The sequence below is a fragment of the Endozoicomonas numazuensis genome, assembly GCF_000722635.1.
Lineage (GTDB): Bacteria > Pseudomonadota > Gammaproteobacteria > Pseudomonadales > Endozoicomonadaceae > Endozoicomonas_A > Endozoicomonas_A numazuensis.
On sequence record NZ_JOKH01000005.1, the window covers coordinates 171,818 to 229,488 of the forward strand.

General features: G+C 47.1%; 52 protein-coding genes and 1 pseudogene (2 of these 53 running past the window's edge). 31 read left to right on the top strand and 22 right to left on the bottom strand.

What is annotated here, in order from left to right; all coding sequences use genetic code 11:
• Together GZ78_RS19735 and GZ78_RS19740 are read right to left on the bottom strand one after the other, a co-directional pair.
• Positions 1-1,754, bottom strand: the 5' portion of a protein-coding gene (locus GZ78_RS19735) for a TonB-dependent hemoglobin/transferrin/lactoferrin family receptor (protein WP_051786372.1). 262 nt of this gene lie to the left of the window's left edge; only the first 1,754 of its 2,016 coding nucleotides appear in the window; it begins with the start codon at positions 1,752-1,754; its stop codon lies beyond the left edge, outside the window.
• 314 nt (positions 1,755-2,068) lie between these two features.
• The gene (locus GZ78_RS19740) at positions 2,069-3,160 is read right to left on the bottom strand and encodes an OmpA family protein (protein ID WP_034839991.1); all 1,092 of its coding nucleotides are present in this window, start codon (positions 3,158-3,160) and stop codon (positions 2,069-2,071) included.
• 168 nt (positions 3,161-3,328) lie between these two features.
• Here GZ78_RS19740 and GZ78_RS19745 point away from each other — a divergent pair, with 168 nt between their 5' ends.
• Entirely contained in the window at positions 3,329-3,583 is a 255-nt protein-coding gene (locus GZ78_RS19745) for a hypothetical protein (protein ID WP_034839993.1), read from the top strand.
• Positions 3,584-3,589: 6 nt separating this feature from the next.
• On the opposite strand, the gene GZ78_RS19750 is transcribed toward GZ78_RS19745, so the two are convergent.
• The gene (locus GZ78_RS19750) at positions 3,590-4,435 is read right to left on the bottom strand and encodes a hypothetical protein (RefSeq protein WP_034839996.1); all 846 of its coding nucleotides are present in this window, start codon (positions 4,433-4,435) and stop codon (positions 3,590-3,592) included.
• Between the two features lie 142 nt (positions 4,436-4,577).
• Here GZ78_RS19750 and GZ78_RS30705 point away from each other — a divergent pair, with 142 nt between their 5' ends.
• The 3 genes from GZ78_RS30705 (at position 4,578) to GZ78_RS19765 (ending at position 8,382) form a co-directional block, all read left to right on the top strand.
• Positions 4,578-4,706, top strand: coding sequence for a hypothetical protein (locus GZ78_RS30705; RefSeq protein ID WP_269078781.1), 129 nt, complete (start codon positions 4,578-4,580; stop codon positions 4,704-4,706).
• A gap of 82 nt (positions 4,707-4,788) precedes the next feature.
• Positions 4,789-5,826 carry an endonuclease/exonuclease/phosphatase family protein gene (locus GZ78_RS19760; protein WP_034840000.1) on the top strand — a complete coding sequence of 346 codons (1,038 nt, stop codon included), beginning with the start codon at positions 4,789-4,791 and terminating at the stop codon, positions 5,824-5,826.
• Between the two features lie 267 nt (positions 5,827-6,093).
• Complete coding sequence (locus GZ78_RS19765; RefSeq protein ID WP_034840003.1) at positions 6,094-8,382, top strand: TonB-dependent hemoglobin/transferrin/lactoferrin family receptor; 2,289 nt, start codon at positions 6,094-6,096, stop codon at positions 8,380-8,382.
• 253 nt (positions 8,383-8,635) lie between these two features.
• Here GZ78_RS19765 and GZ78_RS19770 read toward each other — a convergent pair whose 3' ends face one another.
• Entirely contained in the window at positions 8,636-9,793 is a 1,158-nt protein-coding gene (locus tag GZ78_RS19770) for an IS4 family transposase (RefSeq protein ID WP_034837026.1), read from the bottom strand.
• Positions 9,794-10,167: 374 nt separating this feature from the next.
• Here GZ78_RS19770 and hutW point away from each other — a divergent pair, with 374 nt between their 5' ends.
• Genes hutW through GZ78_RS19795 form a run of 5 tightly spaced genes read left to right on the top strand, consistent with a single transcriptional unit; the run spans position 10,168 to position 13,771 of the window.
• A complete protein-coding gene (hutW, locus tag GZ78_RS19775) occupies positions 10,168-11,613 on the top strand; it encodes a heme anaerobic degradation radical SAM methyltransferase ChuW/HutW (protein WP_051786373.1) in 1,446 nt (481 codons plus the stop codon).
• 46 nt (positions 11,614-11,659) lie between these two features.
• Positions 11,660-12,166 (top strand): heme utilization cystosolic carrier protein HutX, encoded by a 507-nt coding sequence (gene hutX / locus GZ78_RS19780; RefSeq protein WP_034840005.1) that lies wholly within the window; start codon positions 11,660-11,662, stop codon positions 12,164-12,166.
• Positions 12,167-12,191: 25 nt separating this feature from the next.
• On the top strand, positions 12,192-12,575 hold the full coding sequence (locus tag GZ78_RS19785; RefSeq protein ID WP_034840495.1) for a nitrous oxide-stimulated promoter family protein: 384 nt from the start codon (positions 12,192-12,194) through the stop codon (positions 12,573-12,575).
• Positions 12,572-13,381: an NAD(P)-binding domain-containing protein gene (locus GZ78_RS19790; RefSeq protein ID WP_034840008.1), complete on the top strand. Its 810-nt coding sequence runs from the start codon at positions 12,572-12,574 to the stop codon at positions 13,379-13,381. Before GZ78_RS19785 ends, GZ78_RS19790 begins: the two co-directional genes overlap by 4 nt.
• Entirely contained in the window at positions 13,382-13,771 is a 390-nt protein-coding gene (locus GZ78_RS19795; protein ID WP_034840009.1) for a DUF454 family protein, read from the top strand.
• On the opposite strand, the gene GZ78_RS19800 is transcribed toward GZ78_RS19795, so the two are convergent.
• Both GZ78_RS19800 and GZ78_RS19805 read right to left on the bottom strand, forming a co-directional pair.
• Positions 13,764-21,602 carry an RING-HC finger protein gene (locus GZ78_RS19800; protein ID WP_034840012.1) on the bottom strand — a complete coding sequence of 2,613 codons (7,839 nt, stop codon included), beginning with the start codon at positions 21,600-21,602 and terminating at the stop codon, positions 13,764-13,766. The genes GZ78_RS19795 and GZ78_RS19800 overlap by 8 nt on opposite strands.
• Before the next feature lie 54 nt (positions 21,603-21,656).
• Positions 21,657-22,427 (bottom strand): hypothetical protein, encoded by a 771-nt coding sequence (locus tag GZ78_RS19805; protein WP_034840014.1) that lies wholly within the window; start codon positions 22,425-22,427, stop codon positions 21,657-21,659.
• 226 nt (positions 22,428-22,653) lie between these two features.
• Between GZ78_RS19805 and GZ78_RS19810 the strand changes: the two genes are divergently transcribed.
• Positions 22,654-23,280, top strand: a complete 627-nt coding sequence (locus tag GZ78_RS19810; protein ID WP_034840017.1) for a YceI family protein — start codon at positions 22,654-22,656, stop codon at positions 23,278-23,280.
• Positions 23,281-23,325: 45 nt separating this feature from the next.
• Here the strand turns inward: GZ78_RS19810 and GZ78_RS30710 are convergent, their stop codons facing one another.
• From GZ78_RS30710 to add, 3 genes are all read right to left on the bottom strand, one after another.
• Positions 23,326-23,454 (bottom strand): hypothetical protein, encoded by a 129-nt coding sequence (locus GZ78_RS30710; protein ID WP_269078782.1) that lies wholly within the window; start codon positions 23,452-23,454, stop codon positions 23,326-23,328.
• Positions 23,444-23,620 (bottom strand): nucleotidyltransferase domain-containing protein, encoded by a 177-nt coding sequence (locus GZ78_RS29590; RefSeq protein WP_161787439.1) that lies wholly within the window; start codon positions 23,618-23,620, stop codon positions 23,444-23,446. The genes GZ78_RS30710 and GZ78_RS29590 overlap by 11 nt, the downstream gene beginning before the upstream one ends.
• A 128-nt stretch (positions 23,621-23,748) precedes the next feature.
• Complete coding sequence (add, locus tag GZ78_RS19815) at positions 23,749-24,750, bottom strand: adenosine deaminase (RefSeq protein ID WP_034840018.1); 1,002 nt, start codon at positions 24,748-24,750, stop codon at positions 23,749-23,751.
• A 258-nt stretch (positions 24,751-25,008) separates the two neighbouring features.
• Between add and GZ78_RS19820 the strand changes: the two genes are divergently transcribed.
• On the top strand, positions 25,009-28,635 hold the full coding sequence (locus GZ78_RS19820; RefSeq protein ID WP_034840021.1) for a coiled-coil domain-containing protein: 3,627 nt from the start codon (positions 25,009-25,011) through the stop codon (positions 28,633-28,635).
• A gap of 324 nt (positions 28,636-28,959) precedes the next feature.
• Here the strand turns inward: GZ78_RS19820 and pgi are convergent, their stop codons facing one another.
• The 6 genes from pgi to pcnB form a co-directional block, all read right to left on the bottom strand.
• Positions 28,960-30,603, bottom strand: coding sequence for a glucose-6-phosphate isomerase (gene pgi / locus GZ78_RS19825; protein WP_034840023.1), 1,644 nt, complete (start codon positions 30,601-30,603; stop codon positions 28,960-28,962).
• A gap of 146 nt (positions 30,604-30,749) precedes the next feature.
• Complete coding sequence (gene panC / locus GZ78_RS19830; protein WP_034840025.1) at positions 30,750-31,601, bottom strand: pantoate--beta-alanine ligase; 852 nt, start codon at positions 31,599-31,601, stop codon at positions 30,750-30,752.
• Between the two features lie 166 nt (positions 31,602-31,767).
• Positions 31,768-32,562, bottom strand: coding sequence for a 3-methyl-2-oxobutanoate hydroxymethyltransferase (panB, locus tag GZ78_RS19835; RefSeq protein WP_034840027.1), 795 nt, complete (start codon positions 32,560-32,562; stop codon positions 31,768-31,770).
• 142 nt (positions 32,563-32,704) lie between these two features.
• Positions 32,705-33,202: a 2-amino-4-hydroxy-6-hydroxymethyldihydropteridine diphosphokinase gene (gene folK, locus GZ78_RS19840; RefSeq protein ID WP_034840030.1), complete on the bottom strand. Its 498-nt coding sequence runs from the start codon at positions 33,200-33,202 to the stop codon at positions 32,705-32,707.
• 112 nt (positions 33,203-33,314) lie between these two features.
• Positions 33,315-33,722, bottom strand: a complete 408-nt coding sequence (locus GZ78_RS19845; RefSeq protein WP_161787440.1) for a hypothetical protein — start codon at positions 33,720-33,722, stop codon at positions 33,315-33,317.
• Positions 33,723-33,989: 267 nt separating this feature from the next.
• On the bottom strand, positions 33,990-35,477 hold the full coding sequence (pcnB, locus tag GZ78_RS19850) for a polynucleotide adenylyltransferase PcnB (RefSeq protein ID WP_081869952.1): 1,488 nt from the start codon (positions 35,475-35,477) through the stop codon (positions 33,990-33,992).
• A 154-nt stretch (positions 35,478-35,631) separates the two neighbouring features.
• On the opposite strand from pcnB, the gene GZ78_RS29080 reads away from it, so the two are divergent.
• Positions 35,632-35,988, top strand: a complete 357-nt coding sequence (locus GZ78_RS29080; protein ID WP_152558845.1) for a hypothetical protein — start codon at positions 35,632-35,634, stop codon at positions 35,986-35,988.
• Positions 35,989-36,018: 30 nt separating this feature from the next.
• Here GZ78_RS29080 and GZ78_RS19855 read toward each other — a convergent pair whose 3' ends face one another.
• Positions 36,019-37,200, bottom strand: coding sequence for a retropepsin-like aspartic protease (locus tag GZ78_RS19855; RefSeq protein WP_034840034.1), 1,182 nt, complete (start codon positions 37,198-37,200; stop codon positions 36,019-36,021).
• Between the two features lie 295 nt (positions 37,201-37,495).
• On the opposite strand from GZ78_RS19855, the gene elbB reads away from it, so the two are divergent.
• The 6 genes from elbB to GZ78_RS29595 all read left to right on the top strand — a co-directional run bounded on the left by elbB (position 37,496) and on the right by GZ78_RS29595 (position 41,292).
• Positions 37,496-38,149 (top strand): isoprenoid biosynthesis glyoxalase ElbB, encoded by a 654-nt coding sequence (gene elbB / locus GZ78_RS19860; RefSeq protein WP_034840037.1) that lies wholly within the window; start codon positions 37,496-37,498, stop codon positions 38,147-38,149.
• Positions 38,150-38,536: 387 nt separating this feature from the next.
• Positions 38,537-39,223, top strand: a complete 687-nt coding sequence (locus tag GZ78_RS19865; protein WP_034840039.1) for a hypothetical protein — start codon at positions 38,537-38,539, stop codon at positions 39,221-39,223.
• A gap of 3 nt (positions 39,224-39,226) precedes the next feature.
• Positions 39,227-40,210, top strand: coding sequence for a hypothetical protein (locus tag GZ78_RS27730; protein ID WP_051786374.1), 984 nt, complete (start codon positions 39,227-39,229; stop codon positions 40,208-40,210).
• An 8-nt stretch (positions 40,211-40,218) separates the two neighbouring features.
• Positions 40,219-40,743: a hypothetical protein gene (locus GZ78_RS19875; RefSeq protein ID WP_152558846.1), complete on the top strand. Its 525-nt coding sequence runs from the start codon at positions 40,219-40,221 to the stop codon at positions 40,741-40,743.
• A 68-nt stretch (positions 40,744-40,811) separates the two neighbouring features.
• A complete protein-coding gene (locus GZ78_RS19880; RefSeq protein ID WP_034840045.1) occupies positions 40,812-41,090 on the top strand; it encodes a hypothetical protein in 279 nt (92 codons plus the stop codon).
• 61 nt (positions 41,091-41,151) lie between these two features.
• Positions 41,152-41,292: a hypothetical protein gene (locus tag GZ78_RS29595; RefSeq protein ID WP_161787441.1), complete on the top strand. Its 141-nt coding sequence runs from the start codon at positions 41,152-41,154 to the stop codon at positions 41,290-41,292.
• A 21-nt stretch (positions 41,293-41,313) separates the two neighbouring features.
• On the opposite strand, the gene GZ78_RS30715 is transcribed toward GZ78_RS29595, so the two are convergent.
• Positions 41,314-41,442: a hypothetical protein gene (locus GZ78_RS30715; protein WP_269078783.1), complete on the bottom strand. Its 129-nt coding sequence runs from the start codon at positions 41,440-41,442 to the stop codon at positions 41,314-41,316.
• Between the two features lie 127 nt (positions 41,443-41,569).
• On the opposite strand from GZ78_RS30715, the pseudogene GZ78_RS30395 reads away from it, so the two are divergent.
• From GZ78_RS30395 to GZ78_RS19900, 3 genes and pseudogenes are all read left to right on the top strand, one after another.
• Positions 41,570-42,004: pseudogene (locus GZ78_RS30395) on the top strand (sensor histidine kinase).
• Between the two features lie 52 nt (positions 42,005-42,056).
• On the top strand, positions 42,057-44,327 hold the full coding sequence (locus GZ78_RS19895) for a hypothetical protein (protein ID WP_034840050.1): 2,271 nt from the start codon (positions 42,057-42,059) through the stop codon (positions 44,325-44,327).
• Positions 44,328-44,732, top strand: a complete 405-nt coding sequence (locus GZ78_RS19900; RefSeq protein ID WP_034840053.1) for a hypothetical protein — start codon at positions 44,328-44,330, stop codon at positions 44,730-44,732. It begins immediately after the preceding gene.
• A gap of 7 nt (positions 44,733-44,739) precedes the next feature.
• On the opposite strand, the gene ftnA is transcribed toward GZ78_RS19900, so the two are convergent.
• Positions 44,740-45,255, bottom strand: coding sequence for a non-heme ferritin (ftnA, locus tag GZ78_RS19905; RefSeq protein ID WP_034840055.1), 516 nt, complete (start codon positions 45,253-45,255; stop codon positions 44,740-44,742).
• Between the two features lie 107 nt (positions 45,256-45,362).
• Here ftnA and tenA point away from each other — a divergent pair, with 107 nt between their 5' ends.
• Both tenA and GZ78_RS19915 read left to right on the top strand, forming a co-directional pair.
• Positions 45,363-46,049 (top strand): thiaminase II, encoded by a 687-nt coding sequence (gene tenA, locus GZ78_RS19910; protein ID WP_034840058.1) that lies wholly within the window; start codon positions 45,363-45,365, stop codon positions 46,047-46,049.
• A gap of 679 nt (positions 46,050-46,728) precedes the next feature.
• A complete protein-coding gene (locus tag GZ78_RS19915; RefSeq protein WP_034840060.1) occupies positions 46,729-47,817 on the top strand; it encodes a porin in 1,089 nt (362 codons plus the stop codon).
• 196 nt (positions 47,818-48,013) lie between these two features.
• Here GZ78_RS19915 and GZ78_RS19920 read toward each other — a convergent pair whose 3' ends face one another.
• Positions 48,014-48,694, bottom strand: coding sequence for a hypothetical protein (locus GZ78_RS19920; protein WP_034840063.1), 681 nt, complete (start codon positions 48,692-48,694; stop codon positions 48,014-48,016).
• Positions 48,695-48,814: 120 nt separating this feature from the next.
• Here GZ78_RS19920 and GZ78_RS29600 point away from each other — a divergent pair, with 120 nt between their 5' ends.
• A complete protein-coding gene (locus tag GZ78_RS29600; RefSeq protein ID WP_161787443.1) occupies positions 48,815-48,955 on the top strand; it encodes a hypothetical protein in 141 nt (46 codons plus the stop codon).
• Between the two features lie 28 nt (positions 48,956-48,983).
• Here GZ78_RS29600 and cyaY read toward each other — a convergent pair whose 3' ends face one another.
• On the bottom strand, positions 48,984-49,307 hold the full coding sequence (gene cyaY / locus GZ78_RS19925) for an iron donor protein CyaY (protein WP_034840065.1): 324 nt from the start codon (positions 49,305-49,307) through the stop codon (positions 48,984-48,986).
• Between the two features lie 233 nt (positions 49,308-49,540).
• Between cyaY and lptM the strand changes: the two genes are divergently transcribed.
• The 7 genes from lptM to GZ78_RS19960 all read left to right on the top strand — a co-directional run bounded on the left by lptM (position 49,541) and on the right by GZ78_RS19960 (position 56,045).
• Entirely contained in the window at positions 49,541-49,684 is a 144-nt protein-coding gene (gene lptM / locus GZ78_RS19930; protein WP_152558862.1) for an LPS translocon maturation chaperone LptM, read from the top strand.
• A 248-nt stretch (positions 49,685-49,932) separates the two neighbouring features.
• A complete protein-coding gene (gene lysA, locus GZ78_RS19935) occupies positions 49,933-51,201 on the top strand; it encodes a diaminopimelate decarboxylase (protein ID WP_034840070.1) in 1,269 nt (422 codons plus the stop codon).
• Between the two features lie 10 nt (positions 51,202-51,211).
• A complete protein-coding gene (dapF, locus tag GZ78_RS19940; RefSeq protein ID WP_034840072.1) occupies positions 51,212-52,042 on the top strand; it encodes a diaminopimelate epimerase in 831 nt (276 codons plus the stop codon).
• Positions 52,039-52,782 (top strand): DUF484 family protein, encoded by a 744-nt coding sequence (locus tag GZ78_RS19945; RefSeq protein WP_081869953.1) that lies wholly within the window; start codon positions 52,039-52,041, stop codon positions 52,780-52,782. Before dapF ends, GZ78_RS19945 begins: the two co-directional genes overlap by 4 nt.
• A 116-nt stretch (positions 52,783-52,898) precedes the next feature.
• Positions 52,899-53,915 carry a tyrosine recombinase XerC gene (gene xerC / locus GZ78_RS19950; RefSeq protein ID WP_456236234.1) on the top strand — a complete coding sequence of 339 codons (1,017 nt, stop codon included), beginning with the start codon at positions 52,899-52,901 and terminating at the stop codon, positions 53,913-53,915.
• Positions 53,916-53,917: 2 nt separating this feature from the next.
• Entirely contained in the window at positions 53,918-54,643 is a 726-nt protein-coding gene (locus tag GZ78_RS19955) for an HAD family hydrolase (protein WP_051786376.1), read from the top strand.
• 496 nt (positions 54,644-55,139) lie between these two features.
• Positions 55,140-56,045, top strand: a complete 906-nt coding sequence (locus tag GZ78_RS19960; protein WP_034840074.1) for a LysR family transcriptional regulator — start codon at positions 55,140-55,142, stop codon at positions 56,043-56,045.
• A 49-nt stretch (positions 56,046-56,094) separates the two neighbouring features.
• On the opposite strand, the gene GZ78_RS19965 is transcribed toward GZ78_RS19960, so the two are convergent.
• Together GZ78_RS19965 and GZ78_RS19970 are read right to left on the bottom strand one after the other, a co-directional pair.
• Positions 56,095-57,069 carry an ABC transporter substrate-binding protein gene (locus tag GZ78_RS19965; RefSeq protein WP_236631625.1) on the bottom strand — a complete coding sequence of 325 codons (975 nt, stop codon included), beginning with the start codon at positions 57,067-57,069 and terminating at the stop codon, positions 56,095-56,097.
• Between the two features lie 35 nt (positions 57,070-57,104).
• A protein-coding gene (locus GZ78_RS19970) for an ABC transporter permease (RefSeq protein ID WP_081869955.1) crosses the window boundary here: on the bottom strand, positions 57,105-57,671 show its 3' portion. The gene runs 186 nt beyond the window's last position; the window shows 567 of its 753 coding nt (coding positions 187-753); the start codon falls outside the window, past its right edge — the gene reads right to left on this strand; it ends in the stop codon at positions 57,105-57,107.

Genomic DNA, 57,671 nt, shown 5'->3' on the forward strand with positions numbered 1-57,671 from the left:
TCACCCTGCAGCATCAGATAGGCAACATCAGCAACGACTTTGTCGGCCGGAATGTTGTCCAGATACTCGCCAGTCTTCTTGTCTTCGCCACGGGTCTGGCCATAGGACAGACCAAACTGAATATCCTGATAGCGATACTGACCGGCCAGCTCAAAGCCCTTCAGACGCGCTTCATCCACATTCTTCCAGGTAGTGGTATTACCATCAACGATCTGATTGATGAAGTTATCCACATCATTCTGAAAGACATTAGCAGTGACTGTCAGCTCATCTTCACCCAGCAGGTTGGAGAAGTTCATGCGAGCTGAAAGCTCTTTGTTGGCAGCTTCTTCCGGTTTTAAGTCCGGATTAGGAACAAAGGAATTTCGGATGCCACCACCCGGAAAGCCCGGGATAGGTATAAAGAAGTGAGTGCCCGTAGAAAACATCTCTTCCATGTTAGGCGCTCGGAAAGCTTCGTTATAGCTGGCAGTCAGAGTCAGCCAGTCTGTGGTATCCCAGATCAGGGCAACAGAAGGTGATACGGCGTCGTCAGTTTGTTTCTTCTCTTCAATATCCGACCCTGAGCGCTTGTCCTTAGCCTCAAAGCGGTCGTAGCGAACACCGGTTTGCAGTGTCCAGGCATCTGCCAGTGGTACATCGGCCTGAACAAAAGCGCCTACAGTGGTGGATTCGCCATCGAGAGCTTCTGGACGATTGCCTTCATTTCCGGAGTCGTCGCGCTGAGTTTCAATGGTGTTCTTGTAAGCATCCAGACCATAGGTCAAATCAAGGTGTGTCAGCTTTGAAACGTTGGTAAACGCTGCCCCCAGAGTTTTGTAGCGGGTGTTGTCTGTTTGCTTGTCTTCAACCCTGTATTCGTCGAACTCAGTATCGTTATAAAACAGCTGGAACTTGCTGTCGACCAGAGCACTGTCAGGATCAAACAGATAGGCTGCAGACAAGTTAGTGTTGGTAGATTCCTGAATGATCAGTGGAGAGTCGGTATCTACTGCAGTAGTCGGATTGCTTGGAACCTTGGCATTGGTTTGAGCCTGCTGAGCCTTAAACTCAAAACGACTGTCGTCATTCAACTGCCAGCCCAGTTTGGCCATGCCCCCCTGTTCACGGGAGCCGGAGTTTTCTACTTCGTCGCCATTGCCTTTGCCGGTAGTTCCTGTTTCATAGTTACCACCGTCGTTGTAATAACCATTGAGCAACCAGTCGAAGTTGTCATTTACACCATATAGAGAGGCGCTGGTTCGTGACTCATTGTTGTTGCTCTGGAAGCCCTGGGATACATAACCACCCAGGGTTTCACCAGGTTCCAGAAGCTCTTCAGCGGTTTTCGTGCTTTGTACAACCACACCGCCGACCGCACCTGATCCCCACAGGTTACTGGATGGGCCTTTAACCACTTCTATGGATTTCAACAGTTCAGGGTCGGTGAAATAAGTACCTCGGTGACCGTTACTGAAGTTCTGGCGAGCACCATCAACGATTTGAAGAACCCGTGTGCCTTCCAATCCACGAATGTTAATGCTCTGGGAGTTGGCGCGTGGGCCACCGCTGACGGAAACGTTTGGAAGAGACTTGACGGCTTGAGCCACAGACTCTGGCTGCTCTTGCTGGATCTGGTATTGATCGACCACTTCTATGGTCTGAGCTACATCATTGATGTCTTTTTCGGATCGGGTGGCAGTCACTGTCACCTGATTGAGAAGGGTTGCATCAGTTTGAGGTGTAGCCTCTGCGTATACAGCACCGGAAGACATTGCCATTACAGCAATTGCTAGCCTACTTCTGGTAAGCGTCATTGTTAGCCTATGTTTTCTGCTTGATTAGTCTGATTAAGTTCAGTCACCACAAACGCTCAAACTGCATTCCCCGAAGCGCTCATGTTGATGTCGAAGAATAATAAGTAAAACAAAAACTAAATGCAAATCATTATCATTTAGATTGTTAAGATATAACGAAAGATATGGGAAATTGAAATAATGTGTAACTGTCATGTAGAGGGGGGAAGGAGAAGTATGAACTTTGTTATCGGTATTGGGGGGAGAGCCCGGAATGAGCTCTCCCGGATCGATCACTGCTTGATCTTGTGTTTCAGAGTGGCTTCAACCCGGCGGTTAGCGGCACGTCCTTCAGCAGTTTCATTACTGGTAACTGGCTGATCTTCTCCATAACCGATGGCAGTCACATTGTCGCCCGCAATGCCATAGTTATTGATGAGAATATTCCGAACAGCATCTGCACGACGTTGTGACAGGTTTTTATTGTATTCAGCTGAACCTGTGTCGTCTGTATGACCTGAAATTTCAACAGGCACTTCAGGGTACGTTTTCAGAAACTGAACGACTTTATCGATGTTATCAATGCTGCCTGTCACATCGGCAGAGTTGGTAGCAAAGTTGACACTGAGCTTCATGCTGATGTCTTTTTCCAGAGCCACCTTACAGCCCTGGTCGTCGACTTTGCGACCTTTTGGTGTGCTCGGACACTGATCTTTGTAATCAGGAACTCCGTCTTCATCACTGTCCAGTGCACAACCTTTGGCATCAACCGCTGCGCCTGCCGGTGTATTGGGGCAGTTGTCGCGGGTATCAGGTACGCCGTCCTGATCTGTATCCGCTTCAACAGGTACTGGCGCTGGAGCCGGTGCTGAGCTGCCACCAAAGGCGTAGCTGACGCCGACGTTGATCAGGCTGTCCCAGGTGCTGTCATCGGTTCCATAAATGCCTCGAACATCTCCGCGCAATGACCAGTTGTCGTTCAGTGCATAACGTACACCCAGACCCGCATTGGCTTGGGTTTCTTTGTCGTCGTTGAGTTTGCCTTCAAACTCGGCATGGCCTACACCCAGAATGGCAAAAGGTTGCCACTTGGCGGTCATGGGTTTGAAGTAGTAGAGGGCATCCAGGTAATACTGGTTGACGTCAGTATCTCCGATTTTGCTGTCAGCGTTGCTGTCCAGAAATCTCAGCTCAGTGGCCCATTGGTCGTTATAGCGATACTCACCACCCAGGGTCAGTGTGGTGGCATCATCCAGATTGCGCTTGGAATCAAAGTTCTGAAGACCAATAGCCGGGTTGAGATACCAGCGTCCTTCATCGGCGGAAACGGAGGCGGCCAATCCCGCAGAAATCAAAAAAGCCAGTAACTGTTGTTTTTTTTGCACGTCTACATTCCATGGTGCGTTTGAGTTGTACGCAAAGTGTACCGACTTAATGTGTTCGTGTTAAATGTTTGTAGTGCGTCAAATGAGATATCTACCGATATTCAGGGACAGGGATCAGGAAATAGGCTGTACGCATTCAAAGTCACTAAAAAAATACTGTCGTTTATTATGGTGTTGTTACTCGCGCTGGCTGTTGTTGTAGTCATTCAGGTCCAGTTACCGGCTCCATTGTCTGCCCCAATTATTCTGCGCAACTATCTGGCCCAGAGCGCCATAGAGCAGGCAGAGCAAGGTGATTTCAACGAAATAGAGCGTCTGATGACCGTGCTGAAATCACCTTTTGATGAACATCCCGAACTTGAACACTATGCTCAAAAACCACCCGAATGGAGTAAAAAGCTGGCTGTGAGCTGCTCATCTTAAAACGGCTTAGAGGCCGCCGTATGTCTGTATTTTTTGAGTATTGATCGGTGTATGAGGTGAGTTATTACTATCTTCAAAAACTCTGAACAGCTCTAAGCCTGCGAACTTCTTAGCTACCAGATAGTATATTGTTTGAGCAATCACTTCCTGGACAGGAATAATTGGAAAACCGAGAAGCCAGGACACAACTCTCATTGATAAAAATGGATCTCTGGGGTGTTCAGGGTGTTTAACAGAATAGTTCAATGAGCTAAAAAACCATAGGCCTTGAGCAAACAAATTAAACGACACATATCCAACAATACCCAAGGTTTTAAGATTTGGTGACTCTACTTTAGTCGTGCTAGTTGTTGATGTATGAGATCTAGAGAGTAAGGGCTGGAAAAAGTCACTTAGATCAACCTGCGGTTTATAATCCCAGTTCGAAGCCAGGGTTCCAGGATCATTTGTAATAATTATGAGAGGAAAGCTATCACTATTACCTGTGATAAAAAGCTCATAATAATCACCCTCTGGGCCATTAAATCTGAGTTTTATTCGTTCAAGTAAACTTTCATTTTTCTGAAAGGATTCTCTCTCAGCACGAACGATTTTATGCTCTGATAATATAGAACTGTTTACCAAGATACTTTGTCCCTTCTGGCGCCATATTTTTTTAGCCGATAAGAGGCTATATCCCTGATATTTCAGTTCAAATAAAAATTCAGAATCTTTTTCTAGAGAGGTTTCATTGGCTTTAACCGCATATGTCGGATAATCATCTTCAAAGTTTGCAACCTTCTCGCTATGAATATCAACCAAATGGGCACCAAAATATTGGATGATATCTTCCTCGGTTTCTATTAAAGCCATGCTATCAGCAGCAAAAAAGAGGAATATGATAACTAAACATCTGTTCATATTAGAGTCCGTTTTATATAGCTGGATATTCGTTAAAGATATTCTATTTTTGATTCTTTGCCTGATAATCCACGCTTTTTTCAAAGAGCTCGAAATGCTGGATGAACAAATGAGCAAATATCAGGAGAGGTACGATGCTTTTGTCCAGCAGCAAGTTGTTCAACCTGTCCTGAAGCTCGGGGTTAATCAATTGGTCAAACAGAAATTAAAAGAACAGCAGTAGGCCGGGCTTCAGTATCTATACTTGGTGACCGTGGTCGGCTCGGGTCGGCCTGACGTTCACTTTGTCAGGGGGGCAGCCTTCAGTGTTGAAGACATTTCTGTGTCAGTTATGGTTGTTGTGGATCAGTGTTTTATTAACCTTCGGACTTGGGGCGAGCTGTGCAAAGGCCGAACCTTCCGTTCAATGTGCGGGTTCTCCGGAAACATTGAAAGCCGGTCAAAGTATCAAAGTGATGACCTGGAATATCCAGTTTCTGGCTGGTGGGATATATGAGGTATGGAATCCACCTCAAAATCGGGAAGCGCTTTCCCTGGAAAAACAGCTGTCCCTTTTTGAGCAGGTTTTAGACCTGATTGAAGAGGAAAATCCTGATATCCTCCTGCTTCAGGAAGTCGATGTAGATCCCAGAGTCAGGATGAACCAGGTCCAATGGTTTAAAGATGCTCTGCCTGCCCGGCTTCATTGCAGTACTCACACCGCATACACCTATCTTAATGGACATGCTTTATCGAAAGTCCGTAAAGAGCCTGGTGGACTGAACCTGCTGACATTTTCCCGTTTTGCTATTGAAAATTCTGTGAGACATGACCTCCCGGTTATACCTGATCAGTCTTTATTGCCCCTGACCACCAAAAGAGCCCTGCTGGAAACCCGAATTAATCTGGGTACTGAAACGCTCACGGTGATTAACATTCATTTGGATGCCTTCGCTCAGGGGCTCGATATTATGCAAAAACAAGTGAAACAGTTGGATGAAAGGCTGGGTGGGCTGAAAAATTCGTTCTGGATCGCCGGAGGAGATTTCAATCTCATTCCCAAAGGGCAATATGAATATCTCGATGACTCTGAGAAGTTCTGGTATCAGAAAGATTCTGAGTTATCTTTGCTTGCTATGAAGTATCCGGTGGTTCCTACACCTGAGCAGGCGTCAGGTGCTGAACGGCGTAAGTGGTTCACTCAGGCAACCCGGCCGGAGCTTGGCCTGGATCGGACGCTTGATTATCTGTTTTATTCACCCAGGTTTGATCTGGTGAATGCCAGGGTCATTCAGGGCAAGGCCGAAGGCCTCTCGGATCACCTGCCGGTAGTGGCAGAATTCAGGTTGAAGAAAGAAAGGTGATTCTTTGCATTAGCCTGTCGGACTTAAGGCCATTTCATGCACGAAAGCATAAGCACGACTGGCTCCTGTTCAAACGGCAATATGTACACCTATAAACGATAATGATTTGTAAACAGGGTGTTGTGAAAACTAACATCCTAATTAATTTCCAGGGTGGACTGGCTGATCCCCTCCAAAATCAGTCTTGTTCGCCGTAGTTGGTCATTGACTTGGGAAACTCTGTATCTGTAGATACGAGAACCGAGCTTCAGGAAGTACAGGCAGACAATGAGCCTACCCACGATTCAAAAAACACATCTGGCTCTCGCAGTCATGGCTATAGCCACTGCCTCAGCACAAGCAGAAGAGACTTTACCCTCCACTCAACCGACTTTGCTGGATCAGGTAACGGTTTCCGCTACCCGAACAGAGCAAACACTGGATTCAGTAGCCAGCAGTGTGGATGTCACCACAGCCGATGACATTGAAAAAAGAATGGCTAATGACATTAATGATCTGGTGCGTTATGAGCCCGGTGTCACGGTCACTGATGATGGTCGAACCGGTGCGGGTAGCTTCAATATCCGGGGGATGGATGCCAATCGAGTCAAGATTACTGTAGACGGTGTGGATCAGGCAAAAGCGTTTGACTCCACCAAAATGTTTTTGCGTTCCCAGCGAAATTTCATTGACCTGGAAACCATCAAGGCCGTTGAAGTTGTTAAAGGCCCGGCCTCTACGGTTCATGGCAGTGATGCCATTGGTGGTGTAGTGGCATTTGTCACCAAAGACCCCGCTGATTTTCTCAAGCCAGAAGGGGATGATTCCTATGCCTCACTGAAAGGTGGGTACTCTTCTGCAGACAGTGCATTTTCTGAAACAGGCACCCTCGCTAATCGCAGTGGCGATCTGGAGAGTCTGCTGATTTATACCCGTCGTGATGCCAAGGAAACTCAGACTCATGGTGGCGCTGATGTGAATGGTGATGCCAGGGGAGAAGCCGATCCTAAAGACATTGGCGTCAATAACGTGTTGGGCAAGTTGCAGTATCAATTGAGCGACGCACATCGTATAGGTGTGACTGCAGAGTGGCGGGAGTTGAAATCTGATACTGATTTACTTTCTATGGTGGGGGTCACACCAGAGGGTAATGATGCACCCTACGAAAAATTTATTGCTAAAGACTCAACTCAACGAAAGCGAATAGGCGTCTTTCATGATTGGGAAGCTTTTAATAGCGCGTTTGACACCCTGCATTGGTCTTTGAACTGGCAAGAATCAGAAACCAATCAGATCACCAATGACAAGATGGGTGTGAATACAGAAACAAGAAGAGGGTTTCCTGAGAGATTGGAGACGCAGGAGCGTAAAAAAGATTATCTATACAAGGAAACCAGCTGGCAGTTCGATCTGAATATGGCAAAGGAGTTGAGCATTGACTCAGTAAGTCACTTGTTTAGCTATGGGCTTGCTTTTGAGAGGAAAGAGCAGAATAACCTGAATAAAACCACATATATTCAGGATACTAAGAATGAAGGAGAGGAAATCAGTCGATATGCTCCCAAGGCGACAGTCAATTCTGTAGGGGTTTACCTTCAAGATGAAATAACTCTGCTGGATGACCGCCTGACGGTTACGCCAGGTATCCGTTATGACAGTTTTTCTCCCAAAACGGAAACCGACCAATACTACCCGACTGAAGTTAAAGACAAGTCGTACGACAACTGGTCTGCAAAGCTGGGTAGCGTTTATAAGTTTACAGACATTATCTCCGGTTTCGCCCAGATCAGTCAGGGCTTTGGTACGCCTGATATGTTTGCCATGTACTTTGAAGAGAAAGTGCCGGGTATCGTACATGTAAAGCCTAACCCTAACCTCAAACCTGAAAAGAGTGAGTCGATAGAAGTAGGCCTTAGAGCCAATGGCAGTCTTGGTAGTGCTGAACTGACATTCTTCTACAACCAATATGACGATTTTATCGAGCAGGTTTATCTGGGTAGAAACAGTCAGTACCGGGCAGGTATTTATCAGTATCAGAATCTGGACGACACAACCATTAAAGGCGTGGAGTTCAAAGGGAATCTCTGGCTGGATGAAGCGGTTGGTGCACCCATGGGAACCAGCCTGAAAACGGCCATTGCCTGGAGCAAGGGTAAGGGAACGCTGACTGATGCGAGTGGCAGTCTTCTGGAGAATGAGCCTCTTAACAGTATTGCCCCCCTGACCGCAGTGATTGGGCTGGGCTATGACGCTCCCAGCGAAAACTGGGGAGGTGAATTGATGTGGACACTGGTGGCAGAAAAAGAGAAGGACGATATCTCTCAGAACGATACCGCTGCTGACGAAACCAGGCCCAATGGTGATCAATTTGCGACACCGGGCTATGGTATTGTCGATATGACCACTTACTACAAGCCTGTAAAAGATGTAACGCTGACCGCCGGTATTTTCAATATTGCCGACAAAAAATACTGGAAATGGGATGACGTACGCGGTCTCTCCAGCACCTATGAAGGCCTTAACCGCTATACCCAGTCTGGCAGAAACTTTTCTGTCAGCGTGAAGTGGGAAATCTGATTTTCCTGCTCCGGTGAATACTGCCCTAGGAGGCTGACCGAGAATAGACAGCCCGGCCTAAAATCCAGAAAGAACGGCCATCTTTTCCACTGAATTTGCTTAAATAGGTCAACTATTCGCACAAATTCAGTGAAAAAGCTGACTCGTTCTACTGAATTTTATGCTCGGACGCTATTCTCGGTCAGCCTCCTAGTCGGCAGTATTCACCGACTTTCTCTCCATCTAATCTGTACATTTCATCACTGCTGTCCGGTTAAACATATCCAAGCTCCAGCTTTCCCTGATTCTGGAGCAAGCTGCCCCCGCTTTTCTCCGGAGGATCACTGAATAACTCCAGAAGAGAACGACGACCGGTCAGATTAAGACTGATTCTCCTGGCTATTTGCTGTAACGACAGCTGGCAGCGTGTTGTGATCTGGGCCAGGCGTAGTAGAAGGTAGGCAATCATTGCTGTCAGAACCTGAATTTTCACTGCGTTCTCACTTCTGCCAATGAACCGCTTAATCTTCAGATTCTGTTTAATCCACTTGAAGAACAGTTCAATCTGCCAGCGAGATTTGTACAGGGCAGCAATTTCAACCGCTGTTCTCTTCAGGTCATTACTGATAAATACCAGTACTTTGCCGTCTTCCTCACGGTGAATTTTGACTCGTCTCAGGTAGGTTGGACAGTCTTTACGGCCTTTGTCAGAAGAAAGCCTGATGATTTGATCTTCAAGGATAAAGTTTTCCTTCGTTGCACGAGTTTCAATGACTTCGTAGACCGCAGAGCTCTTCATTCTGCCAACGAAAAGAGTACCCTGGCAGGTCATCTCGTAATACCAGCTGTAGTCATCATAGGCCCGGTCAAAAACATAGGTAACACCCGCCATAATGGGCAGGTTCTGAGCGGCTTTACGATCATTCACTTTGGCGCTGGTCAGTTCGAAGAAGGTCGGTGTATCTGCCTCCGGGTCATAAACCGTGTGCAGCTTTATGCCGCCCTTGGTTTTCCTGAAATGAGCCCATTCAAACTGGTTTACATTCAAGTCGATGGTTGTGGAGTCAATCAGACGTACCATGTCACTGGCCGCTCCCCGTGGCAGATGGCTTCTGACCTTTTGCAGCAGAAAGAAAAAAGTCTCTGAGAAAATGCTGGCGGACCGATGACTGTTGGCGTCCGACAGTGAAGAGCGCTTTATGCGAGAGACGCCCAAATGGTAATGGTGGCTGTGGCAGGTGTTGAAGTTCTCAACTAAATCCCGAATCGAGACCCGACTGGCCAGTTGAGCAAACATCATGGCGACCAGCTGAGTCCAGCATGACAGAGTTCTGATCCGATGATCACCATTGTGACGGTCAACCACCTTCTGGAATTGGTGGCGGGGAATGACTTTGAGCAACTGTTGGAAAACGCTGTTATGATGCTTCATGCCTGTCTCTCTTGGTCTGTGAAATAGCTGTCTCGATAACTTCTATTTTACTGTAAACCAACAGGGACAGGCACTTCCCAGTTATTCCGGATTTTTAACCGGACAGCAGTGACATTTCATATGGAATGATGCCTGCCGACCCTTTCGAATCTCTGAATGACTGTCTCTATTCATCCATGAAACAGGGGCTTCGTTCACTTCCCAATTGAAGTCCCGTGGGTATATATCTTTCCAGATAAGTACATATCTAAATGATAATGGTTTGTATTTGAATATCTATAAAAGTAAGATGTTAATTAGTTTTTCGGGGTGACCTGAACCTCTGTTTTCTCACCCATGTTGGCCTGAGTTATTTCTGACTGCTGTATGAAATTATGAATAAGCCCGTTGTATTAACAGAGTCCATGACTGGCCGCTCTGTGCCTGATCCATTGCGCCATGCTTTTGAAAAAAAGACCAATGCTCACAGCCGGGGAGCGGGTACGCCTTTACCGCCTCATCAGTGGCAGGAGGCCTGGAATCGTTTAATGGCATTACCGGGCAAGGGTAAGCGGGCTGCTTATTTTCATATTCCGTTCTGCAAAACGAAATGTTCCTATTGCGGATTTTTCCAGAACACAACCAAAGAAGCTCAGGTTGAGCGCTATGTCGATTATCTGATTCGTGAAATAGAAATGACGGCTGCGCTACCAAGAGCTCATAGCGCGCCTATTCATGCCGTGTACTTTGGCGGTGGCACTCCTACTGATTTAACGCCTGAACAGATTCGCCGACTGGGTAAAGTCATCAGGGAAAACCTGCCATTAGCCAACGATTGTGAAATGACCTTTGAGTCTCGTTTCAGTGGCCTGACAGACGAAAAAATTGATGCCTGCATTGAGGCTGGGTTTAATCGGTTTTCTCTGGGTGTTCAGACTTTTGATTCGGCTATTCGGCGCAAAATGAGCCGGATCGATCCTCAGGAGGTTATTCTTGAGCGTTTGCAAAAGCTGATGTCGACTGACCAGGTAGCAGTCGTGGTGGATCTTATTTTTGGTCTCCCTTATCAAACGACAAAGAGCTGGTTAAAGGATCTCGAAATACTGGTAGACAGTGGTATCGACGGTGCAGATCTTTATAAGTTAATTCTGATGGGCCACTCTCGTATGGCACAGAGCATTGAAAAAGGTTCTATGCCTACCCCTGCCGGCACCGAGGAAAAAGCCGATCGTTTTCTGGCAGCGATAGAATTTCTTAATAAAAAACACTTCCGTCGTTTAAGTGTCAGTCATTGGGGTAAAAGCTCCAGAGAACGTAACCTCTATAATCATCTGTCCAAATCAGGTGCAGAAGTGATTCCTTTCGGTTCTGGAGCGGGTGGTAATGTTGGGGGTCACAGCATGATGCTGCAGCGTAAACTGGACGACTACTATGCCGACATTGATGCAGGCAAAAAGCCTGTGATGGGTGTAGTTGCGCCCAATCCTCTCTATAAAGCCTTCAATGCAGCCGGTGCTGCCTTTGATCTGGGTTTCCTGGATCTTAAAGCCATGGATAAAAGCGGCTTTGAGTTCAGTCGTCTTTGTCGTCCCCTCTTTGAAGCCTGGACCAATAATGGGTTGGTCGAAGTGAATGGTGAATTTCTTGATCTGACTCTGGCGGGCCAGTTCTGGGCGGTCAATATGAATGAGGGTCTGCAGCAATATCTACAGGCACTCTCTATTGGCTATGGGCATCCCGGAGAGGAATCGGAGTCCGGAGTTCATATGGGTGGGCATGCTAAAAGAGCGCCAATTTCAGCAAATAGCCCGCAAGGTTGCCCTCATCATAAGCAGTCTTGAGTACCAGAGACTGAGCGAAAGAACAGTATTATCAGGAGTAAATAGAATGACATCCATCAGTGCCCAAGATGCGGTTCGCAATATCATTGCCCAAACCCCCGAAAAATTGCCCGCAGAGATTGCCGCTGAGCTATCCATCACTGAACTTGAGGCGGTCTGCAATCTGCCAGAAGAAATGGTGACTGTGCTGGATGGCAGCCTTTTTCAAAAACTGACGGAAGAATTCCGTACCTGGGGTGAACTGTTGACGGTAATTGACGTCGATGGTCATATATTTAAACTGTCCGGGCCTTTCCCGAAAGGCGGCATGAAGTTCGGTTACTACAATATGAGTGACAAGAATACGCCTCTGAAAGGGCACCTGAAACTGGATGGCTACAGTAAAATTGCCCTGGTTTCCAAGCCCTTTCATGGCGTAGACACCAAGTCTGTACAGTTCTTCAGTCACTCGGGTAATACAGTATTCAAACTCTATATTCGTCGTAACAAAGACAAAAGCTTTGTCGCTGAGCAGCTTGAAAAGTTTGAAGCATTGAAACTGCTTGCTGCCTGATGTTCCTGAACAAACAGAAGCGTTTATGAGAAAACTGACAGAGCCTCTGACCGGTGTATTGCTCTACGAGCATAAGACTATTATTGCCATGACTCGCATCTACTGTCGGGATCACCATTCCAGCCGTGAGCGTGAGCAGGCGCTCTGTCAGGAGTGTCGTGAATTTGTTGAGTTTGCCGGACTTCGCTTGAGCAAATGCCCTTATGGGCAGGTAAAGCCGGCTTGTCAGAATTGTCCGATCCACTGTTATAAGAAGGATATGAAGGAAAAAGCCCGGATTATCATGCGTTACGGTGGGCCCAGAATGTTATTGAGGCATCCGGTCATGGCCATTAGACATTTGTTGCATGCTCGAAGAGCCAATCCTGAGTTGCCGAAAAAAAAGCGTATCAGGGGAGAAAAGCAGTGAGTACCCAATCCAGAATCAGTATTGTTGGCTATGGGCGAGTAGGATTGCCATTGGCTGAAAGGCTGGTAGAGCTGGGCTACAACGTCAGTGGAACTGTCACCCGTTTGGAAAAGTGTGATGCATTGAATGCCAGAGCTTTAAAAACTTCTGTGTTGAAGTTCACACCTGAACCTGAAGGCGATCTGGATGCTGCCTTTAATGCCGATATTCTGATCGTAACCGTACCCCCCTCAAGAGAGTCATCGGCTCACTTCACTGCCATTATGCAGCGCATCGCAGATGAAGCCGAAGGTCATGGCGTTCAAAAAGTTCTGCTGATTTCTACGACTTCTGTGTATCTCCAGACGGGTGAAGTAGTACGTGAGGAAGATGCTTCCCATGAGAGTGATGCTTTTCTGGGAATAGCCTGGCTGCCGATTGAGGAGCTGTTTACGGGTAACGCTTCGTTTAGTACAACGGTTGTTAGATTTTCGGGTCTGATGGGGCGTGGAATTAATCCCGGGTTGTACTTTGCTGGCCGAGAACTTAAAGGGCCTGACAGTTTGGTTAACATGATTCATGTTGACGATTGTGTGGGTATTATGACGGCCATTATTGAGCAAGGAGCCTGGGGAGAAGTCTTTAATGGCTCTGCAGATCAACATCCTGCCAAACGTGACTTTTATACTCAGGCCTGTATAAAGTCTGATTTACCAGCTCCTGTCTTTATTAGTGAAGCTTCTCCGTATCGCATTGTGAACAGCGATAAGGTCAAGAGTCAGCTGGGTTATCGCTTTAAATACCCTGACCCCATGAAAGGTTTCTGAATGTTTCGAGTGTTGTTGGCATTGGTTGGTCTGCTGTCCCTGGCCGCAGGTGTTCTGGGCATAGTGTTGCCATTGTTGCCAACAACACCTTTCCTGTTGCTATCTGCTTTTTGTTTCGCCCGCTCCAGTCAGCGACTTCACCACTGGCTCATGAATCATCGTCACTTCGGTACATTGCTCAGCAACTGGGAAAAGCATCGTGGCATGAAAGCCAGTCACAAGCGTCGCGCTATCCTTTTTACTGTTCTGAGTTTCATGCTCAGTATTGCCCTTTCTCCTCTATGGGAGGTTCGGGTTTTTCTAATCTTCATGGCCATCTGTGTGCTGACGGGCATGTCCAGAATTGCCGTGATTCCTGATGAGCAGGAAAGCCGCAGTCTGACTACCTGATATTGTCTATTCCCTCCATAGGTGCTCTGCATTTATGACAGGGCACGGGGTCATTGGGATGGGCTCGATTGTGGTTATCCAGAAGCTTTTGCAGGCAGCCGTTACACATAGCATGCCCACAAGGCATTAGTCGTACATCACTGATCTTATCCATACAGATAGGACAAATCATGTCATGTGCCATTTCAAGAGAGGCTTTGGCAAAAGCCTGACAGAGCTGTTTTGCGTTAATCCTGCCTTTTAATAGCTGATTTGCTGAATCACCAAGATAACTGTGCATCTCTTTCAAAACAGTTTGCCCGAGTTGCTGCAGTACCGCTGCCGGAATTTCAGGTTGCTGTTTCTTGTAACAGTCTTTTATAAACTCAATCAATTGTCCTACAGAGTAAGAGAGTGGCTGTGGAAGATAAAAGGGGCGAATGTAGGGGCATCCCGGGTTGAGAGCCTGATGGGCATGCCAGGGATTCACCAGTCCCAGGTAGGGGGTGATATTCAGCTGGCATTGAGGACATTCAACTTGCCGGTTCTCCTGATTGTAATGGAAACCAGCCAGTGCCAGATCGTTTACGTTGATGCACCTGTGGCTGTTGAGCAGTGAAGTTCGCCGTAACTCCAGATCTGCTTCATTAACAGGGTGGTGAAGCATCTGGTTCATAACGGATGAAGTACAAAAATCGGTTTTGTCGTTTTGGCTGGATTCCGGGCATACAAGACAATGGTTCAGCAAAGGAGCCTTGTGCACCTCGTTACAGCCAGTGCAATACCATTGGTGTCCATACCCCATAACCTGTTGCAGGAGCGACAATGGAGTGAGTACCAACGGGTGGTTTGGGTGGTTGGGTATATAAAGTGCTGAAGAGGCAGTACCGGGACTAAGCGATAATGTTGGATGAGGATTGGCCGCAATGATAGAACCCAGAGAGTCGTCATGCATAGGTTTCAGGAAGTGTAATAGTGCAGCCGCTATAGGCTCAGGCAACAAGTGGTGGCTCAGGATAAGAGACATATCCGCTGCTGTCACCTGACTCGGAGCAAGGAAAACCTCGCTACCAGCCAGTACGGATAAACCTAAAGTCAAAGTATTGAGAGCACTCTTTGCCGGTAACGTTTGGTGATAGAGAATACCTGCCGTTTCAACCCCTTTATCATTTTTAAACCTGACCAGCTGCGAGGCATTAAAGTCCGGATAAGTGCCTCGTCTGCTCAAACTTTGCAGCAGTGCGCTGAGTTGAATCAGATATCGTGCCCGGTGTGTATCTGGCCAGTGTACTGAATTTTGTACTACTGCCAGAGGCTTGCTGCGCTTCAGATAGGTTTCAGTTTCCTCTGCATGTTGAGGCCGTTGAGGGGCATTGCAGGTATGCAGGGCTATTTTCCGTGTTCTAGCTCCCAGTGTATAAGTCGCAGAAGTAGACAGGCTGCATTCTTCACTAATAATATCTCCCTGGCTGTGTTGCCAGACCAGCGTTACTTTAAGAGCCTGATCAGGGTCTGTTACCTGCACTGCCAGTGAACTGTCAGAGTCATAGGTTGTCAGCAGTGGGTTCTCCAGGTTCAGTTGCTGATGAGCGGTCAGTTGTCTGATGACTCTCTGAAGCAGGAACTTTTGATTCCAGCTCAGTAAATCATCATCAGCATTATGGTTTAGCTCTGGAACCAGATTGTGTTTGCTCCAGCTGTGTTGCTCCAGCGTTGTCAGAGTGCCTGAAGTTGAACAGCCCGGCTCCCGGCACTGGTAAAGAATGTTGTTGGCTTTTTCCGCTTCAGACTCTTGATCGGTATAAGGCAAATGACTCTGCTCAACGTTACTTTCACAGTAGGGGCAATGGGTGCCCGCATTGTCCTGAATGACAATGTTTATACAATCAAGACACAAGGTGGTTTCACAGCATTCTGTTTTTTTGGGTGACTTTAAAACTCGATTGCAATGCTGACACTGGACTGATTTTTCCTTGGCCTTTCCCTTGTTAATAATGGCAATGGGGACGATCAGAGGCATATCCGTATCAAGCCAGTGAGGGTTCTCTCTGACGTTTTCCACCATCTGCCGATAGTGCTGAGACATGAGTTGTTGAGGAGGTTGATAGTGCCACTGATGAATCAGTCGAGCCAAAGCCTGTCGGAACTGGTAGCGAGAAGCAGGCAGGATTTCATGGGTTCTGATCAGGCCTGTGACCCACTCCATATTTTGTGCAATCTGCATCGACTGGCCATGATGGAGATGATGGCCACTGAATCCCCCCAATAAACCTCGCGCTAACTCAGTGGCAAGAGGAGCAGGGTCAGGATCTGTCTGTAGGCTGGTATAGAGAACAAATTGCAGATAAGGAATATTTTGATTAATAGTCCCGGTTTCCAGATGAACAGAAACATTGTCAGGCATCGGTTGGACTTTTTGCAGGTCAGTCACAGCATTTTCTATCTGTTCAATGAGTTCAGGTAAATCATGTGGTAGTTGATCCAGAGAGATACCCCACCATGCCTGTATTTCTCCATCATAGGGCACATGGCTAAGCAGTCCGGAATAAGCAGGGTGGCCGGAAATGGTTAAAGTATCGTGGATAAAAGGTTCTGTCGCAGAGTAAACGTGGTTTCTGAGCCTTTGGTTCAGGGCTTCAATCAAGAGAGCGGGTTCGGCAATGCCATAAAGGTTGCCCAGGCTTCTGTCTATTTTCGGGTAAACAAGGTTCAACGGTACCCACTCCAATACTTCCACCTTGTGTCGAAGACGCTGATTGATGTGAGTTCTTAGAGTAGAGGTCAGCAGTAATGACGACTCAAGTTGTGTGCTACCTATGGGGAAATGCAGTAAGCGGCTAATCAGCCTAAGCCCCGAATGACTAAAGATAACACCTAAAGCCCTGGGGTCCAGAAGGCGGCCATTTTGCTGGAGGAAAGAGTTCAGGGTCTCCTTTAGACGATCGTTGTCATCTTTTCTACGGGACGCTTTACCAAGGGTTTTCGAGTCCAAACCGAGAAAATATCCGGTGATAGCCCAATACTTCGTCAGGTTATGTCGATTTGCCAGATGAACAATACATTCAATGAGCGTTTGGGCTGGGTCTTCGCGTTCTGAATCCGGAGCCAGAATTCTACAGGATTCCAGAGAGTGATGTAGAAGGCTGGGTATAGTGGCTGGGTGTCGCTCCTGTATTGCTGAAACCACGGGTAGCCAGTCAGGCAGGTCTGCCGTCTGCCATTGAGCCTTCTTACGGTCTTCGAGCTCCTGTATGTCCAGAAGCCCCGGGTATTGTTGTAAAAACTGAGCGTATTGGTAGACGAGCGATTGAGTTTCCATGGTCGTTGATGGTGGGAGTAAAGGCTCTACCAGATTGTGGGTCAGCAGTTTATGAATCAGAGGCATATCGGCTTGTCCAGCAGCCTGAATCATTAGAGTGCGCGAAATAGCTTTTCCGGAGAACAGGGCTTTCAGTAAATTCTGTAGATTGTTTTGATGCTGCTGATAAGCATGGGCAATATGTTCAGGCTGACTGCCTGTTAACCAGGCTAACAACAGCCACTTTTCCGGAATCGTATCTTGTTGAGCCAGCCAGTCCAGATCCTGTTTGGTCATGCTTCCTTTCAACCAATTATTCTGGTCAAACTTTCCAGAGCACAGTACCAGAAAGTCAGGAATGTGCTGTAGGGCTACAGATGGCGTGACTTGATTGTTTTTACGACAGTTCTGGTGAGCATTCAGCCAGTGTATGAGAGTCAGATCTTCCCAGACGTGTCGAGTATGGCCAAATGTGATCTGACAGTGTGGGCAAAACAAATACTGTGTATTACAGCTCATCCCAGCGACAGCCAAGGTGTCAGGATGGCAATGCAAGGGAAAGGTGCAAAGAGCTTCTGGTGTGATTGAAGGTGAACCTTCTATGAAATGACTGACCGAAGAAAATTCAACCGACTGCAGGTTGTGGTGCAGGTTCTCAAGTATTCTGGTTAAAAACGGCAGTAATTGTTGGGTTGTTAGCGAAGGAGATAGGGTTGTTGAAGGTAACCAGTGCGCCATATTCATCAGTTCCAGAATGGGTCTGAGGTAATAAGGCAGTAATTTCAGACAATTTTTCTCCAGAAAGCTGATGCTGTGAGCCATTTGGGGGTATTTGCTTTCTGGGAGTGGTTGGCCTGTCATCACTTCCAGAACTAATTGAGAAAAAGCTCCGGGGCTGAAGTCTTGAGCCATTCCTGGTTCAAGCAGAATACCGGGTGCCGTTAATTCCGGATCATAAGCAATCAGGTGTTGTAGGTGGAGTGGTCGTTGAAACGAAGGGTTATCCTGAATCAGCTTGATCAATTCCAGCAAATATCCAACACGATTCTTCAAGGGCCAGACCTTAAAGTCATTGAGTAGTGTTGTCAGAGTCTTCCAGCCAGCTTTTACGTTAAAAAAAGCGACAGTCGATGGATAATTACCATCATGCTGTGAACTGTGGGCGTAATAAGCGCCGGGCTCACCTCCTTGTGAAGAAACGACAGATATGCTCATATCCTGCATAAGAGGGCCTGACCTTTGCAGCAAGGGAATAGGGGCGTTGGGCAGTAGCGAGTGGAATAGATTCTGCTCATTTGAGTGCACCATAAAATATTGAGGAAGAGCACCGGGAAGTAACGTTCTCAGGTGGTCAGGGTGGGTGAATCTCAAGATGAGGAAGTGTTCAGTACTTAGCTGGTCCAGCATGGACTGGGCGGGCAACTGTGTTACAGATGATGGGTAGAGCCATTGGTGTATCAGCTTTCTGTAAGTTCGATGAGGGTACACAGCCTCTGCATACCACTCATTCTCTTGATGCTCATACTCTGAAAAGGCTCTTGATAGCCCCGCGAATTTATGAGCGTATTGGCTTTCTTTTGTGGTCTCTAACTGGAAAAACATGGAAATAAAAGTGGACAGGTAGGTGCTTGGAGTGTCTCTATCAAGCTGCTTGTTGGCCTCTAGTGCAGAGCTGAAAAGCAGTGACGCTTCGGCAGAAGAAATCGGTGATTGCAACAGCCATTCCAGTAACAGTTGTTTCAGGTTACTGCGGATATCCAGAGTATGTGGTGAGGACTGTGGGACAGAATAAATGACCAGTTGGCTGGCTTCAGTGTCTGATTCCAGCCACATGCCCTGAAGAATAACATTGGCTTGTTGGCCCTCGGCAATTCTTTGCAAAGTATGAAGGGCGTTGGCCACTACGCTGAAGAATATCATGGCTTCACTGAGTAAACGACGCTGACGTTCTGAAGGGATCAAGGTACCCATGTATCGGCTGCCCAGAGGTAATCTACTTGAATAAGCCGGATCCACTTCCTCACTAACAGACGGTGGGTAGTACAGAAATCGGTTAAAAAGGTTGGCTGATCGCTCCGGGTTTGCAAAAAACGCGTCGTTTAGAACAGATCGCCAGGTGTCCGGAAAGTGTCCAGCCACTAATTGATCGATATAGGTATTCAAAACGTTTTGCAATAAAAGTACTTTTGCGATGCCTATTTGATAGTGATTAAAAGGACCTGATAGCATCAGCTCTGCTGGCGTTCGATAAGTTATGTTTGCGAATAAGGATCTTATTGGAAGTCTTCTGGCTTTGTCCGAAGGGGGGAAACGGATCAGCATTTCTGAAACAGAAACATCGCGAGGGTAGTCGGGTAATTGCAGGATACTGGCAACGATTCCCATACCGCTTTCCCGCAGAACCAGAGAAAGTTCCAGTGGATCTATAAAGCCATCTCTGAGTTGGAGGGCTTCTTTAAATACAGCATGAATGACGGAGTGCCATTCCCCCTGTATTTTACGGACGCCTGTCTCAAAGGACTTGAATAACTCCAGAACGTTTGCTGAAAGACCCAGATTATAAGCTAGCAGAGGCCAGTATTCGTACAGGTCGTGCAGACCAATTAGGTGAATGACGGCATCAATCAATTGCCGGGAAGGTGATGCATTGTCATCCAGTTCCATCTCTAGATAATCGGTGACGATCTTCAGGTGTGGATCAAATAAAGGGGTGGATATCATCAAGGATTCCAGAAAGTTAATCTGTGTCAGATACCAATGAGCTGTTTCCAGACATTCAGTCGCCTGAGCTGAACCCTCTAGAATTTTTGGACATTGATAAATGACCAACCTGAAAAAATTGATGTGTCTTCTCAGTTTTGTACAACGAGGCGTTTTGTTACCAAAGTGATTACACAGAGCCGTTACTATTCCGGAGGGTTTAATTCGGGCTCCTGATCCGGGGGAATAGATCCCCAGCTGTTCAATAAAACTGAAAAGGTCGTGGAAAGTGTCGGAAGGCAGCATTTCACTCGCACTGTTCTTTAACCATTTCATGCCGAGTCGAGCAGGTGTTTCACGGGATACCTCCTCGTTGGCTTCAGGAAGATCAATGCCTGTCAGGAAAAAGAAAATAACCCAGAGGTGTCTGGCTACCTGGGACATCGCCTGCAGCTCAGGATGATTGACGCGACTCACTTCCATGGATTGAGCTAACTTATTGAAATCGGGCAGCTTGGCAGTGTCAATCGGCACTACTCTGGGTGAGGGATTATCGGGTTTTGCTTCAGGTGGTGAGTCGTCTCTGTTTTGGGGGGACGCTTCCAGAGACGGGGGGGGCGAAGCTTTGTTTTGATTCTTGCCTTTCTTCTTTCTCTTGGGTGCCATCCAGATCTTTTTCAATACTTCTTCAATACTGATCCCGGCAGAATGGAATGGCTGTGCTCTTGAGCCCAGAACCTGCCAGTTTTTAGACCACCGTTTTCGCCAATATGCGTTGCCATCACTTTTGCTGAAGCCATTGGCATCACACCAGTCCCGATAGGATGAATTTCCTGAAGTGCTCTGTGGCAGAGCATAACCATTTCTGTATACCTCAGGCGCTATTCTGGGAAAAAGCGGACCGTTGATAAACGCATCCAGTTCAGCTTCGAAGGCAATACTGAGTTGTCGGTAGTATTCACTGGCGGTGATGCTGGTAATAGAACCATCAGGCCATCTCAACAGGTAAACCGTTTCTCCTTCAACCTCTGCAATCGCGACTAACAGTCCCATCCCGTAGAACAACTGAGCCGGAGTATCTGAAGGATAGGTCTGATCCATCTGTAACTGGGGGATATCCGTTTGTGGGGGCAGGTAGAACATTAAATCATCGTAGTGATCGACGATTAAATCTGATTCCAGCGACAACGATCGAAGAAGCGCATCTGTCTCCTCCCTTACGCTGTAAATAAACGGACGCTGATGTTTAAAGCGCAGAATCATTCTTATCTTTGGCTTCCTGAACTCTATGAGGTAAGGCTCAGCACTCTGATCGCTATCTGCTAATGGAATCTCCAGCATTTTGTTCTGGGTGTCTTCCGGAGTGAGATGATCCGGATCAGGATCATTACCCGGTGGGTAAGGCTCATGAATAATGTAGTGTTTTTCTGTGGAGTTATTGAGTGAAAGGTATTCATACTCAGCAAATAGAGGGCTTGGAACCAGAGGCTTGTCGGGTAAATAAATCGTAGACACTTCGTCGTTTATATGAAGAGTCAGGTTCTTTATGCAGTTGTAGTGAATGATAGGAGGTCGTTCTGGAACCAGAAAATACCTCACCTGCTTTCCCGGAGGCGTGGATTGCGGAAAAGGTTCTGGAAGTGTCCGCTGAGGATCAGTCTGGTTCTGAATCGATGGAGCCTTCTGTATTTGTTGCCATGGAGCCTTCTGTATTTGTTGCCATTGATGGGTGGCAATCACCAGACTGATCACGGATTCCAATGCATGGACAGATTCTGAAGTAAAACTCAGGAAGAGCAGTAATCCCCGAAGAAATAGAATAATTTTTATCTGCCAGTAGTTGGCTGCTTTCATTCAGTTCCATCCTGAATGTCTCTGTTACGAATGCAAATAAACAGGGGGTAAGGGTTAGTCACTGCGGCTGGGTAAGCCAAAGCAACTGCGAATCAGCCGGACAAGATCAAAAATCTGGTGGTCGGCATAGTGCTTACTGATAAAAGTTGATAGCACCGTTGCGGGCTGCTGGTTCTCTGTCAGGGTGTTCACTACCCAGTTAACAGTCTCTGTCGGGTTTTCTGAATTCACTACTACTTCATGTTCATGGGCAATAAGGTAAAGGCCTGAAGTGGAAGGATTCAGGCTTATATTGAGGGCAAAGTGCATTGTTGTCGTAGCCAGAAAGTTGCCCACCAGAGTGTGTGTAGTGTTTCCAGTCTCATGGCTATAGCTGTACAGCAGGTGCTGTTCCAGAATTTGTTGAGGTGTCAAACCTGCATACTTTATTGCCGCTGGCTTAGAATCCCTTGGGTCGCGTGGAGGTCGGGTGCGTAATTCTTCATGATCATCAGGGGACTCTGTTCTGCCGTTGATAACCCGGTTTTTTGGCGGAGGCTTGGGAGCCGTTGAGCCGGTTTGAGAGCCTCTGGATGAAGCAGGGCTGTCGTCGCTATTACTCGGCGCTCTATAAGGTGTAATAGTGCTGTTTTGAGGAGTGAAGTATCCGCATTTTTGTTTATGCTCCAGTGATACAGCATTATAAATTTCTTTACTGTTAAGCAAAGCTTTTTCCGCCAGAACGGCAACACTAAAACCAGCCTGTACCTGGTGACAAAAAAGCATTAAAAACAAGTCAGTGATCGTATAGTGTAAATAAATACCTGACAGGTCAATGGGTTTCATGGCAGGCCTTAACTCTACTGTTTCAAGGTGCGTCTAAGAATAGACCCAGATTCAGATATTTCATCAAGGCTGAATTTTTTTTAGGGCAATAATTTTGTTGGTAAGCGTCTGTAAACAGTAAAACTGGATAAATTTGAATAAGAATATAGTTCCATTTTCTTGTTTTAGACTGTGTTGACATGTTTAGGTTTTACAGCAGAAGTGGCTGAAGATAGGATGCAGGTTCATGAAAAAGAAGAATCAGGGAAAGCTTATGAAGTTTGCCAGCATTTTAAGGGCAATTGCTCTATCGGGACTGATGATTGGCAGCGCCCAAGCGGAGTGGAGTCTGGATAAAGATCATTCTGAACTTTATTTTACTTTCATTAAAGCGGCGCAAGTGGGCACCGTCGGGCAATTTGAGTCTATTGATGGCAGTATCTCGAATGCGGGTAAAGCCCTGCTAACCGTTGAACTCGGAAGTTTAAATACCGGGATTGGAAAGCGGGATGGCCGACTCAGGGAGATTTTTTTTCAGACTTCCCAATATCCTACTGCAGATATTGAAGTGTCGTTGAGCAAAAATCTTCATGAGCGTCTCGAAGTCGGTGAAACCGAGAAGGTACGAGTGACGGCTAAAGTCACTTTGCATGGTAAAACCAGAAGGCTACGAGAATCATTGAATGTTACCTTGTTGAACAACAGGACCGTTGAAGTCGCTACTGCTAAACCTCTCCTGCTGGATGTCAGCAAATTTGGTTTGATGCCAGGCATTCAGGCATTGATTGATCTTGCTGGTGTTAAAAGCATCTCTCAGTCTGTCCCTGTCACCTTCAAACTGCGCTTTAATCAGGATGCTCAGGGAGCAACATGATTCAATAAAGGCTCCATACCGTAAAAACCTAAAAGCGCATGGATTTTACCAACCTTCGCGTAAAGCATCGCCCAATGGGGCGGTGATGCCAGCGACCAGCACGTAGAGGGCTGGGGTGACCAGCATTTCCTGCTGTAAAATATCAATCTGTTGTTCGTAGGCTTTATCTCTCATAGTCTTTTTCCCAGGCAGAAATAATGGCACTTTCTATTCGGCGTACTATGGGTATGCCTCTGCCATAGAGCTTCTTACTAGCTCTTGATCCGTATAGATAGATCGCATCAACTTCCTCCAACTTCTGAATGAGCTGAATCAGGCTTTCAGTACTGAATTCTGACAATAGGGATTCCCTTCAAACAGAGTAAAGTCTAACTCTATCTTCATAACCCGCTATAACGGGCCATGAAGACATAGTGTTCAAGGTAACGAATTTCTACCTTTTTTGGCGAGTCAGGCTACCCGGCTTATTTATCCTGCTTTGGCTGTGGTTTTCAGCGCTTCTTTTTCAGCGTCACTCAGGAAAGAGATAGTCAGGCCGTTTTCCTGGGCCTGGCGAATCTGTGCCGGGGACAAGCCAGCAGCTGGTGCGGCCACTTCATATTCATAAGGCAGTTCAATGCCTTCTACGGCCGGGTCATCGGTATTAATGGTGGCCAGTACACCGTGTGCCAGGAATTTCTTGAGCGGGTGTTTTTCAATGCTTGGGAAGGTACTGGTCTGAATATTGGAAGTCAGGCAGGATTCAATGCCAATCTTATTATCAGCCAGATAATCCATCAGTGCCGGATCTTCAATGGCTCTGACACCGTGGCCGATTCGGGTAGCGCCCAGCTCACGAATGGCCTGCCAAACGCTCTCGGCACCGACAGCTTCACCTGCGTGTACGGTAACATTCAAGCCTGAATCACGAACCTGCTTAAAGTGATCTACAAACAGTTCGCCGGGTTTGCCAAACTCGTCACCGGCCAGATCGATAGCGATCAGCTGATCCTTGAAAGCCAGGCAGGCATCCAGTTCACGCTGGCAGGCTTCCTGACCAAAAGTACGGCTCAGGATACCGATCAGATTGGTCTTTACGCCAAAGTCTCGGCTGCCAGCCTGAACACCATCCACTACAGCTTCTACCACACCCTGAGGGTCAAGGTTGTGAGTCATGGCCATGTACCAGGGGCTGAAGCGCAGCTCGGTGTAATCAATTTGAGCATTCAAAGCGTCTTCTACATTCTCATAAGCGATACGACGACAGGCGTCGTAATCCGCCAGAACTTTTACACCCCAATCCAGCTTGGTCAGAAAACTTACCAGGTCCGGCTCGTTAGTCATCACACGAACATGGGGGATCAGTTCTTCCAGATTATTGGCTGGCAATTCCAGGTTGTGCTGCTGGCCCAGTTCCAGAATGGTCTGGGGGCGAATGTTACCGTCCAGATGACGATGAATGTCGGTGAGGGGAAGGGACTTGTCAATCATGTTACTGCTGCTCTCATCAATCGTTAGGTGCCTGTAATTCAGGGCGATCTTATTTTGCTCTTCGGTTTTAGGGGTATGAATATTACAGAGTATTAGCCGTAAGTCTAAGGCGAGAGTAGCAGAGTTCCGCTTTTGGCGGACACATTCAGTCAGTATTGCTGACAGGGCAGTTATTCTCAGTGTTACAAGGGAACAACCTAATATCGGTCATAGTCAAAATTTTTATGAATTTTTCAATTTAGTAAAGGGAGTATTGCTATGGCCGGACCACTAGACTCAGCAAAACCTTCGTTCATTCCTGAGCTTTTAGTTAAAGAAAAAGCTCAGATGACACGTGAGATGCTTAGCGATCATCCGAGTCGCGCAGCTGAATATTCATTGAATAGATGTCGTGCTCTTAAAGGGGCTTTAAGCATGACGCTTGCAGGCATGACCCTGCCAAAGTTGCCAGAGCCTCCTGAGCAGTGCCCTTATTTGAATGGCGGTAAAGAACTTGAGTCCCGTTCTGTCGAAGTTTCCTCATCCTGGTTGGGTAGCCTCTGGTCTACATCCACAGCTTCACAAAAGCTGCCCGAGGCGGATCAGACTGAAATGCTGGCTGAGCTGGAGAAAATGGATGGAAAAATTCAGAGTGATTACCGACGTCTTTGCCAGATCCATAGTCAGCTCTGTGCGGTTCTCGATATTGCCCAACAGACTGAAACTTCTTTAGATAACGATATTCCCTTCTATGACAAAGCCGTACAAAACCAGCAAAAAGATCAGGAAGAATTAGGGGTCATGGCGAATGAACTCCTGGATGAGTTCGATAAGCTAAAAAATACCTTCCTTAAAGACATCCAGCAAAGGGATCAGGGTCGTTATCAGGAATATGACCAAAATCCTTCAAGAGCGAACTTCTCACAGGCTTTGATAGGACACGTACGCTCACTTGAGAATGAGTTGCGTCAGAAGACCCGAATGCTTGAAGCCAAAGATCACGAAGTTCAGCAGCTGGATAAAAAGATACAAGAGCTTACACGTCAGGTAGAACTCAGTGAGAAGCAAATGTTTCAGGCTCTGACTGAGCAGGACAGATTGGGTCGTGTTGATCATCTGGCTGGGCAGCTGGAAACCGATCTAAGAGAAACCCGGGATCGTGTAGTGCTGTTTCAGAGCGTTGCTCGAAAGGCCCAGGAAGAGAAAGATAAAGTATCCAGACGTGTTGAAGATCTGGACTTTCAATTAAATCAGGTAACGAGGGAACTTCGAGAGAAAAGAGATCTCGAGGGCCAGTTCTCAGAGCTCGGTAAGATCAACCGGGGCTTACAAAGAAAGCTGCAAAGTGCAGAAGCTAATTTTGCATCTGCTGTAGAACATTTAGAGAAGTTTGCAGAACTGCAGAAGAGAAGTGGACTTATGCAGTCTCAGCTAGACACTCAGGCTAGAGATCTTAAGAGGATTATCGGTGAGAGAGATGACGCAAAATCTAAAGTAGCGGCTATTGAAAAGCACTTGAAAAGCCATTCTTCCAGTGCCTTTGTGATGCAAGAAGAGAAGGCCAAAGCAGAGCGAGGATTGGTTCGTCTGCAAAGCCAGATCAGACAGTTGGAAACTCGGTTGAATGACGAGAGAAAACGCTATGAACAGCTGGAGACAGAAAAACTCACATCAGACTCTGAAGTTCGTCAGCTAAGGGGAGAATTTGCCAGTAAGGTTAAAGATGAAAGATACAGAGCCAGTCTGGCTAACATTCAGCTTCATAAGGAACTGAGTGAAAGGAAAGCCGAGTACGACAAAGAAAGAGCTCATTACGTCAAACTGGCTAGTGAGCTTGATTCACTGAAAGTTGAAGTGGGCAGGGAGAGGCGCAAGGCCACTAAATACTTCACGACCAGTCAAAGACTGGAGCGTGAAGCAAGAGAGGCGACAAAGAACTTCTCTCAATTAGAGTCTCAAAAGATAAAGCTTGAAAAACAGTTAAATGAAGTCAGTTCACAGCTTGAAGTCTCCAATGGAGAGGTGTTGAGACTGGAGGGTTTGAGCTATAGACAGGTGGCTGAACTTAAAACACTCAGATCAAAGGCTTCTGAACTAAAAGCTAACCAAGAGGGGCTTTCTGCGGTCAATAGAGAATTGCATCAGACCCAGTCTGAATTGCAGAGAAAAGTAAAAGCTGAAAAAACACTGCAAGAAGAGCTTCGTCAGAGAGAGGGCGAAGTGCGTGACTGGATTATGGAATTGCAGAAGTGGAATGCAGACAGGGCTTCTTTGGAAGGCAAGGTACAAAGCGTCAGTAAACAACTGGATAAGCTCAGTCAGGAACGTGATCGAGTTGCTGCTGAACTAAGACAAAAGTCCACGCAGGTGGATAACTTGTCAAAGTCTCTGCAAGAAGCCACTACCCGTCTGAAGCATGCTCAGGATTCTGCTAAATCGGGTCAGTCTACTCAGCAACAGACCATTGAAGCACTCAAGGTTGATTTAGCTGAATCGAATCGTCTCCTGAAGCTGGCTCAAGAGGAGCTTGTGTCTTCAGAGGCGAAGTTCAAGAAGTCCTACGGGCAGTCCGAAGAGCGGGTTAGTGAGCTGACAAAGCAACTGGTGAGTACCCAGACAAAATTAACCAATGCAGAGGACGCCGAGAAGCGGGCTATGAATGAAGCTGCCAAGGCTAGGTCTGGTTGTACCGTCATTGAGAGAGAGGCGGCAACGTTAAGAGAAGAAGCCACCTCTCTTAGAAAGCAATTCAATGCTCTGAGCTCTGAACATAAACAGCAAATGGCAGCCAAGCTGGAGCTTGAAAAAGAGATGGTGACTCTCAAGTCTGAGGTGGAATCTCTGAGAGAGAAAGCTCAAACAACCGATCACCTGGAAGAACAGGTGCGCTTGAGCCGCAGATCGCTGGAAGAAAAGCAAATGCACATGTCGACTCTGGAGAGAGATTTAAAGGCTCAGCTGGAAGGACTGAAGCAAGAGCTGGAAACTTCCAAGAATAAGGTTCATGAAGAGGAAGGTAAAAACTTAGGGCTTCAGTTGGATTATAACTCCGCGAACAGCCAGGTTGTAAAACTGAAAGCCGAATTTGCAGAAGCTATGGCAGAGCTTGAAAAGCTTAGAGAGCAAACTAAAAACCCAGGCCAGACTGGCACATTGGGTTCAGGGTTCAATTTCCAGGAGTCGGGCGTTGAATACGATGATGGTAACCCCTACGTGAGTCTTGGTGCCTCTTTGCATCAACCGTCTTCTCTACTCCATCAGCCTTTGGACACTGTCTATGAGAGCAGTTTGTCCAGTCTTCAGGTCCATGGTGATCGCGGTGTTTCTCGCTTTGAACTTCAGGATATGAAGCGGCAGAAGGAGGATCTGGATCAACAAATTTCCGACCTCAAAGAAGAATTGAGAATTTCCAGGCATTCTTTTGATCAAGAGAAGCGGAGAGCTAACAAGGCTTCCTGGGAAGTCGGTGATGTCAAAGGAGAGCTTTTAGAAGTGAAAGCTCAAAATTCAAAGCTGTTAAAAGCCGAATCGGATCAGATTCTGGAAGAGAAGAAGCTGCGTGAGGAAGTCAGAAAGATGAATGAGCAGATCGCTCAGCTTAAGCTTGATCATGAAGCGGAACTGAAAGAGGAACAAGAATTCGGAGAAAAAGCCAGCGCCAGAAACGCTGACCTTGAGACCAGCCAAAAGCATATGAGAAGTGAGCTTGAGGATCTTAAGTATCGTCTGGAGAGGGATATGCCACAGGTGATGTTAGAGAGCCGTACTCTGACGGAACAAAATAAAGTCCTTCAGGGCGGGCTTTTGGAAATCGTCCAGCTGTTCAGAGATCGTCTACCAGAAGACGATGAGAAGGTTCTGGATGAAAAAATCCAGGCGATGGCAGCCTACTTGTTGCCAAAGTAACAGGCTGTTTATAGGATCAAACGGCATCTGTTAAACAGATGCCGTTTTCTTAGGCTCTGTTGACGTTTTGTTTTCGTGCTCAGCAGTTCCTGGAGCATTCAGGGCCAGGCGCAGAAGTGCAGGAATACTCAACGTCTTTCAAACTACTGGAACGCAGTCATGGATGCTCCAGGAGCTGTCCTCCGGATGCTCCGAAAAGCGGCCATCTACTGTGTTAAACCTCCTTGACGTAGAGAAACTACGCCTTCCTCGGTTTGCCTTGTATATGGCCGCTTTTCGGTAGCACTGAGCCCAAAACAAAACGTCAACAGAGCCTAGTTTCAATCAGGCATTAAACTGTTTGAAACGATTGACCAGTCCATTGGTGGAGCTGTCCTGATCGGATGTGGTTCCACTTTCTTTAAGACGATCATAAACCCGGTTACCCAGAACCTTGCCCAGCTCTACTCCCCACTGATCAAACGAATTGATCTGCCACAGAGTGCCCTGAACAAAGACTTTCTGCTCATAAAGCGCCACCAGAGCTCCCACTCTTTCAGGTGTGATCTTCTCAGGTACAATCATGTTGTTGGGACGGTTGCCAGGAATGACCTTGTGTGGAGCCAGAGCGTCAACGTTGGCAGTGTTCATACCGGCAGCAGTGAGCTCGTCCCTTACCTCATCCAGATTCTTACCCTGCATCATCGCCTGACTCTGAGCCAAAGCGTTGGCAAACAGCCAGGGGTGTTGTTCACCCAGAGGATTATGGCTGGTGGCCGGTGCAATAAAATCGACAGGAATCAGTCGTGTACCCTGATGCAGCAGCTGATGATAAGCGTGCTGATCGTTGGTGCCTGTACCACCCCAAATAACGGCACCTGTCTGGTAATCGACACGGCTGCCATCCTCACGGGTCTGCTTGCCGTTACTTTCCATATCCATCTGTTGCAGATGACCCGGGAAGTCACGCAAGAAGTAATCGTAGGAAATCACAGCGTGGGACTCAGAGCCAAAGTAGTTCTGGTACCAGACACCCAGCATGCCAAGAATAACCGGCATGTTCTTTTCCAGAGGTGCCTCTGAAAAGTGTTTATCCATCTCCCAGGCACCTTTTAGAAGTTTCTGGAAGTTTTCAAAGCCCACCACCAGGCTGACCATCAGGCCAATGGTGGACCACAGGGAGTAGCGTCCTCCGACCCAATCCCATAGCGGTAGTGTGTTTTCTTGAGCAATACCAAATTCATCAATGGCTTTCAGGTTGGTGGAAATGGCCACGAAATGTTTGCGGATGTCGGATTCTGCACAGCCTTTTTCCAACATCCAGGCACGAGCAGCCTGAGCATTCTGAAGGGTTTCAAGCGTGCCAAATGATTTGGAAGCAACGATAAACAGTGTGGTTTCCGGATCAATTTTCCGGAACACTTCGGTAATCTCGTTAGGGTCGATATTGGCCACATAATGATGCTCCAACCCTGCAACATGATAGGGCGTCAGAGCATTGATGGCAGTCTTTAGCCCCAGGTAAGAACCACCAATACCGATGTTGACAATGTGTTTGATGGACTTGCCGGTGAACCCCTTCCATTCACCGGAATGCACTGAATCTGTAATGCCTTTCATGCGTTCGTGGGTGTCACGAATCTTTGGCATGACATCTTCGCCGTCGACCATCACCGGGTCTGTTCCAAAGTTACGCAAAGCTGTGTGGAGAACAGCACGCTGCTCGGTATAGTTGATTTTCTCACCCCGGAACATGGCTTGAATCGCTTCCGGTAGTCTGGCTTCTTCAGCCATCTTCATCAGGGATGACATTACGTCGTCGTTAATCAGGTTTTTGGAATAATCCAGAAACAGACCAGCCGCTTCCAGACTGTAACGCTCAAATCGATTCTTGTCGGCAGCAAAGAGTTCTCGCAGGTGGGTGCCTGCCATTTTTTGCTGCAATGTTTCCAGTGATGAAGATGTGGAGAGGTGCTTAAGAGGGGTCATGATGCAATTCTACCTCTGGGGGTGTGAGGGTGACTGGCAGAAATTAATATGACATCTGCCGTGTTTCTTTCGCTATGGACATTGTGCGTCAGGGCAGGAGTGAATACTGCAGGCTCCGGATAAAAAAGCACGCAGTATTCAGGCCATCACAACTCTACGGTGATGTTATCGATCAGTCGGGCCTTGCCTAGATAACCGGCAGCCAGAATCACCAGTTGCTGATCTTCGGGGCCAGCCGGCAGAAGGGTGTTGGTGCTACTGATATTGAAGTAGTCTGGTTTGAATCCGGCCTGTGCCATTTTGGCAAAAGCATCGCGGCGTAACAGGTCATAATCACGTTCACCTGCCAGAATGGCTTCGCGAGCGGATTGCAGGCAACGGTATAGCGTAGGAGCAATTTCTTCTCGTTCTTCCCGGGTCAGGTACCCGTTACGGGAACTCATGGCCAGTCCGGTGTTTTCCCGGGCAATGGGGGCGCCCACAATCGAAACTGGCATGCACATGTCTTTGGCCATTTTGCGAATAATAGCCAGCTGCTGGAAGTCTTTTTCTCCAAAGACTGCGACGTCCGGACGAACAATATTAAACAGTTTGGTCACAACGGTAGCTATACCGGTAAAAAAACCGGGACGGCTTTTCCCACAATGCATGCCGTCCAGTACTTCCACACTCACGTGAGTATGATGTTCGCTGCCTTCCGGGTAAATTTCTGTGGTTTGGGCCGTGTAAAGCAGATCAACACCTTGTTCGATCAGCAGTTGTTGATCTTGCTCCATAGTGCGCGGATAGGAGTCGTAGTCTTCGTTAGGGCCAAACTGTAACGGGTTAACATAGATGCTGACGACAACGATGTCGCAAACTTCCTGGGCTTTTTCAACCAGGGTCAGGTGACCGCCGTGAAGGTTACCCATAGTTGGTACAAAACCGACGGTTTTTCCTTCGGCTTTGCAAGCTGCCACTGCAGCCTGGATTTCAGCGATGGTATGAACTGTTTTCATAATGAGTGACTAGACTGCCAGTAATTTTTACCATGAAAACCGATGCATCCGGTTGGGGATCCAATGATTTTCTTCGCCCATGGCTTTCTAGAAAGCCAGTGCAAGTTGAAGTATGCCTGACCATCGAGCCGGAGTAAGTTGGCTGTCCGGCTCGAATAAAGCATTCTCAATCGAAACTGTGTTCCTGGCCAGGAAAAGAGCTGTCTTTAACCTCGGTAACGTATTGAGCGACAGCTTCCTGAGGCGAGGCACTGTTTTCCATAAAGTTTTTGACAAACTTGGGTTTGCGGCCCGGAGTCAGGTTCAACATATCGTGGATAACCAGTACCTGGCCATCTGTTGAGTTGCCAGCACCAATGCCAATAACCGGAATCTTCACCGCGTGGGTGATCTCACGGGCCAGGTCACTGGGAACACATTCCAGAAGCAGCAGGTCTGCCCCTGCGGCCTGGAGGTCCAGTGCGGCTTTGATCATGCTGTTGGCTTTTTCTTCTTCCCGACCCTGTACTTTGTAACCACCAAAAACATTGACGAACTGGGGAGTAAGACCCATGTGAACACAGACAGGAATGCCCTGTTGCTTGAGTCGGGTCACGATAGGAGGTAGCCAGCCTTCGCCTTCAATCTTAACGATTTCTGCTCCAGCCTGCATAACTCGGGAGGCATTGATCAGAGCCTGTTCTTCAGTCGCATAAGAAGCAAAGGGGAGGTCAACCATGATCATTGCGTCGTGAGCGGCCTGTGCAACACAGCGTGTGTGATAGCACATATCATCGACAGTGACAGGAACGGTACTGCTTTTACCCTGTATGACATTACCCAGGGAATCCCCTACCAGGATGACTTCAACCCCTTGTGTGCTGACCAGATGAGCGAGCGTCGCGTCATATGCAGTCAGGCTGGTAAATTTCTCGCCAGACTGTTTCATGTCGGCCAGGGTTTTCAGGGTTACTTTAGCCATCTATTTGGACCTTAAACCAGTCGCTTTAGGAGTAGACTTTTAGCCGTGAGCAAAAAAGCCATCAGGAAAGGGAAAAACCAATATAGGCTAGTTGTTCCCTGTCTTTATCAATGGCGGATTATACGCAATGCTTTGATAGCTGTCAGTGCCATGGATACTTTTCTGCCATGACATCAAGGCCTGATGTACCGATTTCTTGCAGTATCTCTTTGGCTTGTTTTCCATTTGGCAGTGTCAGGTCAGGGGCGATATCCAAAAGGGGGCAGAGTACAAAGTTTCTCACGTGCATCTGATAGTGAGGGATAGTCAGGCGCTCAGACTCAATGATGTCATCGCCATACAGAATAATATCCAGGTCCAGGGTTCTGGGTCCCCATCGAACACTTCTTTCCCGGCCATGATCATTCTCAATGCCTTGCATGGCGTCCAGTAGTGCCAATGGTTTAAGTGTGGTTTCAATCCGAACGGCAGCATTGCAATAGTCAGGTTGTCCTTCAGGACCTACCGGCTCACTGATGTAGAGTTTTGAACAGCCTGAAAGCTCGACTTCTGGTAAGGAGCCAATATCGTTCACGGCTCTTTGCAGTTGCCGGCCAGGGTTTTCCAAATTGCTGCCCAGAGCAATATAGGCGGTGGTCATACTTCAGATCCGCTGGTTGAAAGAGGGTTGAGGTCCATAAAGGTCCAGTCAGCAGTGCTGTATTTTCGCATATCGAACTCTGTGGTTGAAGGCAGTGCAACGAGGTTTCAGATTATCGGCTAAGCCATAAAGCAGGACTGGCCAGGTAAGGAATAACAACCTTTTCATCCATGGACTGAAGAGTGAATTCCAAACGGGTCGTCCAATACTCAATTCTGTCAGCCTTCTCAAAAGCGTAACAATAGAGCCTCATTGTCTGGGTTGGCAGACCATGGATAAAAAACACATGATGAGAAAAAAGATAGTCTTTAATAACGAGGCTGTTGTTGGGTGGCAGCTCATTTGAAAACCGCGTTTCATTCGTCCAGGGACGAAAATAGAGCTTTAATGTTTGACCCGGGTTGATATTCAGGCAGTCATCGGGCCAAACCGCTGGCCAGAACTGGTTGTAGAGAAAAGCAGTACCTGAAGCCTGATGACCGGCAACAATCAGGCCAATGAAGCTACTCCAGTAATCCATCTCGCGCAGGCAGTCCTCTCGTGTCGGAGCAGGGGTTGCCAGAAGCCATGAGCTGGTTGTCAGTATGAGCAGGGTTAATGCGAAACGGATTGTGTTCTTGAAAGTGATCGATCTTTTCTGTCTTTTCTGACACAGCATCACTGTTTATTACTCACGGGCGAAGTTCAGGCAGTAAACATAGCAAAGCTTTTAAGGAGTATTGTTTTGAGACAGAAGGGGAGTAAAGGCAATGACTGAGCAAACAATCACTGCCTTTCTTGAAAGAGCTTATTCTGGTTTGTTCATGACAGGAGGTCGTTTGCGGGGGCGGCGTCTTCTGCGCTTTTGACCTCCTTTTCCATCGGCAGGGCGAGCACGAAGGTCACGAATCATGGTGTTTCTATCCTGATCAGCAGAGTCCTGGATGTCGGTCCACCACTGGCCTGCACCGTTTAAATCCTCGCCGGCCGCTTCCCTGAGCACCAGAAAGTCATAGGCAGCCCGGAATTTGGGGTGCTCCATTAATGACTCAATGGATTTAGGCTGTCTGCGCTCCAGGCGATATTGCATCTCCCAGATATCTCTAACAACCATGGTAAAGCGTTTTGGGACCGCTGTATGAGTGCACTGATTATCCAGTACTGTCATAGCGGCTTGTTGCAGAGCAGGTGCAGGAGGAGCACCCTGTTCACGAAGATCTCTGGCCAGTCTTTGTAAGGGGGTCCAGAGTAAGGCCGCAAATAGAAACGCAGGGGTAACAGGTTTGCCACGGGTAATTCTGGAATCGGTGCTTTCCAACGCTTTCAGAATCAGTTCTTCCGCACATTCATCTTGCTCTTCCAGACTATGATGGGTCGCTGGGAACAGATATTGAAGCAGGCTGTACTTACGCATGAGTTGGAATGTTTTTACCCCATTGCCTGATTGCAGCAGTTTCAGTACTTCATCAAACAATCTTGCTGAAGGGATATCACTGAGCAGGTGCGCCAAATCAAAGATAGGATTGGCAGTGGCCGGGTCCATATCGAAATCAAGCTTGGCGACAAATCGCAGAGCCCGCATCATTCTGACCGGATCTTCATGGTACCTTTTGACAGGGTCTCCAATCAGTTTCAGTGTCCGGCTTTCAAGATCTCGAACGCCTCCACAATAGTCGATGACTGAGTAGTCACGAACATCGTAGTAGAGAGCATTGACGGTAAAATCTCGACGAATGGCGTCGTCTTTCATGGAGCCGTAAACATTATCTCTAAGAATTCGTCCAGAGTCCGAATGGTGAGACTTGTCTTTGCTGTGGTTGTCATTCTGGGCTTCTGCCTCATGACTGGCTCTGAAAGTAGCGACTTCAATGACTTCGCGACCAAACAGAATATGGACCAGCTTAAACCTTCGACCAATAATTCGAGAGTTACGAAACAGTCTGCGAACCTGTTCAGGCGTCGCGTTGGTGGCAACGTCGAAATCTTTAGGGTGAAGGTCCAGGTACAGGTCCCTGATGCACCCCCCTACCAGATAGGCTTCATAGCCATTATTGTTCAGCCGATGAAGCACCTTCAGTGCATTCTCACTGATTTCCCGGCGTGAAATAGGGTGACTCTCGCGGGGAAGACGAATCTGGTCTTGAGGGCTGGGTTCATCTGGCTCCCGAATAGAGTCGGGTTCTGGAAGCTGCGGCTCAGAGGGTGCAGAGTCTTTCTCTGAAGAGGGCTTAAGCCAGAAGTAAGCAGCAAGCAGTATGGCCAGCACCACTAAAACTGTAATAATGATGCCTGTCATGATGAGTTTTGCATGAAATCTTTGTTGGTTAGTCAGTAATACCGTCGTAGTGGATCAGATCTACTGCTCCAGTCTGGCGTACATCATAGCATTCCCGTGGGGGATGTTGACACAGGTTTATGGCAGTAAGGGATTAAAGTAAGCACTTGAGCGGGTGTCTGAAAGAAAAGAAGACAGGGGGAAGTCAATTCCCCCTTGGCTGGCGAATGATTATTTTTATTATATCGCCGGAGTTTGTAAGTGGATGATTTTGCTGGCTACCTTTCCAGGTGAAACCCAGAGGGCATACCGCAAAACAATCAACTTACTTTTGCCCTTATTATTATTGTTAGGTGGGCGAAGCTTATTATTTTTATTATCTGTGCTTATTATTGTTGTTTGGTCAATGTATGGCATAGGTTGTGCCAACTTTTATAACTCGTTGTTTTTAATCGATTTTAATTATTTTTGTCACAATTGGGTGAGCAGGGGGTTACGCTGTTTTGTTACCCTGGTAGCAACTAGGTATTGATACGTAACGCATAAGGGTAACACTCTGTGGTTAGCGAGGTGTCAAAATCAGGTGGTTACGATCCTGATCGATTTGAAAGTGAAACTGCCCAAGTGCATTCATACCCAGCAGCCCTTCAGCGAAGGGGTATCCCAGGTCCAGTCCTGCCACCTCCAGGTTTTTGAGAATATATTGTCCGAGGTGTAATTCTTTTACTTGGTACAAAGGTGCAAACGCCAGGCCGTTGGCCGTTTTCAATTCTGTGCTGCCTACCTGGTAGGCCATTTTTCTGCGTTTGAGTTCTCTCAAAAGTGAGGTCGGCAAAGTGGTCAGACTGGCACCGGTGTCTATGAGCAGGCGAGACTGGCTTCTGTCTTGTGTCTGGGCTTCAGCCATATAGTGACGGCCTTGAGTAAAAAGAGGAATCGCTGAAGAGGGAATATCTTCTGGCTCTTCCGGAATGGGGGGCAACAAGTCTGATAACTGATGGGAAGCCTGTCGTCCAAATTCTTCGTCAGTTTGCAGCAGCTCCAACTCTCGAATAGCACTGCTGGAATTATCCGTAGATAAATAGGCCTGAGCCAGAGCAAACCGGTAAAAGGCATAGTCTGGTTCCACCGCTGTCAGCTTCTGGAAAAAAGGCAGAGTTTCATGCAATTTCTGGCTTTTTTGTTGGCGGTTATAAAACAGTCGACTCAGTTTATGGATTCTTGTTGTAGTCCTTTCGAGCTCTTCAGGTTGAACTGAAAATGAGCGAGCGCTGATCAGCACTTCGATGGCCTTTTCCAGTGCTTCTTGCTCAGTGTAGAGATCGGCCAGTTTCTGCAGGAAATCCACATCCTGATAGTAATGTTGGGTAAAACGTTCCAGTCCATCAATACTGTCGTCCTGATGCTCAGACCATTCATCTATCTTTTGCAGTAATACTGTTTTCAGGCGCTGGCTGAGTTCCGAGTCCTGCCGTTCCTGCTGTTGATAAATCACCAGAGCATCATCGTATCTGTGACCTTCCAATGCCTGCTCAAAATCGATGATTTCCTGAGGCAAAGCAGATCGTTCAAACGTATTACTGAAATCCTGAAGAGGCAGCCAGTCCTGATAGTTGCCTTCATCAGAAGAAAGCTTTTCACCACGAATAGCCAGAAGTTCGTGCACCCACCATCCAGTAATTAAGCCCGTAGAAAACATCATGATGGACAGTGTCAGCAGCCTGAGAGTCAGCAACTTTTTCAATCGAATGGGGGCCCCATTTGAGAGGCAGCTTTTTACGCTGTCTCGTAGTATTTTTGCTTCAGTCTAGCTCGACTCCAAAGGGGGAGTCGAAGTAATCTGTTTGGGTTCGCGTGTTAATTGTGAAATGTATATTTCCGCTCATGACTGATGATTTTCAGAATCCGGTAAGAGGGGCTCTCTAATATAAACCGGGTTTCTTAGGCGTCTTGAGTGTTTTTGGCTGGCCTTTTCATTTTTAGAACAAGAGTTTATAGCCTGGAACCTCAGTCATGACAGTATGAAATGGAGACTGTATATGAGTAAAAAAGTGGCTGTTATTCTATCCGGGTCGGGCGTTTTCGACGGCAGTGAAATACACGAAGCGGTGTTAACCCTGCTCAGCCTTGATCGCCGTGGAGCCAGTTATCAGTGCTTTGCGCCTGATATTGCCCAGCATCATGTTATTAACCATGTGACGGGTGAAGAAATGGACGAGAGCCGGAATGTTCTGGTGGAGTCGGCCAGAATTGCCCGGGGTGAGGTCAAGCCTGTTCGGGAACTGAAGGCTGAAGATTTTGATGCCCTGATTGTCCCCGGGGGGTTTGGGGCGGCAAAAAATTTATCAGACTTCGCTTTCAGTGGCAGTAAACTCAGGGTTCAGATTGGCGTCAGCACCGCAGCTAAAGCTTTCTCAGAAGCCGGTAAGCCTGTCGGACTCATGTGTATTGCACCTGCCATCGCAGGTCGTATTTTTGGTGAAGGTGTGTTGGCCACTATTGGTACTGATGCTGAAACCGCTGCTGCACTGGAGCAGACCGGAGTCAAGCACGTCGAGTGCGCCGTGGATGATATTGTGGTGGACGACAATCACAAACTGGTGACCACTCCAGCCTATATGACCGCAAAGAGCATCAGCGAAGCCGCTGAAGGTATCGACAAACTGGTGGACCGTGTTCTGTTGATGGTTTGATATTATGCTAGGAGGCTGACCGAGAATAGACAGCCCGGCCTAAAATCCAGAAAGAACGGCCATCTTTTCCACTGAATTTGCTTAAATAGGTCAACTATTCGCACAAATTCAGTGAAAAAGCTGACTCGTTCTACTGAATTTTATGCTCGGACGCTATTCTCGGTCAGCCTCCTAGTAGTCACTGTTTTATGGAGCCGTGACTACTGTCCTTACTTAACCTTCTTTTCCTAACGGGTGATCGCAGCGTCATCATTTGCACAGAATCGAAAAAGCGTTACTATCCCATCGTCTAATAAAATCATGAATCATCCAAACGGCATACTGCCTGCCCGCCGAACGATAGCATGTTGCAAAAGGAATTAAACGGAGTCACATAAGGAGTAACGTGTGTTTGGAAGGGATCAGATTGATATTCGCCTCAGGAACAAGAATGGAGACCGGTTTTTACTCACTACCGAACGTCGCCATTTCCAGCATGAACGGCTGAACTTTGAGTCAGTCCGTGAAGCTTGGCACTTCTTGTTCGAACTTAATGAACAATTTACATTATGTGATCAGCTTGAAGGTCACCCACTGCTAAAGAATTACCACCACAGATCTACCATTTTTTTGATCTCAGACGCCTTGTATTGGCGTGACCTTTACGTCTTTGTGCTCCATCGTGACCAGTCACGCAACCTACAACAGATCGAAGCTCTCTATGATCGCATCAAGATGAAGCTGGGTATGATCATCGCCAGTGAAAAAGCCGAGGCAGCGGTCATTGATCAGCAGTATCAGGCATTGGATACCGGTGGAAAAATACAGGCTCATGCTCACCGCTTTGGACAAGGGCTAAAACAGGCAGGCAACTCCCTGTTAACCTGGCTGGGGGAAATCCACGATGTTGTCAGTAAGGTTAAACAACGGGGGCGGGTATATGAAGCCTATCTGAAGACCCAGACGCACGACTCAGTTATTGATTGGTACAAGGAGTTCAATGAACACTGGCGAGAGGCTGAGTATAAAGAGATCGTCGATGTATTGGGCTTTGATCCGAAAAAAATTAGCTCGGAAGATTTCAGCCAAGCCTAGTCCATGATCCAGATTCTCTGGGAAGACGAGCGCTGCCAGACTCTGCTGACCCAGTTCGCCAGAGATTACTCCAAAGCTCAGCGCAGCCTTGAAGTCAGTGAACTGGCTGGCAGTGCTGCTTTTGAGATTTTACTGACCCTGGTACTGGCTGCTGTGACAGCGGGCACAGGCGCTATTGTCAATCTTGCCAGTAAAGCTCGACTGGCTCGGCAAATGACCGATCTGGGGGAGTCACTCAAAGAACTGGCAGATCTCAAGAAAGTCGTCAACCAACACGGCGAAAAGAGGGCTCTGCGCACACAGGCTACGGGGGATATAACTAAAGACCTGCCTGTGGATAATCGGCCTCCACCGCAGAATAATCCTCCTCCTAAAGGGGATTACATGCCTCGTGAGGGAGTAACTCCTCTTGATGGTGATAGAGTATACAAGCGTGATCATCTGGGTGGTGATACTAAAGATCCATACACATTGCAGGAAGATGGCAAACCACTTGGAGCGAAGGAAGGTGTGATGCCAGCAGATGCTCTTGGTTTAGATGAGTTTGATCCAGAATTACAGAAATTGATCGATGAGCAGGGATACCCTGATGTAGCCGGTAGGGAAGATTTCATGAACTTCTCAGATATCAAACCTGTTGAACTAAAAGAAGGTGAAACCATATATCGTATTGTCGACGAAGGCAGTGCAGAAGCTAGAGGGGGCTCAGGAACCTACTGGGCCAGGGAGATCCCACAAAATAAATCGGCATGGCGTGATGGGTATGCAGTCAAGGATTCCTGGAATGATAATGGTTATTATGTTGAGCATACTGTAGGCCCTGAGGGCATGAAAGTCTGGGAGGGAACTACAGCAGGCCAGAAGTATGAAACATTTGAAGGGAAGAAGTTTTATCTGGAAGGCGGGCAACAACAACTCTATGTGGAGTACAACTCCATACCCAACCTTTCACCGAAAGTCACTACATGGTCGGATGCAGCACAATGAATCCTCATATGAAATCTCGGTTACTTAAGCGAAAGTTTCAATCACTGGAGTATATAGAACAATTTATTGGCCACTACCAGCAGTTTCTTGATACTGGCCTAAGTGCGTTGACCTCGTATAAGGATTACAAGAAACAGAATCCTACTTTTGTTCCAACCAAACTGATGGATACGGATGAGTGGCTATGGGATATAAAAGTCAGGCCCAATTTTTTGCGCATGCATTCTTCTTCTGTCAAAGCTATGAATTTTGCAAAAAAAAACAATATGGATTATGTCGATGGTCTGGCCGGTGACATGAGAGGACTAAGCAGAAGCATGGATGGTATCCGGGAAGCCTTTATGGATATTCTCGATCCTTCAGTCAAGGAGGAGTATCTGTCTTTATGGAAAATTACCAGCAGGGAGGCTAGGAACATCGAGAAAACGATAAATCAATGGTGGAAAGAAGATTCAATACTTAAAGAATCAATTACTGGCCCTATTGATGAGCAAGAGTTGAAGAATTATTTACAACCAGGGGAGAGTCTTTAGTCATTATCTGGTCATTTCTGATAGCCGTAGTTAGATTAGCAAAGCTTACTCTGACAGAGGTTACTTTTATGCCAAATATCACCGATTTGAGAGTGCAGTTAGAAAAAACGATAAAAGCCCTCGAGTCAAAACAAAAAGCATCCGGCGAGCGCATTTTTGGCCAATATCTCGAAAGTTATAGAGATACATTGCTTGCAATAGACTCTGGGGCTCCACAAAGTGAAGTTAATCGACTTGCTAACAAACTATTGAACTGTGCCAGAGGCTATATGGAGACCAGCAGTAATTATCAACAAGGTTTTCTAAATGAGATGGGGAAGACTGAGAAAATAGTTAAAAATCTGTAATTAGAATAAATTGCACCAGAGCCAGTCCCTGGGGTTCACCGAGAACCATCTGAAAGCTTCCGTGCAGTCTAATGATCTCAGTCTTCACGAAGCCCCTATCGTCATTGGTCACCCTAAAGACAATGCAGTTGTCTGGTTTTTCTGGCTGAGCGCCCACAGAAAAGGAACCCTGCTTTTCAAGTCTGGAGAAATTAACAAGTAAAAATATAATCTATTTTACAAATTACTGAACCGTCGATAATTCATTGAGAATCTTTTCCTGACCAAAAACACGAGCAAATTCTTCAGCTGTCTGCCCGGCATTATTTTGCTGCCGGGTATCACATTCACTTTTCATTAACCGGTAAGTCATTTTTCAACTCACCCCGAAAGATGGCGGCCATCGTTTATCCCGATTGATCTCGGATCTATTTGAACTCTCAAAGCTGGAGTCAGGAAGTAAAAAGCCTGACTTTGAACATTTTCTTTTAGCTGAATTGATGTATGACACTGTTCAAAGTTTCAGACTGACGTTGAAAGAGCGGGGCATTTCTCTGTCCATTGAGTGCAATGAGAGCCAGACACAGGTGTTTGCTGATATCGGAATGATTCAGAGGGTGTTTGATAATCTGCTGAAGAATGCCATTACCCATACGCCTGAAAATGGATCGATTAGAATTCGTCTGAGGGCAGCAGATAAAGGCGTTAATGTGACGGTAGAAGATACGGGCAGGGGTATTGACGAGAAAGATTTGCCGTGAATATTTAATCGTTTCTATCAGGCTTCGCTGGCTGCTGAACATCGAAAAAAGCCCGGAGGGATCGGTCTGGGACTGGCCATTGTTAAGAGAATTCTTGAATTGCATGGTAGCCAGATAAAAGTAACCAGTCGATTGAGAGAGGGGACTGCTTTCCGGTTTACTCTGCCTGTTTAGACGCTCGCTGCTCATCTACCCTTAATTGATGAATCTCGAATGAGCTCAAGACATGGATGGTTTTGATGCGGGGGCGAAAGGAAAGCCCCTTTTACCCGTGGGTGACACTGAAGCGAACAGAGCCTCGAAGAAAGATGAAGAGTCGTCTCAAGCCTGTAAGCCCAAAATCCCGAAAGCTCCTGAAACCACTGAAGAGAGTACCCCAAGGGAAAAGGCGGTTGATGAGCGCAGCATCAATGAGTTGCCTGAAGTGCTCACTAATATTGAGTGGTTTGAATTTTCTGCAGAGGCCAACCCTAAAGAACTAAGTCTGCTCAGGACGAAGCATTACTGTGCAATGCAAGAGCTGGAAGCTACCGCTGCAGCGATTGATGTAATGGGGCAGCAAGAAAAGAAAGGTGGGCAAAAGAAGAAAGCTCACCGAAAAGAGATGCTTCAGAGAATGGATCTCCCTAAAGGCTTCAGGGCAAAACGCTGCAAAATTCTTTTTGATTTTGGCCACAACCTGACTCAGTTGGGGCAATTAGAAGAGGCTCAAACTGTCCTTTATCAGGCTTTAAAGGATGTTGATGCCTCACCCCAAATGGCTGCTGACATCGCCTATTCCCTCTTTATGAATTACAGCCTGGCCGGCGATTGCTGCAACGCTTTGACTCAACTTCAGCTCAGCATCCGACATGGAAACAATCATGCTCTATGGGAAATAGCTTTGATCCGGTTAGGTCTGGTTAAAGAATATCAGGCGTTTTCAGATCCAGAAAAAGCGCTTTCAGCTCTGGATGATTTGGCATTGCATATCAGAGAATTGAAGGAGGCGAAGAGTCCGGAAGCGTTCCTCTATGCAGATACTGCAGATACCGGGTCGATGGTGGAGGGGATCTGGGAAGCATTTCGTCCTGTTCTTGAGAAAGCGCGAAATCGGGGAGATATGGAAAAACAACTGCTCAAGATTCTGCGTGTGGAAAAAAGCGATCAGACCGAGAGAGACCTTCAGGAGTTACTTGAGCTTTTCAGAGATTTATCGCTGTCTATCCATAGTCAGGAAATACGGCCTCTGGTTAATTTCTATTCTCATTTTGGACGTCCTGCTGTTGAAAGGCTCTGGAAGTTCTGGACTGAAAAAGATGAAATGATTGAGTTAGTGGAGTCTGACACTGAGACTTCAAAACTCAGTCAACTGAAACATCTGCTTTCATCGGAGTTTTCCCAGGAAGAGCTGAGAATACTCATACCGCTAGGATCTGGTGAAAGTCTGGTTGAAGTGCTTGATACCTTCATTAATCAAAACATTTATGATTTTCGGGAATTGTTAAAGGTAGCCATATTGGCTCAGGACTCAATCACTGAACCTGCTCCTCACCTGGAATTAGACCTGAAAAAGCTGACTCATCAGGCACATAATGACCCCGAAAGTGATCACCGGTTATCTGCCATGAGTGTGTCAGCTTCTCCGGTATTGTGGGCCCGGGATTGTCTTAGAATCATGAAGGAGATGGACTTTGGATTTGATCTGACGGCTGCTTTTGTCAGGGCTGAATGCTTGAGAAGGCAAAATCCTGCGCTGGGTTTATATCTTATGGGGCTGTGCCACTTGCATCCTGCAAATGGCTCCTTTGCCAAGGCTCTTCCCCTGATCGATGAAGCAGCACTGGTACATGATAATCCTGTGGCGATGGTCTGGATGGGCGATGCAGTTTGTATGAGAGGATCCAGCACTGAACCTTCCAAAGCCCATTTCCAGAAAGCATTAAAATATTATTTGCGAGCAGGCAGATTTGGCTCTGCAGCGGGTTATATTCGAGCCGCTGACCTGTTGTTAAGTAAGGTGGTAAACGACACGAGCCTTTACGATTATTGTTCACAATATTTTGAAAAAGCCCTGGAGCTGGCCAAAGATCAGGGGGAGTTTGAAGAAGCTCGTTACTGCAGGGCGATGGCAGAACTGTGCCGAGAGACATATCTGCTGGAAGAACAGAAGAAGCCAAAGAAGACGGATACGGGTGGAAGCACTGGAAAAGGCAACGGAAGCCCTGATGAAAAAGATTCTGAAGTGACTTTGCAAGAGGAGGGTTTGAAAAGTCACTCCAGAGAGGAAGAAATTTCACAAACTCCGGAACCAAAAGTCGAAACCGCTGTGGCTTCGAAAGAAAGAAAACCGGCTAAAAAACCGTTGGTAGCCAAAGAGTTCTGGAAGCAGTTGAATGTGATCGATGGCTTGATCAGTGAAGAGCAATACACAGAAGCCATGGGCGCACTTAAATCGCTCCAGAAAAAGAAACTGACACCGCTGCATTCGTCCTACCTTCTGCAGAAGAAAGCCTGATTGTGTCTGAATCAAGTGAAAAATCTTTTGCCTGAACCTCAGGAAAGGGCGCTTCTGATTGAGAAAGGTTTGAGCTTTTGTTGTGAAGGGATCAACAGGCTGTCAGGTCTAAACCTGAATAAAGAGAACCTGGGGCAAGTCAAGCTGACAGCAGGAGATGTCTCTGAAGAGCATACAAGATGTCTGGGCTCTTTGATCAGCACGGCTTGTAAACTGCTGAATTTGAATGCAGATCTGGGCACTGCCAGAAAACTGATGGCGCCAGGGCATGGAAAGCTTTTTCGCGTGGCTGATGCGGTTAATCCGAACCGTCTGAACAAGCGATTGAAAGGACAGCAATATACACAGAGCAAGCTTCAGGTGGTGGATGAAGAAACTTTCAAAGCCATGCAAGCTGCTCTGTGAAAGATGTTTATACCGCAGTTACAGGCGGCATTGATGCGACCAGTTTGGCCACTTCCTGATCGATGAAATAGAGCCCTTTGCCTTCAAAACCAATCATATCGATTTTATCCAGAATACCCTTGAACAGTTTTTCTTCTTCGTGCTGCTCGGATACATACCATTGCAGGAAATGAAAGGTACTGTAGTCCTTCTCAGTGAACGCAGTGTGTGCCAGCTCGTTGATACAGCGGGTGACTTCGCACTCATGCTCGTAAGTACGCAGGAAGATCTCCCTGACAGATTCATATTGGTGTGGTGGCGCATTGATGGCACCAATGATCGCCATGGCGCCGGTTTCATTGACATAGTTAAACAGCTTCTGCATATGTTCCATTTCTTCCTGAGCATGGCGGCGCAGAAACTCATTGCAGCCATCCAGCCCCTGGGCTTCACACCAGGAGGCCATCTGCAGATAAAGGTTGGAGGAGTAAAACTCCAGATTTATCTGGTCGTTGAGCTTGTCGACCATGGTTTGAGTCAGCATGGGTCTAACCTGTTCGTCCAAAAAAGCGAATTATAACGGCTTGATGCCGAAGGTGAACAATCAGAGTATGCTTTCGTCTTTTCCCGAAGTTGTTAGCAGACATTGTCATGACCACCCCTTTCGATCATCCTGATACGCTCTATTTCAAAATGAAAACAGCCTGTGCAGATGACTGGTACCGTTATTGTCACCATGAATTTGTTCAGGGTATTGCTGACGGCACTCTGCCTCTTGATAGCTTCAAACATTATTTGCAGCAGGATTACCTGTTTCTGATCCACTTTTCCAGAGCGTATGCTCTGTCCATCTATAAGGCCGATAATCTTGAGGATATGAGAGCTGCTTCTGCGTCTGTTGCCGGTATTCTGTCAGAGATGAATCTCCATCTGGAGTATTGTGTCCAGTGGGGTATGACCGAACAGGACGTTGTGGGTCAACCGGAAGCCCAGGCTAATATGGCCTATACCCGCTATGTACTTGAGCGAGGTATGGCGGGTGATATTCTGGATCTTCAAACAGCACTGTCGCCTTGCTCTGTCGGATATGCAGAAATTGGCTACAGGCTGATCAACGATCCGGCTACTAAAAAAGAAGGTAATCCTTACTGGCAGTGGATTCAGACGTATGGAGGCGATGAATTTGTGCAGGGAGCGTTAAAACAGATTGAGGCAATTGAGAAGCTGGCTGTCAGTCGTTATTCAGAGGGGCGTTTAGAGTCGCTCTGTCAGACATTTAAAGAAGCTACTCGTCTGGAAGTGGGTTTTTGGGATATGGGCTTGAATCAGAGCTTTTGAGTTTTTTCTGGCAGGCTGGGTTTTTAAGTCTACTCAGCCTGCCTGTGGATAATAGATTGCCATGGAACGGTATCATGTAGATTAAAAATTCTTATTATTGGAATATCTATTCGGATAATTCTGTCTTTTTCCTGATCTTATTTTTTTTAGACCTCTGCTGGTGTTTGTACTTATAGGCATTAAGGCTGAATGTGTCGTAGAAATTCTATCTGCATATATCTTACATAGATGCTTCGTGTGACAGGGTATAGCAACCCCCCCATCTTATTCATAATAAGGTTGTAGTCGTTTATTTTTAATCCGTATGGACCCTTATGAAGAGGTTTTTGCGCGCTTTGTAAAACCACTTTTACTAAGAATTGAAAAAACTTACTTAACTTGTTGTGTTAAATATTTATTACAAAAAAGCATATTCAAGAGTTCAATAGGTAGATGCATCCTGTCGATGTGGCTGCGGGTTAGTGTTTGTACGTTTGTGTGTAGGTGTATATCGAGAGCAACTCTAAATCTTGGATGGGTCTATCACTTTTAGTGATATGACGATTGTCCCATAAGTTATAAGAATCCGCATATAACTGCTCGATCACTGAATCATTTTTAATAGTTCGTGATCACATATTAAAAGCAGAAACGATCTACACCACACAACACAACACATTGAGTCAGGAGTCTAGTGACCATGCAGAAGAAACTGCTTGCCGCTGTAGTAGCATCCCTCGTTGCCGGTCAGGCGATGGCCCTGGAAGTTTATAACGACGACGTAAACAGCCTGGAAATTGGCGGTAAAATCGGCGTTAAAACTGTTAAGAGCAACGGTTCCGACGCTGAGATGAAAGATGCCAGCCCGCGTATCAACTTCAAGTACGCGCACAAGTTTGCAAGCGGCTGGACCGGTTCTGCAGTTGCAGAGTGGGGCTTCTACGCAGTTGACGGTGACAATGAAGATCAGTTCTTCAACCGTCTGGGTAACGTTGGCCTGAGCCACGACACATACGGTGCCTTCACTGCAGGTAAAGCATGGTCCGTTACTTATGACGTATCCGGCTGGACTGATGCCTTCGCTATCGGCGGTGGTGCTGCTTCCGGTATCTACAGCGGCCGTGCTGAGGCAATGGGCAAAGCTGACATGAATCACGACAACGGTGATCAGGACGGTACCGCACGTGCTGACGACGTTATTCAGTACCGTAACAGCTTCGGTGGTCTGAATGTTGGTGTACAGTACCAGCTGAAAGGCAAGGCTGGCGACAACTACAATCGTGACTCCGGCTACGGTGTTGCTCTGAGCTACGACCTGCCAATGGGTCTGTCTCTGGGTGCTACCTACAACGAAACCAAGTACGCTGAAGACTTGTCTTCTCTGGCAATCTACAACAATACTGACAAATCTACTTCTGCTACTGCTGGTGCCAAGTTCGAAAACGAAGCTCTGTACCTGGCAGCTGTCTACGGTCAGTTTGAAAACAAGGTTGCTATCGATAACACTATGGCCAAGAAAGCTACTGGTGTTGAACTGTACGGTAAGCTGGCCCTGCCTCAGGTTGTTGACGGTTTCTACCTGCAGTCTGGCTTGAACCAGTTGTCTGCTGACGACACCTTCACTGGTGTCAAGACTGACGCTGAATTCACCGACTACATGGTGGGTGCTATCTATGAAACTGGCCCAATGCAGTTCGCTTTCGAATACACCCGTGGTGAGAAAGTATCTCAAGGTGGCAAGAAAGATCTGGACGACACTTACGCTGTACAGGCTATCTACTACTTCTAGTCTGAAGCGGTTGGTTTGACAGTAAGCAGTATCTGAAGAAACGTATTTTGTTGCTTCAGGCTCTGTCAAAAAAGGCGAATCCCTATCCGGGGTTCGCCTTTTTTAATGTCCGTGTCCCTGTGAATCACTCATCCGTTATAGGGCTTAAAGGGTCAAAAATATAAAGAGTTAAAGAAAGTCTGAAGTTCATTTCCCATCAAGGTAAACTTAACTGCACTTTTTTATACACTAACTTGCACCCTTTAAACATGCAGTGAAATCTGGCCTCGACAATAAAGACGGTAATTAAAATCAGCCCAGTTGTAATCATCACAATGCCACCCGCTGTGGCAGGTATGTCTATAGTCGTTTCCGGTGGTTCAGCAGGTGCATCCGTTTCTACAGGTGGAGCAGGAGTTTTGTCTGGTATTACCGGTGCTCCTGAGCCTGATTCTGCATTGACCTCCCGGGTTTTTAGACAATGCTTTTGGAGTGGTTCCACTCTATGGAAGTAGCAAAGGTTTTTGTCTTTGAATATCCAGTGGTTAGGTATCCGGTTTGTGTTGATAAACTCATCTGAGACTTCTTCTATTTCTTGATGTTCCTTGAAAGCCGGGGCGAAAGCACTCGTCAGCACAGTGTTGCCGTCAGGATCCAGGTATTCGCAAAGTGTCTGGTTGTTCTCCTGTTCCAGCTCAAGCCCAAAAATAAAGTCAGTGGCTTTGCAGGGGTAGTGATAAGAAGGCCCCTCTTTTCTATTGCTGGATGCGGATCTCTTTTCCAGAAGAGTGCTGATATCGTCTACTGTATTTTCGAGTAACATGGGTTGTAGAGGTAATGGGCTGGAGAAAGCGAATGGAATGATACTCAGCAAAGGAGCAAGGTAGATGCAGCGCACAGAATATTTCCTGTCTCATAAACACATTGATCCCTTTAATTTAGCCGGTATTTTTATATAGCGTCGCAGTTGGCCTGCTATGTTTTGGAGCTTCAATAATCCATAATAAATGAGGTTGGAATGACGCTGGCTCAAAAAGTTGAAGTTCTGGAGAGGGATATGAAAGAGTTAAAGCAGGTCGCCCGGCTCAAGGATAAAACGCTCAGTCAAATCGACAAGCTGGAACTGATGATGACCAGGCTTCTGGCGCAGAAAATCTGAATCAGGGAAGCTGAAGCTTCCCCGGAACTTAAACAGAAAGCTCAACGGTCTCCCCATACTGCCCACTCAGGCAGCGATTCAATACCACCATAAACTCTTCACCGTTGCTGTCAGCAATCCATTGTTTCTTTTCAGCATCAAAATCAAAGTGGAAGCCTCCACTTTTAGCGGCCAGCCATAATTGCAGTATTGGTGTCTGTCGGCTCAGAATAACCTTGGTATTGTCATTGCAGGTGAGTGTGAGAATCCCTGCGGCGGTTTCATAATCAATATCCAGCTCTGCATCTTCTATTGCATCTTCAATGGCGACCATCAGGTCGTCCAGTAGGTCGTGGTACTGGCTTTCGTTCATGTGACTACCTATCAGTTAGGGCTATCGCCGCTGTTTGATGCAGATTATACTCAGCAGTTGATCATTGCCGAAACAGTCTTGTGAAGAACACCTGTTCTGGTAATGAATGATTATCTATGCAGCCCTGAGCGAACATTGTTCACGGTACAAAGCACAAGGAGCCCTTCATGAGAGCACGCTTTTGCAGAAAAATACTGCTCAAACAGTCCCTGTGGCCATTCGCAAGCTTTGGAATGAGCAGTACTGTTAGCTCAAAGCTGTTTGCCCTCATGTTTACCACTCTTCTGCTTGCCGGGTGCGGCCAGAAGGGAGATTTGTATCTTCCGACAGATGGTGACGCACAGCAGTTGACTTCTGGGAGCCTGTCCGAGAATTGACAGCCCGGCCTAAAGCCCAGAAAGAACGGCCACATTCTCCGTTGAATTTGATTGAATAGGTCAGCTATTCGCAAAAATCCAACGAAAAATATGACACGTTCTACTGAACTTTATGCTCGAGCGCAATTCTCGGTCAGGCTCCAGACGGGTCAGAATAATCAGTCTCGGAGAGCGAAAAGTGCCTAAAGCGATAAAAAGCGAATAAGAGCGCTCTCCAGAAATTTCATGATAGAGAGTAAGACAGTCTGATGGATTGGTTTCCCAGTCGTGATGGTGAGCTGTACGCTGAACAGGTTCCCGTTACTCACATTGCCGAACAGTTTGGTACCCCAGCCTATATTTATTCCCGCAAAGGGTTTGAAGAAGGCTATAAAGCCTATAAACAAGCGCTGGATGGGTGGCCTCATCTGATTTGTTACGCCGTTAAGGCCAACAGCAATCTGGCTGTTTTGAATGTTCTGGCAAAGCTGGGAGCAGGTTTTGACATTGTTTCAGTGGGTGAGCTGGAGCGTGTTATTGCCGCCGGTGGAGAAGCTTCTAAAGTGGTTTTCTCAGGGGTTGGCAAGCAACGTCATGAAATCAGGCGAGCATTGGAGCTCGGGATTTATTGCTTCAATATTGAGTCAGAAGTCGAGCTGGAGAGAATTCAGGAAGAAGCAGAGGCGATGGGCAAAGTAGCCTCTGTGTCTGTGCGAGTGAATCCCGATGTTGATGCCCAGACCCACCCTTATATATCGACTGGCCTGAAAGACAACAAATTTGGCATTGATATCAAGGCCGCTCCTGCCGTTTACAAACGGGCAGCCGAGTTGCCGAACATTGAGGTCGTTGGGGTAGATTGTCATATCGGTTCCCAGCTGACGACCAAAGAGCCCTTTATTGATGCCCTGGATCGACTGTTACTTCTGGCCGATCAGCTACGTGAAATGGGTATTATCCTGAAACATCTGGATATTGGTGGTGGCCTGGGTATTGCCTATGAAGCGCATGAACACCCACCCACACCGGCCGATTATCTGGGGCAGGTAAGAGAGCGTCTGGCCGCCAATGAGCATCATAGCCACCTGGAAATTGTGGTTGAACCAGGACGCTCTATTGCCGCTCAGGCCGGTATGCTGGTGACTCAGGTTGAGCTGATTAAACAGTCAGATCATAAAGCGTTTACCGTTGTCGATGCCGCCATGAATGATTTTCTTCGACCTTCTATTTACAGTGCCTGGCATGGTATTGAGCCAGTTGTAGCCGATAGCCAAAAAGAAGAATTACTGTGTGATGTAGTGGGTCCCATTTGCGAAACCGGTGATTTTCTGGGTAAAGACAGAAAGCTGAAAGTAACGGAAGGTGATTTGCTGGCGGTTCGTTCTGCAGGTGCCTATGGTTTTGGCATGAGCTCCAATTACAACTCCCGGTGTCGTCCAGCAGAAATCATGGTCGATGGCAATCAGGTACATCTGGTTCGACGCAGGGAAAAGCTGACTGATCAGTGGGCTGACGAAATGCTCCTGCCGGAAGGATAATTACTGCGCTATGTTGTTGCACTTTACAAAAATGCATGGCCTGGGCAATGACTTTATGGTTGTTGATATGGTTACCCAGTCTGTGCGAATTACACCAGAAAAAATTCGCAGCCTGTCCGACCGCAATTTCGGTATAGGCTTTGATCAATTATTGATCGTTGAGCCGCCTACCGATCCGGCAATGGATTTCCGTTATCGCATTTTCAATGCCGATGGCAGTGAAGTTGAGCAGTGTGGAAACGGTGCTCGTTGTTTTGCCCGCTTTGTCAGAGATAAAAAACTGATTGGCCGTGACCATATTCGGGTGCAGACAGCCGGTGGCAATATTGAGCTGAGTATTGAAGAAAATGGTGATGTTACGGTCGATATGGGCGTTCCCAGACTCGAGCCTGCACAGATTCCTTTCAAAGCTCGGTCAATACAGACAACTTATGACCTGGAAGTGGGTGATCAGCGCCTGACAGTAGGTGCTGTTTCCATGGGTAATCCTCATGCCGTATGGCAAGTGGACGATATTAATCGGGCACCGGTTGAGTCTCTGGGTCCTAAAGTTGAAGGGCACAGTCGTTTTCCTAAACGTTGTAATGCAGGCTTTATGCAGGTGCTGGATGCCGGAGAGATCAATCTCCGGGTTTATGAACGGGGCGTAGGTGAAACTCTGGCCTGCGGTTCCGGAGCCTGTGCTGCTGTTGTGGCGGGTCGCTTGCAAGGTTTGCTGGATGAAGAAGTTCGGGTCAATCTTCCGGGTGGCAGTCTTCAGATTCGTTGGCCGGGTGAAGGTCACTCGGTTATGATGTCAGGGAGTGCTACCAGAGTATTCGAAGGACAAACACGGATATGACAGACTCGGCCACCAGTGAAACAGCCTTGAGCGAGAAGAGTGCTTCTTCGGAAGTTCAGACCACTTCTACAACGGCGGATCAGGTTATTCGGTATCTGAAGAGTCATCCTGATTTCTTTGTCAATCAGGATGAGCTGTTGCTGGATCTCACGATTCCCCATGAAAGAGGCGTTGCTATTTCGCTGGTTGAACGGCAGTTACTGCTGCTCAGGGAGCATAACCTTGAGCTGCGACGCAGGCTGGGCAAACTGGTGGACGTTGCCCGAGACAATGATCGCCTGTTCGAACAGACTCGAAAACTGGTGTTGGGACTCCTGGAAAGTCAGGATTTGGAACAGGCGACAGAAACCCTGAAAGACGGATTAGAGCAGGATCTGGAAGTCGACTTTCATTCCTTGATTCTGTTTACCCGCCAACCGTCAAATCTAACGATTCGAGAAGAAGATCCTGATACCGCAGATGAGATTCTGGGTGATCTGCTTTCGGGTTTCCGGGACAAACAATCTTCGGGTCAAAAAGTGATCTGTGGGCGGATGAAATCCCGTGAGCTGGAATTTCTGTTTCCGGACAATCACAGTGAAATAGGTTCAGTGGCTCTGGCACCATTGAATTTCCCGGATAACGTCGGTGTTCTTGCTCTGGGCAGTCGGGATGAAAATCATTTCCGGGCGTCTATGGGCAGTCTGTTTATAGGTTACCTCAGTGATGTTGCCAGCCGTGTGATGAGTCGTCTTATCTGAACAGCCACTGTGTCTAGCAGGGGCTGTTGAGTTGCCTCTCCTTTCATCTGAAGTACCATGAATATCGCTTTCCATATTGCATGGATGCCAGAGTTGGTGAATGATGAAGAGACGCAGTGACCAAAGGTTTTCTCATGCTCTCCCTTCAGCAGGATATTGATGCGTTTCTTGATTATCTGAGATTTGAAAAAAACAGCTCAGAGCATACCTTTTCGGCGTATCAGAGAGATCTGGCTAAATTGCTGAAGCAGGCGGAAATCCTTGGAATCAGCCAGTGGCATAAACTGGAAGAGCGTCAGATCCGGGCATGGCTGGCAGAGGTGCATGGCAGTGGTCTTGGACAGAAAAGCTTGCATCGTCTTCTATCATCCGTCCGTAGCTTTTATCGTTATCTTAACCGTCAGGGAAGGGTTGAAGATAATCCTGCCCAGCGAGTGACTGCGCCAAAGGCAGGCAGAAAGTTGCCCGTCACTATGGATGCAGACCAACTTACCACGCTTCTTGATCAAGATGATGATGATCCTTTGGTGATAAGAGATCTGGCCATTCTTGAACTGTTTTATTCGTCTGGTCTGCGACTATCAGAACTGGTTGGGTTGAATCTGAACAGTTTTCAGGATGAACTCAAACAGGTGAGAGTGCTGGGTAAGGGAAGAAAAGAACGCATGTTGCCTGTGGGACGAAAGGCTCGTGAAGCGATAACAAAATGGTTGTCGGTGCGAGTGATATTTCCTGAAAAAGACACAGAAGCCCTGTTTCTTTCCAAGCTGGGAAATCGTATCAGTGCCCGTCAGGTGCAAAACCGCGTTAACCAGTTATCACGGGAAGCGGGTCTGTCCGGACGTCTGCATCCTCACTTGTTGAGACATTCTTTTGCCAGTCATATGTTGGAGTCCAGTGGTGATCTCAGGGCTGTTCAGGAGCTACTGGGGCACAGTGATATCTCGACCACTCAGATATATACCCATCTTGATTTTCAGCATCTGGCCGACGTATATGATAAGGCTCATCCAAGAGCACAAAGAGTCAGTCAGGAGCCTAAAGGGGAAGAAGGATTTGCTGTAGAGAATGTAGAGAAAGAGCCTTCAGCCAAAAAAGAGCCTTCAGCTGAAAGAAAACCCCAAAGGAAATAATAATGATAAAGCTGATCACTTTCGATCTGGATGACACACTCTGGGACAATATGCCGGTTTTAATCAGGGCAGAACAGAAAGCTTGGAAAAGACTCTGTGAATACTGGCCTGAGACCCACGAAAGAATGAACCCAAAGGAAGTGTTTGAATATCGGGTGAAGCTTTTGGCAGAAAGACCTGAGCTAAAATGCCAGATCACTGAACTGCGTCGTTTCTCACTTCAGAAAATTTTGCAAAACTGCGATTGTCCGGGCTCAAGAGCGGAAGAAATTGCAGGGGATCTGATGCGAGAATTTATGGAGTGGCGTCATGATGTGAAGTGTTTTCCTGAAGTTCAACCAGTCCTTTCTCACTTGTCGGCTGACTACACTCTGGCCGCTGTGACCAATGGTAATGTTGATGTTGGAAAGTTATCGGTCAGTGAGTTCTTTGATTTCTCTATCAGGGCAGAAGACTTCAACAGCCTTAAGCCTGAACCGACTTTGTTCCTTAAGGCAATGGAGCGTGCCGGGGTGACACCAGAAGAAACCCTGCATGTGGGGGATTGCCTGAAAGCGGATGTGGGTGGGGCCGGAGCATTGGGTATTGGCACCGTCTGGTTTAATCCGGCTGATAAGGAGTTTAACGGGGAGCGAAGACCTGATTATGAAATTCGGTCGTTAACCGGGTTGCTTAGAGTGCTGGACAAGGATCTTCAGCATGATTATGGCTCTGTGCTAGGCGCCTGAAAGAATAAAACTCAGTAGAACCGTCAGCTTTTCAGTTGAGTTTATGCGAATAGTAGATCTATTCAGGTCTGTTCAACTGAAAGGCTGAAGCCGATCTTCCCGGGCTTAAAACTAAAGTGGCTTAAAGTCCGTGAGTCTCTGAGTCCAGAAAAAGATTAACCAGCCAGAGCCACTCCCATCAGAAAGTAATACCCATCGCATATCCTAACTACGCTATTGCGCTGGCAAGCTGAACACAATTCCAGTGTTAGAACTCCTCGTAATAGCTAGCTATTACTCGACATTCAGTCTTGGTCTTATGTCCAGCTTGCCATGCTCATTACGGTAGTTAGAAAATGCGATGGGTATTATTTGGTTGTGTTTTCCTGAGGGTCAGAAAATAATCGTTAGAGTCTATTTAAATTCGATCGACACGTTAGTGCAGAGTTCAACTTTGGACAATCGCAAATAAACAGGGAATAATTCGCTTTTTTGCAAGAGTCGTGACTGCAGAAAGATGAACCTGAAAGCCCTTCAACTCTTTTCTTCGATTATGAGCCTGGGCACGCTAAGTCGTGCAGCCGAGGCCCATTTTTTGAGTGAATCCGCTGCCAGCAGGCAATTGTCAGTGCTTGAGACAGAACTGGGTTTCAAACTGTTTTCCAGAGAAAAACGCAGTTTGATTCCTACGCCTCAAGGGCGGAAGTTTTATCTGGAAGCAGAACGGATTCTCTATGGTTTGAATGACCTGCCTGAAATCGCAGAGATCATCAAACGAGAACAGAAAAGTAGCCTGCGCCTGATTGCCATTCCCCGTCTGGTCAGACCGATTGTTTCTCCTGCTGTCGCCCGAATCTGTAACGAAGATCCGGAGCTGCAGGTGAAGGTAGATGTTCAGGCTATGCGTTATCTTCAGCGGTGGGTGGCCGGTTTTCAGTTCCATATTGGAGTGGGAAGATTACCGGCCGAACATCCCTCCATTGTTACCCGGAAATTCTGTTCGCTACCGACCATGGTGGCACTGCCTCGTGGTCATCGTCTGGCTAACCGCTCTGAACTGACTCTGGATGATCTGGAAGGAGAATCGGTAGTAAGTCTGTTGAAAGATACCCATCTGAGAAAGAATATCGATTCCATTTATCAGGCTGAAGGAAGAACACTGAGAGCCAGTGTTGAAGTATCGAGTTCCTATAGCGCCGGCTGTATTGTTGCTTCCGGGTTTGGTATCACCATCGGAGACCCGTTTATTGTTCCCAGTCTGGGTAAAGGAGAGTTGGAACATGTCCCTTTGAAAACCGACTTTCGCTATGACTTTGCTTTTTTTGAGCCTGCACAAGGGCAGCTTTTAGAGACAACGAAGCTGTTTACGCAACATGTTGAGGAAGTCACTCGTGAATATATACAAGAGCATGGTTTTGAATGACTGAGCAAAAGCAGCTGAAAAAATGCTGCTTTTGCCTGAGGAGAGTCAATCAGAGGTTTAGCATATAGTCTTTGGCGGGGGGAATACTTTTCAGGTCACCATGATCCTCGAGGAATTTAGCAAAGCGATCATAGCGGCCAGTATCTCTTGCAGCTGGTCTGAGAGCAAAGCGTGAAACAGTATCAAACCATGCTCGTTTATTGAGTTCGTTGTCCAGTTTCTTGGGGCTGTAATCCCTGAAGATCTTCCAGGACTCTTTCGGATTATTCACGATAAACTGGGTGCCCAGCTCAATGGCCCGCATGAATTTCTTGATCGCGTCCTTGTCATTCTTCTTGCTGTTAGCAATAAAAATCAGTTCATCGTAGGACGGAATACCATTTTCTTCGAAATAGAACATCTTTCCCTGACGACCTTCAATGGCCAGCTGATTCAGCTCAAAATTGCGGTAGGCGCCCATAATGGCATCAACACGGCCTGACATCAGGGAAGAAGACATGTTCCAGCCTACATTCACCATCTTGATATCTTTTGAAGAGAAACCATAAGGCTTGAACAGGGTATCGAGAATCGCAGTTTCATTCCCGCCCATGTTCAGGCCAATGGTTTTGCCTTTCATATCTTTCAGCGACTTGATTTTACTGTCTTTCAGGACAATCAATCCGTCCAGAGGGGTTGCAATCAGAGTACCGGCCCAAGCCAGGGGTAGACCGCGGGCAACCCCGTGGGTCAAGCTGGGTTGATAATAGACGGCAAGGTCCACATCACCGGCAGCCACCAGTTTGGGAGGCAGGTTAGGATCTGCAGGCTCCTGAATGTTGACCTTCAGTCCCTGATCCTTGAAATAGCCATTCTCCTGGGCAATCACGATAGGGCCATGATCCGGGTTTACGAACCATTCCAGCATCAGGTTCAGTTCTTTTTCGGATTGAGCGTATGAAAGTGAGGTCGCCAATAACAGGGAAAGCAGAACAAACACTTTCCTGAAAGGCTTTTTAATAGCTATGGATCTTTGTGCGAACAAGGTTATGTGTCCTCAGCCGGGTAGTTCTATGAAAGTCAGGTGGCAGGTTGCCAGGGGATTAGTTTTTTCAGTGCCAGATCGGTGATGAAGTAGAGACTGACAGAACAAACAGCCAGTACAGTCAAGGCTGCAAACATCTGATCTACCCAGAGACGTGCGTTCGCCTGCAGCATGAGATAACCCAGTCCTGCGCTGGAACCTACCCATTCACCTACGACCGCGCCAATTGGGGCAACCACTACTGCCACTCTCAAGCCGGATGCAAGAGCCGGGAGAGCGGCTGGCCAACGGATGTGACGCAGTACGGAGAAACGGTTACCCCCCATGATGTCTGCCATGTCCAGCCAACCCTGGTGAGTATGACGCAGACCGTCATAGCAGCAGGTGGCTACCGGAAAGAAAATGACCAGAATGGTCATGACCACTTTGGAGGCAAGACCGTAACCGAACCAGAGCATCAGTATAGGAGCCAGTGCAAACACCGGAATAGCCTGAGTCACCAGCAGCAGGGGAAGTAGCCAGGGGCGCAGGGCTACAAAATAGACCAGAACCATGGCCAGAAGAATGCCAAACAAGACGCCCAGAATCAGACCCAGCAGCAT

What these genes read in the sequence shown, in the direction of transcription:
- GZ78_RS27730 (WP_051786374.1), top strand. Translation starts at nt 39,227, where the DNA reads ATGATCCAGATTCTCTGGGAAGACGAGCGCTGCCAGACTCTGCTGACC.
- GZ78_RS19915 (WP_034840060.1), top strand. Translation starts at nt 46,729, where the DNA reads ATGCAGAAGAAACTGCTTGCCGCTGTAGTAGCATCCCTCGTTGCCGGT.
- pcnB (WP_081869952.1), bottom strand. Translation starts at nt 35,477, where the DNA reads ATGACAGGCATCATTATTACAGTTTTAGTGGTGCTGGCCATACTGCTT.
- GZ78_RS30715 (WP_269078783.1), bottom strand. Translation starts at nt 41,442, where the DNA reads ATGACTTACCGGTTAATGAAAAGTGAATGTGATACCCGGCAGCAAAAT.
- GZ78_RS19880 (WP_034840045.1), top strand. Translation starts at nt 40,812, where the DNA reads ATGCCAAATATCACCGATTTGAGAGTGCAGTTAGAAAAAACGATAAAA.
- GZ78_RS30705 (WP_269078781.1), top strand. Translation starts at nt 4,578, where the DNA reads ATGCTGGATGAACAAATGAGCAAATATCAGGAGAGGTACGATGCTTTT.
- GZ78_RS19845 (WP_161787440.1), bottom strand. Translation starts at nt 33,722, where the DNA reads ATGGATTACTGGAGTAGCTTCATTGGCCTGATTGTTGCCGGTCATCAG.
- ftnA (WP_034840055.1), bottom strand. Translation starts at nt 45,255, where the DNA reads ATGCTGACTCAAACCATGGTCGACAAGCTCAACGACCAGATAAATCTG.
- GZ78_RS19955 (WP_051786376.1), top strand. Translation starts at nt 53,918, where the DNA reads ATGATAAAGCTGATCACTTTCGATCTGGATGACACACTCTGGGACAAT.
- GZ78_RS19800 (WP_034840012.1), bottom strand. Translation starts at nt 21,602, where the DNA reads ATGAAAGCAGCCAACTACTGGCAGATAAAAATTATTCTATTTCTTCGG.
- tenA (WP_034840058.1), top strand. Translation starts at nt 45,363, where the DNA reads ATGACCACCCCTTTCGATCATCCTGATACGCTCTATTTCAAAATGAAA.
- GZ78_RS19770 (WP_034837026.1), bottom strand. Translation starts at nt 9,793, where the DNA reads ATGAAGCATCATAACAGCGTTTTCCAACAGTTGCTCAAAGTCATTCCC.
- pgi (WP_034840023.1), bottom strand. Translation starts at nt 30,603, where the DNA reads ATGACCCCTCTTAAGCACCTCTCCACATCTTCATCACTGGAAACATTG.
- cyaY (WP_034840065.1), bottom strand. Translation starts at nt 49,307, where the DNA reads ATGAACGAAAGCCAGTACCACGACCTACTGGACGACCTGATGGTCGCC.
- GZ78_RS19810 (WP_034840017.1), top strand. Translation starts at nt 22,654, where the DNA reads ATGAAAAAGAAGAATCAGGGAAAGCTTATGAAGTTTGCCAGCATTTTA.
- GZ78_RS19785 (WP_034840495.1), top strand. Translation starts at nt 12,192, where the DNA reads ATGAGAAAACTGACAGAGCCTCTGACCGGTGTATTGCTCTACGAGCAT.
- elbB (WP_034840037.1), top strand. Translation starts at nt 37,496, where the DNA reads ATGAGTAAAAAAGTGGCTGTTATTCTATCCGGGTCGGGCGTTTTCGAC.
- panB (WP_034840027.1), bottom strand. Translation starts at nt 32,562, where the DNA reads ATGGCTAAAGTAACCCTGAAAACCCTGGCCGACATGAAACAGTCTGGC.
- GZ78_RS19795 (WP_034840009.1), top strand. Translation starts at nt 13,382, where the DNA reads ATGTTTCGAGTGTTGTTGGCATTGGTTGGTCTGCTGTCCCTGGCCGCA.
- GZ78_RS19895 (WP_034840050.1), top strand. Translation starts at nt 42,057, where the DNA reads ATGGATGGTTTTGATGCGGGGGCGAAAGGAAAGCCCCTTTTACCCGTG.
- GZ78_RS19805 (WP_034840014.1), bottom strand. Translation starts at nt 22,427, where the DNA reads ATGAAACCCATTGACCTGTCAGGTATTTATTTACACTATACGATCACT.
- hutX (WP_034840005.1), top strand. Translation starts at nt 11,660, where the DNA reads ATGACATCCATCAGTGCCCAAGATGCGGTTCGCAATATCATTGCCCAA.
- GZ78_RS19765 (WP_034840003.1), top strand. Translation starts at nt 6,094, where the DNA reads ATGAGCCTACCCACGATTCAAAAAACACATCTGGCTCTCGCAGTCATG.
- add (WP_034840018.1), bottom strand. Translation starts at nt 24,750, where the DNA reads ATGATTGACAAGTCCCTTCCCCTCACCGACATTCATCGTCATCTGGAC.
- lysA (WP_034840070.1), top strand. Translation starts at nt 49,933, where the DNA reads ATGGATTGGTTTCCCAGTCGTGATGGTGAGCTGTACGCTGAACAGGTT.
- GZ78_RS19960 (WP_034840074.1), top strand. Translation starts at nt 55,140, where the DNA reads ATGAACCTGAAAGCCCTTCAACTCTTTTCTTCGATTATGAGCCTGGGC.
- dapF (WP_034840072.1), top strand. Translation starts at nt 51,212, where the DNA reads ATGTTGTTGCACTTTACAAAAATGCATGGCCTGGGCAATGACTTTATG.
- GZ78_RS30710 (WP_269078782.1), bottom strand. Translation starts at nt 23,454, where the DNA reads ATGAGAGATAAAGCCTACGAACAACAGATTGATATTTTACAGCAGGAA.
- GZ78_RS19745 (WP_034839993.1), top strand. Translation starts at nt 3,329, where the DNA reads ATGGTGTTGTTACTCGCGCTGGCTGTTGTTGTAGTCATTCAGGTCCAG.
- GZ78_RS19750 (WP_034839996.1), bottom strand. Translation starts at nt 4,435, where the DNA reads ATGGCTTTAATAGAAACCGAGGAAGATATCATCCAATATTTTGGTGCC.
- GZ78_RS19945 (WP_081869953.1), top strand. Translation starts at nt 52,039, where the DNA reads ATGACAGACTCGGCCACCAGTGAAACAGCCTTGAGCGAGAAGAGTGCT.
- panC (WP_034840025.1), bottom strand. Translation starts at nt 31,601, where the DNA reads ATGAAAACAGTTCATACCATCGCTGAAATCCAGGCTGCAGTGGCAGCT.
- GZ78_RS29600 (WP_161787443.1), top strand. Translation starts at nt 48,815, where the DNA reads ATGACGCTGGCTCAAAAAGTTGAAGTTCTGGAGAGGGATATGAAAGAG.
- GZ78_RS19875 (WP_152558846.1), top strand. Translation starts at nt 40,219, where the DNA reads ATGAAATCTCGGTTACTTAAGCGAAAGTTTCAATCACTGGAGTATATA.
- folK (WP_034840030.1), bottom strand. Translation starts at nt 33,202, where the DNA reads ATGACCACCGCCTATATTGCTCTGGGCAGCAATTTGGAAAACCCTGGC.
- lptM (WP_152558862.1), top strand. Translation starts at nt 49,541, where the DNA reads ATGAGCAGTACTGTTAGCTCAAAGCTGTTTGCCCTCATGTTTACCACT.
- hutW (WP_051786373.1), top strand. Translation starts at nt 10,168, where the DNA reads ATGAATAAGCCCGTTGTATTAACAGAGTCCATGACTGGCCGCTCTGTG.
- GZ78_RS19820 (WP_034840021.1), top strand. Translation starts at nt 25,009, where the DNA reads ATGGCCGGACCACTAGACTCAGCAAAACCTTCGTTCATTCCTGAGCTT.